Below are 54,583 nucleotides of genomic sequence, written 5' to 3'. Positions count from 1 at the left end.
ATGTGTAAGTGGCGGTGCCTGACCGAGGGCTGCCGCCGAGGTCTTCGCTGGGGGCGCGAGTCGAGGGCGAGAGGTGGGCGCAGGGTTGCGCCTTATCTCTTGCCCTTCGACCGCCACGGGCTCGTGGCCATGAATATCCCTGGCGTTCCGATCTCCTCATGAAGGCCGGCTCGGGCGGAGCCAGCCGTCATCGTCGCCGGGCGCCGGCCGTGGCCGCGCGACATAGGCCGATGATCCGTTTGCCTCGTGATAGACGCGGGCCAGCATTTCCGCCAGCACGCCCGACGTCACCATCTGCACTCCGGCGATCAGCAGAAAGAAGCCAGTGAACAGCATCGGCCGTGTTCCGATGTCTTGCGCGAAAAACAGCTTCAGGCAAAGCAGATAGGCAAGTATCAGCGAACCCAGCGCGCCAAGCGCGATGCCGATGCCACCGAAGAAATGTCCGGGCCGTGTGCGATAGCGCATGAAGAAATACATGAACACCAGATCGAGCACGACCCTGAAGGTGCGCGAAATGCCGTATTTGGACTGGCCGTGGATGCGGGCATGATGCGTCACAACCTCCTGCGCGATGCGTCTGGGGGTCGTCACGGTAGCCAGCCATGCCGGGATGAAGCGGTGCATCTCACCATAGAGCTTGACGCTGCGGATGACGCTGCCCCGATAGACCTTGAGGCTGCAGCCATAGTCCTTGAGGCGCACGCCGGTGACGCGTGCAATCAGCGCATTGGCGATACGCGAAGGGAGCCTGCGCATCAAAAGCCCCTCCTGACGGTCCTTGCGCCAGCCGACCACCAAGTCGAGATCCTCGCTCAGCAGGCGGTAGACCATGCGCGGGATGTCGAAGGGATCATTTTGCAGGTCGCCGTCGATCGTGGCGATGACATCGCCGCGCGCCGCGTCGATGCCGGCCTGCATCGCGGCGGTCTGCTTGTAATTGCGCACGAGTTCGACCGCATGCACATGCGGGCCATAATGCGCAGCCAGGCGCCTGATCTCGCTCACCGTCGCGTCGGTGCTGCCGTCATCGACCAGCACGACCTCCCACGGCTGCTCGTAGCGCTCCATCGCCTGGTGAATCCGCGTCAGCAGCGGCTCGACGTTTTCGGCCTCGTTGTACATGGGCACGACGATGGACAGCGTGTGGTCCGGCATCATCGCGCCATCAGGCAGCCCCGAAGCGGGGATGGGCAATATGTTCATTGGGATGGCTTCCTTGCAGGTCCGACGGCCGGAGTCCCTGGCAGCGTCGATTTCGAGGGAAACAGCCAGGCTATCGCGCCGGTGCCGATAGCCGAGCAGAAGATGAACAGGTGCAGCGCCAGGGCCGCCTGCAGACCGCTCTTCATCGCAATTCCGGATGTGAGCAGTGCCGCCGCCGCTCCCGCTTCATAAGTGCCGAAGCCGGCGACGCCTTGCACCGGCAATATTGCGGCGCCTTCGGCCCCGACGACGCCTGGAAAGGCCGTCGTGAAGGATGTTCCCAGTATCAGGGCCAGCAGCCATCCCTGCACGGCGAGCTTCAGCGACCAGTTGGCGATCGTCCACCACCAGCCGTAACGCGAGCGCCCGGTCGCCTCGGTGAAGGTGTCGCGCAGCAGGCCGAGCTTCGCCACGATCCTGCCGCGCCCGGCCCAGTCATGCGGCGCGCGCGCCCAGCGCGGCAGGTACCAGGCGGCAGCGATCAAGGCGGCGATCCCAGCGATCCTTATCGCCGCATGCAGGCCCGGCCACACCGCCAGCGCCAGCACGCCGACGACGAAAGCGTCCTGCAGCCTGAACCACAGCAGCGAGGCGCTGGCGCGCATGATCGGCACGCCGAAGACCTGGCGCAGGAGCAAGGGAAAGGCCGTCTCGCCGCCCCGGAAGGGTACGACGTTGATCATCGCATTGTGGATCAGAATGACGCGCAGGCAGGCTCCGAAACGGCCATTCACCTCGTCGCGGAACTCGTCGCAGACGCGTAGCGCACGCAAGACATAGGTGACGAAAAAGGCGATCGTCGCCACCGCGAACGTAGCTGGCGTGATGCGGTCGAAGGCATCGCCGACCATCCGCCAGCGCGAGTCGCTTGCCAGCCAAGCCAGCAGGGCCAGCGTCACCATTATCGAGATTGCTCTTTTCAACCAATTCTCCGCCGGTTTTCACCGCCGAGTTCCAGCGGCGGCATCGTGGCGACTGAACGTCCAAGGCGTCATCCTGGGGCGGTTCGCCTGGCCCACCGCCTTGCCGGCCTTCCGCGGGGCGGATGCGTGGCCGCTGAGCCGTCGGGCCATATCCTGTCAAGGCCCACAGCTGTCGCAGCTCTCATGGACGGGTGATCCTATAGACCAGCAAAGCATCCGAATCCACAAGCTTGGTTGCGGTCTTGTCCAGATAGTCGACGACCCCCCCATGATGCTCGATGAACAACTGGTCCTGATTGTCGGCAGCGTTCTTGGCCGTGCCGAACAGATCCGCGCCTTGACCGCGCAACTCCTCGAGCTGAGCGATCGCGGTGGCGTCGTCCGCGACGAATTTCGACCATTCGACATCGCCTCCGCCAGGCGGGAACACCCAGCCGCGTGCCCTGCTGTAGTAGACGGCGACGGGATCGCCGACCTCCGGCGCGATGGCCACGACGAGGTCGCCCGGTTGCGCCAACCGCGCCAACTCCTCGCCGAGCAGCTTGCCGTTCATCGCGACCGGCGCCTTCATTGTCCTCACGAGAGGAAAGGTCGACCACACGAGGGTCACGACAACGATACAGATCGAACGCAGCACGACCGGCGACAGAACGGTTCCCGATGCAAACGTTGCCAGAAGAAGCGCGCCGCGGCCGCAGAACATCGCGAACGGCACATGGAAAATGTGGTAATTCCAGGGGTTGCTGGTGATTTCGCGCGCCGCCGCCAGGTAGACGATCATGGCCGCACCCAGCCAAATATAGGGAATGGCCGAAAGGGTGCGCTTCGTCGGGTCTTCGGCGGGTCCGGGCGGTATCCAGAAACCGACCGCGATCAGCGCCATGAACGGATAGCCGTAGAACCACCAGACAGAGGTGTTCCACACGGATTTGAAGTAGAAGCCATCATTGACGAACGTCCACAATCCGGAGTTCCAGATGTAGCCGCTGCCCGCGACGTGATAGGGTGGATAGCTGCGGCCGAGATAGATGGCCCAGCTGAAATAGGCGCCGATGATGGCCAGGCTCAAAAATCCCCACAGGAAGACCTCAGTCGCCTGCCGTCGTTTCTTCTGCAGAATCCAGCGCACCATCAGGTAGAAGATGACGGCGCCCGCCGCCACGCCCGGCGGCTTTGCCAGCGCACCGAGCGTGAAGCTGACGGCGGCGAGCGGCAAAAGCCATCGGCTGCCGCCAGCCCAGTATTTGGCGAACAGCCAAACGCCTGTTGTTACCAGTGCCAGCATCGACGGATCGGGCAGGAACGAGCTGTCGATCATGATCGCCGCCGGCATCAGCGCGTAGGCGAGCGCCGCCGCATGGGCATGCGTTTGGCCCCAGCATAGCGCCGTCAACCTGTGCAGCGAAAACACCGTCACCAGACCGAAGAAGGCCGCAACCACGCGGCCAAACCAGTCGTGCCAGCCGAAGAGTTGGTAGAGCAGGGCGGTCAGATAGCTGACGATCTGGAACTCGCGGCCCTGATAACTCGGGCCGGGTCCGGTCCAACTCACCTCCGGGAAGAAGATGTTCCAGCTGTGCTGTTGAAAATTGTCGGCCATCATTGCCGTGCTTGTCTCGCGCCAGCTGAAAGCGTCGACCAGCGGCAAGGTTATGTTGTGGAACCTGAACACGACCGCGATGAACAGGATCCCCAGCAAGATCGCCGTGTCGAGGTTCAGGTAATTGCGAGCAGCCGGGTCCCGAGCGATCGGCTGCTGCAGGTATTGCTGAACCTCGGCCTGATTCAATTCCGGATCGTCGCCCATTTGGAACCGCGTCCTCTCTGACGTCTGCGGATGTTGCTTTTGCGCGCGATTGTCAAAGGCGAGGGAGTATACGACGCAATCCTTAATTTTGGCGACAGCGGGCGCCGCGAAAGTTGACATCGCAGCTCCCGCGGCTGTTAAATAATTCGCAAAGGCTGTCGCGCCGATAGCGCTGCCCTGGGCCGCACAGACATGCCAACGCTGATTGTACCGATAGCTCCGACCAGGTCGCCGCCGCATGGCGTAGATCGTCTGCGGCGCAGGGAACGTCGTCGGTCCGCACGTTTCACGCTGCTCCTGTTTGTCCTGGCCCTCTGCGGCCAGGTGGCCCTCCCGGGAACGTCCCACGCGGCTGCCGCCAAGGACAGCGCACCTGCAAAAGCGGATAGCGCTATTGCTCCAATTGCCGCCACTGTTCCAACTGCCTATGAGCTGCAGCTTCTGTATGCCGATCGCACATGGATATGGGAAAATGGAGCGGCCTATTTCGCGAAGGGCAATCGGCGCCTTGAGGCCTGGACGTCGGGGCAGGATTCAGCGTCTGTCGCAGAGGGCAGGTGGCTGGTGACCAAAGACGGCAAGATGTGCATGGATGTCGCTTGGCGGTCCAACAGCTACAAGGGCAAACAGCGCCGCACCTGCTACAGCCACCGAATCAAGGATGGAACGATCGAGCAACGCAAGGATCCGGACGGAGAATGGTACAGTTTCAAACGAACTCCCGAAGGTCCTTCCGACGAATACCGAAAATTCGAATCTGGTGATACCAAGGCCGCGCGGTTCGAAGAGGCCCGCAAGTTGATCGACTCCAAGAACTGATGCATATCGCTCGGAAGTGTCCTCGGTTCCGGGACAACGACATGCACGAAATCAGAAGCTTACAGCAGGTCGGGCGAATCCTATTCGCCGCGGCAGGCGCCGTTCCTGGCTCCGTTGGCCCCTCCCGATACCACATCGGTGACGGCGTGTCCGGAGGGGCGGATTCAGGCAGGCCGCTTTTGCCAGGCCTGTGAAGAAGCTTGCGAATCGCTTATAAAACGCTGAGCAGTCCGGCTGGAATTGTCGGCGCACCGACCGCCGATTGGTGCAATCACTTGTCTCTGACAGAACGACGAGACGATGGATCCAACACCATATGGTTTTCATGAAATTTAATAATTAGTGATATCTAATATTTATGTGTGATGTGCGAGTGGTCACTGAAACGGCGTGAAGCGGCGCAGGTGTCGCAACGCGCCCCAGCTTATACTCAAAGGCAAGGGACACATGGGGAACAATTCCGCAATGGGCGCTTCTCGCCTAAGCAAGAAAGCTCTCTCTATTGTTGTGGTGGCGATGACCTCTCTGGTTGCAGGATGTCAGGGGATGGATACGACCAGAACCGGTTCCGTCCTCATTGCACCGGTCGCGCATCCGCTCCGGAGCAAGCCTTCAGTCCGACCGGTCCAGGCTGGATACATCGTGCGTTCGCTCAGGATCGAGCCTGAGGTGCTGATGACAAGGACTATCCGCACCACTGAAAGAACTTACGCTTTTGCTCCGCCACCGCCGATCGCGATCCGCACAACGGGACCCGTGAAGGTCGCTTTCAGTCCTGTCGATGAAGGTGCGTTGTTAGGAGGCTCGCCTTACATCTGCAGCCCCAGCGGATTTGGCCAACGCGCAAGCTGCCACCCGCGCTATCTCTGATCTATCGAGCAGCGACCGCTACCGCGCCGTCGCTTGGTGGCAGTATCACCGGTTTCGTCCGCAGCCCGAAGAATGGGGCGGCGGTCCTGACGATCGTGTCGATGTCGGAAAGCTGCGGCACAAAGCCAAGATGCGCGCGCGCCTTGCTCGGGTCGGCATAGAGTTCGGCCGGATCTCCCGGGCGCCGGGCCCTGAAGACGGCCGGAACAGGTCTTGACGTCATCCGGCTGACCGCCTGGACAATCTCCTTGATGGACACGCCTCGCCCGGTGCCGAGGTTGACCGCCAGGCTTTGTCCACCGCCCTCCAAATGTTGGAGAGCTTTCAAATGGGCGCGGGCCAGATCGCTGACGTGGATGTAGTCGCGCACGCAAGTCCCGTCCGATGTCTCATAATCCGTGCCGAAGACCTCGACCTCGTCGATGATGCCTGACGCCGCCATCAGCACCCTGGGAACCAGATGCGTTTCCGGCGAATGCCACTCGCCGAGCTCCCCGTCGGGATCGGCCCCGCAGGCATTGAAGTAGCGCAGGATGGCGAACTTCATTCCGTATGCGTTGGCATAGTCGCTGATGATCTGTTCGCCTATCAGCTTGGTGCGCCCGTACGGGCTGATCGGATTTTGCGAAGAGGTCTCACGAATAGGCAGTGCTTCCGGAACGCCGTAGGTTGCGCAACTGCTGGAAAAGATGATGTTCTCGATCGAATGCGCGCGTGCGGTGTCGAGTACGGCGATGGTGCCCGTGACATTGGTGGAATAGTATTCGGCCGGCTGACCGACGGACTCTCCAACATAAGCAAGCGCCGCGAAGTGTATGATGGATGCGGGCCGATAGGCTTCGATCGCCGCCTGCAATGCATCCCGGTCGCGGATGTCGCCGACGACAAGCGGACCCCAGGCGACGGATTTCCGATTGCCGCGGGACATGTTGTCGAATGCCACCGGCAGATAACCGGCCGCGGCAAGCAGCTTGCACGTATGGCTGCCGATAAAGCCGGCTCCCCCTGTCACCAGGACTGGCGGCTGGCTCATGAAGCCGCGGCCCCTTTGGTAATCCGGCTCCCGTAGAGCAGGGCGTCGAAATAGTCGACGGTATGCGCGAGCCCTTGGGCCAGACTGATCTTCGGCTCCCAGCCAAGATTGCTCCTGGCGAAGGAAATATCCGGCTTGCGTTGTCTGGGATCGTCGATCGGCAATGGCCGATGCACGATTTTCGATCTGGAGTTGGTATAGCTGACAACCAGTGTCGCGAGTTCCATGATGGTGAATTCGCCGGGATTGCCGAGGTTGACCGGATGGGCAGGCGCACTCGGCGCATTCATCAGCCGCATGAAACCCTCGATCAGGTCGTCGGCGTAGCAGAAGGAGCGGGTCTGCAGGCCGCTGCCATAGACGGTCAGGTCTTCGCCACGCAACGCCTGGACGATGAAGTTCGAGACGACGCGCCCGTCATCGGGTTGCATGCGACGACCGTAGGTGTTGAAGATACGGGCTACGCGAATATCGAGGCCATACGTCCTCGAATAGTCGAAAAAAAGGGTTTCGGCTGAACGCTTGCCTTCATCATAGCAGGAGCGCGGTCCGTGCGTGTTCACATTGCCGAAATAGCTTTCGGGCTGCGGGTGCACGAACGGATCGCCGTAGACCTCGGAAGTCGAGGCCTGGAATATCTTGGCATTGTTCCGACGCGCGAGTTCCAACAGGTTCAGCGCGCCAAGCACACTGGTCTTGAAGGTATGGATCGGATCTGCCTGATAATGTGGCGGAGAAGCAGGGCAGGCTAGATTGTAGATCTCGTCGAACCGAAGGTCCAAAGGCAATGCATCGACGATGTCGTGCTCCATGCAGCTGAATCTCGGATCGCGCAGCAGCGTATTGAGATTGTATCTTTTGCCGGTATGGAAATTGTCCAGTGCGACGACGTCGTATCCGTCCTGCAAAAGTCGTTCGCACAAATGCGATCCCAGGAAGCCCGCGCCTCCAGCGACCAGCGCACGGCCTCGGTTATGGCCGTTGCCGTTGCCCCTTTGATCGTTTCTGGAACCAAGTTTCAGAACCTTGATGACCTTACTCATGCTTTCCTCCACGCACCGCACACGCTACCGCCGGGCAGGGCAAAGCACTGCCCGGCCACGTCCTTAAACGCGGCAATCTCCGCATCCGCGGATCGCCATCACTGATGTGCGCTTGTCACTAGCTGAGTTACGAGGCCGCTGCCGCCCGGCTTGTATCTGCCGTTCAGCAGTCCATGCGCCCCAAGATCGCGATCACGCGCCCCATGCCATCATCGCCGATTGCTCGCCCAAATTGCACATCCCAACGCCCTGAAAATATACCTGTGAAAATTCAAGTCAACTAAATTAGAGATTCCTTAACCAATTGTGTTTGCCATTGGTTAATCATGGCCGACGCGTTCCCGGCGCGGGCGCGGATGGCCACGGCCGGGGTTCTTCATTTTGAATCAGCATATTGGCTCGATCCAAGCAAATTTCACAGGCTGCCGCGATCTCTTCTCGGGTGCCATCAAAAGCCTGATGTCGAGGAATAGGGCGGAGTGTCCTTGTGAGATCATTGGGGTGGGTCGCCCCTGGGCACTGTCTGAAATGAAGAGCGATTCAGAAGGCGTCAAATCTTCAGGTTGCAATGAGATTGCTGCCCAAATCCGCTGGGACTGCAGACATAAACGCCTGGCCGTGAATACTTTGCCAGTATCTCTCTGCGGACGGAATCCACGTCGCAACTGGCAGCGGCGCAGAGCAGACCAAGAGTCAAAGTTAGAAGGCAGAATCGGCCGCAGGAATGACTTTTAACGCCGATTTCTCTCTGTCGGGCCGCCCGTGTCCTCTGTGCATCGAGGTTCCTCATCCGCCAAGGTATGAGTCGACATCCCCTTCTCGCCTGCAGGCGCATCGAAGTCATAGTGGAATGCCGGCCATCTCGGCAATGGCATTTGAGGGCATAGGCTAGCTGCTGTCCATGGCGCGACCACGCATCCAGGTTGACCGCCGCACTGGCGCGCGGGCCGCAAAAATGGTCGAGATGGTCCGTTTCTCAGCGGGCCATCTCGTTCAGGCAACCACAAAACAGGGACGCCTGTTGTCGTGTGGCAGACCGCTCCTGACGCGGCGCGGTGCTCCAGCTTGGCTATGTTACTCCCGGCGGGACTGCCCGCCCGGCGGGCTTACTGCCCGCCCATTTCCTTCTTGCCGGCGGGCTTACTGCCCGCCCATTTCCTTCTTGCCGGCGGGCTTACTGCCCGCCCATTTCCTTCTTGAATGTGTCGAAATCGACCTGCATGCCGTTGAATATAGTGCTCCAGTGGCGCGTCAGCGCCGCCATCGCCACGGCTTCCTCGATCTCCTCGTTCGTGGCGCCGGCGCGCTTGGCGTCCTGCGTGTCCGACCAGATGCAGTAGGTGCAAGGAATCTGCGCCGCCACGGCCAAGGAGATCAACGACTTGACCTTGGGCGGCAGCGCCGTCTTGTCGCTGAGATCGATGGCCTTGACCTCGGCCCAGGCACCGGGCAGACCGGTTTTGGGAAACTGTTTTACAAAGCTTGGTACGCCGCCCATGGTCGACTGTATGTCCTTGAGGGTTGCATCATAGTCGTCGGCATGGGCAGGCGCGGAGCCAAGCGACAGGATACAGGCCGCGGCGGCGGACAAGAACACATGCTGAGACGAAGACTGCACGGATTTGACGATGCGATGGTACGACATGGTTTTCTCCTCTGGTCTTTGTTAGCCTTACGATGTAAGGTGACGGCGAAAATGAACCTTACACTGTAAGTTGTCAAGCGGCGCCATGGATCAATCAATCACGAAACAGAGAGCGCGCGGGCGTCTGTCGCGCGAAATGATCGAGGACGCGGCTTTCGAGGTGATCGAGAGGGAGGGCCTTTCCGGCTTTTCGATGCGCAAGCTCGCCGCCGCGCTCGGCTGCGAGGCCATGAGCATCTATCATCACTTCCCCTCGGTGGCGCATCTGCACGAGGCGCTGATCGACCGGCTGATCGGCGCCCTTGAAGTGCCTGACACCAGCCTTCCCTGGCGGCAAAGAATGCGTGTTGCCGTCGACGATTTCCGCCGCATCGGCCGCGAGCATCCCGCCTATTCCACTTTCATTGTTACCTACCGGATGAATTCGCCGACTTGCCTTGCCTGGTTGAACGGCATTATCGGCTTGTTCAAGGATGGCGGCTTCGACGCGGAACTCAGTGCGCGGCTCTTCCGCGCCGTGGGCTATTATCTGATGGGCGCGGTGCTGGACGAGAACGCGGGCTATTCCAGAGGCCCGTCCGCGGTGAACACCGTCAGCGACGAGCAACTGACCAGGGACTATCCAAACGTCGTGGAGGCCGGGCGCTTTTTTGGCGCCGCCGAATTCGACAAGACCTTCGAACTCGGCCTCGACATGCTGCTGGACGAAATGGAACGCCTGCGCGACGGCGCCGATATAAGCCGACCGTCCGGCAAGGTTTGATTGCAAGGTGACCGCCTGAATGCGCTTTCTCTTCGTCCTGATCCTGTTGGCCGGCACCGGCATCGGTCTCATCTACCCCTGGGCGACGGCCAATTTTTCCGGCCGCGAAATCGGCACCTGGCGGGTCTACGAGCAGGGCCGATTCAAGCCGTTGACCGTATCGCTCAGGGATCGCGATGCGCCGGTGCGGGTGCTGGTGGACCTGACCGCGAGGGCCGAACGCATCGTTTCGAAGCAGCGCACTGTGTTGACGCTGACCGCGGCCACCAATGGCCACACGGTGCTTGCCTCGACGCTGCAGTTCAACCATGTGGACAATCCGCGCCAGGCCAGCCCACAGCTGCCCGACAAGATCTTTCGCGACGAGGCTGGCCTGATCGCCACCGTCAGCCCTGGCGCTTACGTCTTCACGGTCGGCCCGGGCGATGCCGAGGACATACCGATGCGAGCGGTCGACCTTGTCTTGCGCTCCGGTGTCGGGGAAATCGACGGCCGCGCGCGGCCGATAGGCTTCTCGCTGATGGCGGTCGGCCTGATCGGTTTCTTGCTGTCCTTGCGTTCTGCTGGCGGGCGACCGGAAAATCCGAATTCGCAGCCGCCGCCGCCACGTTGGGGCAGGGGTCCCACATGAACTATCGCCACGCCTACCACGCCGGCAATTTTGCCGATGTCGTCAAGCATGTCGTGCTGACGCGCCTGCTCGACTACCTGAAGCAGAAGGACAAGGCGTTTCGCGTCATCGACACCCATGCCGGCATTGGCCGCTACGATCTGTCGTCACTCGAAGCGCACAAGACAGGCGAGTGGCAGGGCGGCATCGGCAGGCTGATAGATGCCGCGTTCGATGCGAAGGCGGCGGCGCTGCTGGCGCCTTATCTGGCGGCGGTGCGCTCGCTCAATCCGGAGGGCGGCGTAAAGAAATATCCGGGCTCGCCGCTGCTCGCGCGCAATCTCCTGCGCAAGCAGGACCGGTTGTCGGCGATCGAGCTGCACCCGAAAGACGCCGCCAGGCTGAAGATCGAGTTCGCCGGCGATTTTCAGACAAAGGTGATGGAACTGGACGGCTGGCTTGCGCTCGGAGCGCACCTGCCGCCGAAGGAAAAGCGCGGCCTGGTGCTCATCGATCCGCCCTTCGAGGAAGAGGGTGAGTTCGGCCGCCTCGTCGACGGGCTGGTGAAGGCGCACAGGCGCTGGCCCAGTGGCATCTACGCGCTGTGGTATCCGATCAAGGACCGCAAGGCGGTGATCGCCTTCAGGAAAGCGCTGAAGCAATCCGGCATCTCGAAAATCCTCGACATAGAATTCGAGATCAGGCCAGCCTCTTCCGATCCCAGCCTCGATGGCACCGGCATGGTGGTGGTCAATCCGCCCTTCACGCTGGAAGGGGAACTGCGAACCATGCTGCCGGCACTGCACAAATTGCTCGCCGTGGGCAAGCCGGCCCACTGGTCGCTGGAATGGCTGGCCGGCGAGCAGGTCCCGCCGCCGGGATAGCCTTTTTCGATCGCCGCGTTCCTTACGACCGCACGATCAGTCCTTGGGGAATAGCCGTTACCCGCGGCGCCGGTTTCTGGAAACCATTGTTTCGGCAACCGCTTGACCGCCGCCGAGCGAATCCGCACAGTGCGCGCAATCGACCTTGAGAGGCTGCCATGACTCGCTTCGCCAAATCCGCACTTGCTGCCCTGATTTCGCTCTGCACGCCCCTTGCCGCGCCTCTCGGTGTCACCCGGGCGGTCCAGGCGGCCGACCTCGGCGTCTATACTGAGGACGATGGCAGCATCTGTGGCGAGACATGGGTGCTGAGCAAGATCACGCATCGGTTCTCCTACCAGGTGCATCACGTGCCTCATCTGCCCGACGTCGCCATCACCGATTTTCGCGACATTCGCCAGCACCGTTATCAGCAGGCGAGCGAGGAATGGCCGATCGGTCGTCACTATTGCCGGGCAACCGTCAGCCTGTCGGATGGCCGGGACCGGTCGATCTTCTATCTGATCGAGGAAGGCCAGGGCTTTGCCTCCATCGGCGACAATGTCGAGTTCTGCGTCTCGGGCTTCGATCGCTGGATGGTCTATAACGGCCGTTGCCGCGTCCTGCGCTGAACGCACCTCGTTCTCCTTCCGATCTTTTTCGCGCCTGCGGCCTGAAGGGGGCGCAGGCGAGACGCTGACGCCCCGGCGGGTCGGCGCCTGCGCCGTCGTCGCGCTCGGCGCCATCTGTCTCGGCTATCAGCCGTGATGACAACGCGCTCCTTGTCGAAACACGCGGCAATTCCGCCGCCGTCGAACTGTCGACGGGCGGCTCGCCGTATCGTGAGGCGGTGAACCAAGGCTCGTCGCTTTGCTATTTTCTGCGACGCGTTGCCTCTGCCTGATCGATGATCTTGCGAAGAAAGGCAATGTGACCGCGAAACGCCCGCCGCCCGGCCGTCGTGACCCTGATCCGTGTCTGCGGCCGGCGTCCGACGAAAAGCTTTTCAATATCGACATAGCCAGCTCTGGCCAGCGTATCGAGATGTGCTCCGAGATTGCCGTCGGTGACTTCGATCATGGCTTTCAACTGGACGAACTCCAGGGTCTCGCGCCTTTCCAGCGTGTTCAGGACGGCCATGATCCTGAGCCGTGTACTCTGGTGGATGATGTCATCGGCGCTCATCAACAGGCTCCAATGCGGCAAAGCCTTGGGTTGTCGCCATATGGCTTGGCGATTTTGCGGTGCCATTTGCTTCTGTATGGCCGAAACCGACGGCGCAATCGCATCTCATGCAGAATACTCTGTTCTACAGAGTATTCTGTCAATCGGGAAGCCGGTGCTCAAGCCATGCTTGACAAGGTGATCTTCAGATCGACCGTCGCATCGCGCTCGTGATCCGCGCGAACCGCGCGCCTGCAAAAGATGATCGCTTCGATGACGCGGCGGGTTATGATGTTCACGGCCAAGGATCACGCGTGAAGCCGCTCGCTAATCTTCGGATCTTGATGGCGAGATCGCATCGGGAACGCCGGTATCGATTTGCTGGCGACGTCAGAAGATCAGCAGCGGATTTTTGCGATGATGAGTGTGATTGTGTGTGGATCGCAACTAAAATTTAAGTTGAGAAAATCATACCATTGCTTCGCTGGCTAGCGAGACGCGAGTCAGATATGCATTGCGCGCCGGGGTCATTCACGGCCATCGGCATAACGTGAAGGGGCATGACATGGCTAAGCAGTCATCTAAAGCGCCGGCATCCAAGGCACCGGCAAAGAAAGCACCCGCAAAAGCAGTCGCGGCGAAGGCCGCAACAGCAGTGAAGAAAGCAGCGCCTGCCAAGGCGGCGGCAAAGCCGGCAGCGAAGGCGCCGGCCAAGAAACCGGCGGCGGCCAAGGCTGTCGCGAAGCCGGCAGTGAAGAAGGCGGCGCCCGCGAAAGCGGCGGCGAAGCCGGCGGCGAAAGCGGCGCCGGCCAAGAAGCCTGCTGCCAAGGCGACGGCCAAACCCACAGCCAAACCCGCTGCCAAGAAGGCGGCTCCCGCGAAAGCCGCGGCGAGGCCGGCAGCAAAAGCGGCACCGGCCAAGAAGCCGGCGGCCAAGCCAGCTGCCAAAGCAGCCGCCGCCGCGACCAAGCCGGCGGTGAAGAAAGCCCCAGCGCCGAAGGCAAAGGCAGCGCCTGCGAAGGCGAAGACTCCGGTCAAGAAGTAGACGGATCGTTGGGGCGTCGCGTGTCCTTCGGGATCCGGCAAGGACGCTCTGACGCTCTGGATCGGAGCATGTTCGGCAACGGGTTCAGCCCTCTGGGCTGAGCGTCGGGAAGGGGCCGAGGGGCAAGCAAAGCGAGGCGCCGGTTGGCTGCCTCGCTCGCCCAACTTTTTTGCTCCTCGCGGTGGTTGGCGAATGTATCGGCGTGACGCTTAGCGCCTGCGAAGCATGGGTGCCGGAAAAGTGTGGGCGCACGTTCGAATCGGGCGGCTTTTTGTGGTGGCCTGCTGATACTTTCCAGAGTACCGGTATCAGGCTTGTCGTGATGCCAGGGCGGAAACCGCAGCCGGTTTCTGGCCGCTGTTTTTTTGCACTCTGGCAATTGATCGCGACAGTCCTGCGGTCAACACTGGATGTTTGCAAACAGGAAACCGATCATGCCGAAGCTGCTCTACGCGTCCGCCTCTCCCTACAGCTCCAAGGTAAGGATGGCAGCGGCCTATGCCGGGATCGCCCTTGATGAGGTGCCGGTCAAGACCGAGGACAGGCCGGCCGAACTGATCGGCGCCAATCCGCTCGGCAAGATCCCGGTGCTGGTGCTCGACGATGGCCGTTCGGTTCACGACAGCCGCGCCATTACCCAGCACCTCAACCGGATTTCGAAGAACGCCTTGTTTCCACGCAATCCCGACAAGCGTCTGGAAGCGGAAGTGCTGGAGGCGCTGGCGGACGGTATCTGCGATTGCGCGCTGTCGATGGTCTACGAACGCCGCACCCGGCCTGAAGAGATGGTCTATCAGCCCTGGCTCGACCGGCAGTGGGCGAAGATCATGGCGGCACTCGATCTGCTCAACGCCAATCCGCCAAAGCTGCCGAAGAAGATCACGGCCGGTCAGTTGGCATTGCGTGCCTGCCTCGGCTATCTCTCGCTCCGCTTTGGCGGTCGGTGGGAGAAGGGGCGCGGCCGGTTGACCCGCTGGGCGGCGCGTTTCGACGAAAAATTCCCAGAGCTGAAGTCCGCGGTTCCGGCCTGAGCGACCGGCACAAAAAAAGCCGGGCGCGAGGCCCGGCTTTTCGTGTCGTGGCTTGAACGACTTAGAACTTCATACCGAGGCCGAAGGTGACGCGGTTGTCCGTCGCCTTGACCTTTCCGATACCGTCGAAGCTCTTGCTGCCGAAGTCGGTGTAGCGATACTCGACGCGGCCGAAGACATTGTCGGTCAGCTTGATGTCGGTGCCGACGCCAGCGGTCCAGCCGAGCATGGTTGCGGTGTCGCTGGCAGGAATGACCGAGTCTTCCACCTTCAGGCTTCTGCCGGCGAGACCGCCGGTGCCATAGAGCAGGATTTCCGGGGTCACGGCGTAGCCGAGACGGGCACGCAGCGAGCCTTCGATGCCGCCCTTGGAGTGGATGCCGTTGTCGTCACCCTTGACGCCGTTGTAGCCGAGTTCGGCTTCACCGCCGTACACGAAGTTCTCCTGCTGCCACTGATAGCCGCCGAAGACACTGCCGACAAAACCCTTGGTATCGGTCGAAACGCCGAAATCCTTTTCCTTGGTCTTGCCGCCGAAGCCGTAGCCAAGGTTGATACCGGCATAGGGACCGGCCCACGAGGCGACCGGAAGTTCGGCAACCGGAGCGGGTGCCGGCGGCTCTTCCGAAACGACGTCCGCGGCATAAGCGGTACCACCGAGGGCGAAGAGCCCGAGCGCAACAGCCAGCGGCCGTGCGAATTTGAGATTGGCTTGCATTGTTCTTTACTCCTTAAGCCACAGGACACAGGCTTGTTTCTCACGATCGCCATCGACCCGTCCGGGGGGTGAAACGGATCTGGCGTTCGTCGGTTCCAAATGTCGTGTCAAAATGCGGCTGAACCGAACCTGAACTTGGGTCATTCCCCGGCGCGAATGAGGCAGAACCTTGACGTTGCATCTTCGCAACAGCGAAATGTCAGCAGCAAGTTCGTGCTGCGCTGCACGCGGCTTGGTGCAAGGACTCCAGCGACCTATATTGCGGTCCGGCGGTTGCGAGTCCAAGAGGGCCCGGCACGTCGAACTGGGCACTTCGCCACAATGTTGCCCCAGGTGCGAACGCCGTTTAACGCATGCCGGGCCATATTTCGTCGGCGTCGCGTTTTCGGGCCGAAATTGAGGATTGACACATATGAGCAAAGCCACTGCCGTGGCGCTGGTGACCGGTGGGGCGAAACGGATCGGCAAGGCGATTGTCGAGGACCTTGCCAGCCATGGCTTTGCGGTCGCCATCCATTCCAATCGCTCGCACGATGCGGCGGATGCGCTGGCCGCGGGGATCAACCGGTCGGGCGGGCGTGCCGCCGTGGTTGCGGCCGACCTGACCGACATGGATGCCGTCGGCGACCTTGTCGGCCAGGCGGAGGCCGCGCTGGGCCCAATCTCGCTGCTGGTCAACAATGCTTCGCTCTTCGTCGATGATTCCGTTGAGGATTTCGACTGGCGCGCCTGGGACCGCCATTTTGCCATTCACCTGAAAACCCCGGCGCTGTTGGCGCAGAACTTCGCCCGTTCCTTGCCGGAAGGGCAGGACGGGCTGATCGTCAACATCATCGACCAGCGCGTCTGGCGGCCGACGCCGCGCTATTTTTCCTACGCGCTATCGAAATCGGCATTGTGGACGCAGACGCAGATGTTGGCCCAGGCGCTCGGGCCGCGCATCCGCGTCAATGCGATCGGGCCAGGCCCGACGCTGAAGAACGTGCGCCAGGACGATTCGGATTTTGACGCGCAGGTCGCTGGCCTTATTCTGAGGCGCGGCCCGGAATTGCCGGAATTCGGCGCCACCATCCGCTATCTCTGGCAGGCGCGCTCGGTCACCGGTCAGATGATCGCGCTCGACGGCGGCCAGCATCTTGCATGGCAGACGCCCGATGTGACAGGCATGGCGGAATGAGTCCTTTGGATCACAAGAACAAGGCGCGCGGCGGCGCTGATGATCTTCCTCCCGAAATCGACCTCGAGGACGAGGCGCTGGAGGAGATCGTCGAACCGGTTGGCCCGGATGTCGCCTTCACGGCCATCGACTGGACGCCGCATGCGGGCGACGCCGAAGGCATGGTCGGCGCCGAGGTGATCCAGACGCTGGTCAAGCGGCTGCCCAATGCGCCCGGCGTCTACCGGATGATGAACGCCGCCGGCGACGTGCTCTACGTCGGCAAGGCGCGCAGCCTGAAGAAGCGTGTCACCAACTACGCGCAAGGCAGATTCCACACCAGCCGCATCGGCCGCATGGTGCGCGAGACGTCGACGATGGAATTCGTCGTCACCCGCACCGAGATCGAGGCGCTGCTGCTCGAAGCCAATCTCATCAAGCGTTTGCGGCCGCGATTCAATGTGCTGATGCGGGACGACAAGTCGTTCCCGTATATCCTTTTGACCGGCGACCATGTCTCGCCCGGCATTTACAAGCATCGCGGCGCGCGGTCGCGCAAGGGCGACTATTTCGGCCCCTTTGCCTCGGCCGGTGCCGTCGGCCGCACCATCAATTCCCTGCAGCGCGCCTTCCTGCTCAGAAGCTGCACCAATTCTTTCTACGAGAACCGCACGCGGCCATGCCTGCTCTACCAGATCAAGCGCTGCGCGGGTCCGTGCACCGGCGAAATTTCGCATGAGGGTTATGCCGAGTTGGTCGCCGAAGCGAAGGACTTTTTGTCCGGCCGCAGCCAGAAGGTGAAGACCGAGATTTCGGCCGCCATGCAGCAGGCTTCGCAAGACCTCGATTTCGAGCGCGCCGCCATCTATCGCGACCGACTGGCGGCCCTGTCGCACGTGCAAAGCCATCAGGGCATCAACCCGGCGACCGTCGACGAGGCCGATGTGTTCGCCATCCACCAGGAAGGCGGCCAGGTCTGCATCCAGGTGTTTTTCTTCCGCACCGGCCAGAACTGGGGCAACCGTGCCTATTTCCCGAAGGCCGATCCGGCGCTGGAGGGATCGGAAGTGCTGGGCTCGTTCCTGGCGCAGTTCTATGACGACAAGCCGACACCGCGTGCCATTCTCTTGTCGCAGACCGTCGAGGACCAGGAACTGCTGGCCGAGGCGCTCTCGACCCGCGCCGGCCGCAAGGTGGCGATTTCCGTGCCGCAGCGCGGCGAGAAGAAGGACCTGACCGACAACGCCCTGCAGAATGCGCGTGAGGCACTCGGCCGTCGGCTGGCCGAAACCTCGACGCAAGCGCGGTTGCTTGCCGGTTTCGCCGAGACCTTCGGCCTCGCCAAGCCGCCGGTGCGCATCGAGGTTTACGACAATTCGCACATCATGGGCACCAACGCGGTCGGCGCCATGGTCGTCGCCGGCCCGGAAGGCTTTGTGAAAAACCAGTACAGAAAATTCAACATCCGCTCGACCGAGATCACGCCGGGCGACGATTTCGGCATGATGCGCGAAGTGATGGAGCGGCGTTTTTCGCGGCTGCTCAAGGAGCATGGCGATGTCGCCGCGGCTGAGGATGCGGCAGCGGGCGAGGCGATGGCGGCCGAGGCGGGCGATGATATCGAGGACGACATTTCCGGCAGCTTCCCGGCATGGCCGGACGTCATCCTGATCGATGGCGGCCAGGGCCAGATGACGGCGGTGCGCAAGATCCTGTCGGATCTCGGCATCGAGGACCGGGTCGTCGCCATCGGCATCGCCAAGGGGCAGGACCGCGATGCCGGCCGCGAGCGTTTTTTCGTCAGGGGCAGGGACTCGTTTTCATTGCCGGTTCGCGACCCCGTGCTCTATTTCGTCCAGCGGCTGCGCGACGAGGTCCACCGCTTCGCCATCGGCTCGCACCGGGCCCGCCGCAAGAAGGAGATGGTCAAGAGCCCGCTCGATGAAATCGCCGGCATCGGCCCCGGCCGCAAGCGCGCCCTGCTGCTGGCATTCGGAACCGCCAAGGCGGTCAGCCGCGCCGCGATCGAGGATCTGAGAAAAGTCGACGGCATTTCCGAGCAGGTCGCCAAATTGGTCTACAATCATTTCCACGAAAGTTGAAAAAATCCGCCACTTTCAGCTGGCCAGTCGAATCTGGCCTGTTGACCCCCTACAACAGCTTCTGATTTGAGTACGCAGGCAGAAAGAGTCCACCAGACATGGCCCAGCGCGCGTTCAACCTGCCTAATATACTGACCTACGCCCGTATCGTCGCGGTGCCGCTGGTCGTGTTGTGTTTTTTTCTCGAAGGCCATCTGAAATCGAGCGACTTCGCTCGCTGGTCGGCGCTGGTCATTTTCCTGCTGGCGTCCGTTACCGATTATTTCGATGGCTATTTTGCGCGTGCCTGGCAGCAGACCTCCAACATCGGTAAGATGCTCGATCCGATCGCCGACAAGCTGCTGGTCGCCACGTGCCTCTTGCTGCTTGCTGCCGACACCGACCGCCATGCCGGCATCGCCGGCTGGTCGCTGTGGGCGGCCATCATCATCCTGTGCCGCGAAATCCTGGTTTCTGGCCTGCGCGAATATCTGGCGGCACTCAAGGTCTCGGTGCCGGTGACGCAGCTCGCCAAGTGGAAGACCACCATCCAGATGGTCGCCATCGCTTTCCTGCTGGCGGGGCCGGCCGGCGACAAGGTCTTCCCGCTGACAACGCAGACCGGTCTCGTGCTGCTGTGGATCGCGGCCCTCGTGACGCTCTACACCGGCTACGACTATTTCCGCGCCGGCCTCAAGCACATCATGGACGAGTGAGATGACGACCCGTCTCATCTACTTTGCCTGGGTTCGCGAACGGATCGGCACGCCGGAAGAAGATGTCGAACTGCCGGCCGTCATAGAGACGGTCGCCGACCTCTTGCGCTGGCTGCGGTCGCGCGGCGAAGGGTACGAACGCGCGTTGCAGTATCCCGACGTGATCCGCGTTGCCATCGACCAGGAACATGTCGACCACCGCGAGAAGATATCGGGCGCGCGCGAAATCGCGCTGTTCCCGCCGATGACCGGGGGCTGACAGTCATGTCGGCCGTCCTGGCAGCGACGGTGCGCATTCAGCGCCAGGATTTCGACGTCGCCGCCGAGATCGCCGCACTGACGCAAGGCCGCGTCGACATTGGCGCGGTGGTCACCTTCTCAGGCCTGTGCCGCGACGAGCAGGGCGCGCTCTCGGCACTCGAACTCGAGCACTATCCGGGCATGGCTGAAGCCGAGATCGGCCGCATCGCAACCGAAGCCAGCGAGCGCTGGCCGCTGCAAGGCCTCACCGTCATCCATCGCCATGGCAAGATCGCGCCGGGAGAGAACATCGTGCTGGTGGTAGCCGCTTCCGCGCACCGCCAGGCGGCGTTCGAGGCGGCGGACTTCCTCATGGACTATCTCAAGTCGCGTGCACCCTTCTGGAAGAAGGAACATCGCACCGACGGCTCCGAGGGCGGCTGGGTCGAGGCCAAGGGAACCGATGCCCAGGCAGCCCAGCGCTGGAAGCGGCCGCCATCCGAATAATACCGTGCCGACCTTGCTCGTCCATGGCAACCGCGACCGCTCGGCGCCCATCGAGCTGACGGGCATTCCGTCCGCCAGGCTCATTCCGGACTGCCGTTTCCTCGTTTACGAGGGCGCGCCGCATGGCCTCATGTACACCCATATGGATCGGCTGCATGCCGATGTGCTGCGATTCGTGCGCGAGAGTTGAGCGCCAGCAAAGAAAAAGGCCGGCGAAACACCGGCCTTCTCGCATGGACGTGCAGTGTCGGCTCAGCCGACGATTTCGGTATCCGAGAACCAGTACTTGATCTCCTGCGCGGCCGTTTCCGGCGCATCCGAGCCGTGCACCGAATTCTCACCGATCGAGAGCGCATGCACCTTGCGGATGGTGTCTTCGGCGGCGTTGGCCGGATTGGTGGCGCCCATCACTTCGCGGTTCCTGGCGATGGCGTTCTCACCTTCCAGCACCTGCACGACGGTCGGGCCCGAGGACATGGAGTCCACCAGCTCGCCGAAGAACGGGCGGTCCTTGTGGACGGCGTAGAAGCCCTCCGCCTCGCGGCGGCTCATCCACACCCGGCGCGAGGCGATAACGCGCAGGCCGGCCTCTTCCAGCATCCTGGTGATGGCGCCGGTGAGATTGCGCCGCGTTGCGTCCGGCTTGATCATGGAAAAAGTGCGTTCGAGCGCCATGGGTCGTCCTTGTCTGAATTCGAATTGAGAGTGGCGGGCTCTATACAAGCCGCCCGGCTGATTGCCAAGAGGGCTGAGGAGAGGGGTGAGGCGTGGTCCGCCAAGCGAACGCCCGGAGCGACAGCGCAGGGCCGGAATGGTCGGTGCTTCCGTAGCTGATCCTGTCGGCCGGCGGCATCAGACGGCTGCACAGCAACGGTTTGCTTGCTATAGTCGCCCTGTCGGCGCCGCGCTGAAGTCGGCCCGAATGGAGACAACATGACCATGACAGACGATCGTCAGGAGCGCATTCGCAACCGTGCACATCAGATCTGGCAGGAAGAAGGGCACCCGGCCGGTCAGCACGAACGCCATTGGCATCAGGCGGCGGCCGACGTCGACCGGGAGGATGCGGGGAAGCCGACGGTGGGCAAGAAGCCGGCCAAGAAGGCACCTGACGCCAGCAAGGCAAAAGCCGCGCCCAAGCAAGAAAAGCTCGTCGCCAAAGCCGGCAAGCCGAAAGCCAGCAAGCCAAAGAAGGCGGCAAAGTAAAGAAGTAAAGTCAGCTGTTCGGCCCCTGATTTCGCAACAGGCTGACGGGCTCGAGCTGCCCTGCGGATAGAAGGCCTTTGCGGCGTCACGCCGCCGCCGCAACCTTTCGTCCAAGCCCGCCATGCAGGTCGAGGCAGCGGGTGAACCACTGCGCCACCACGTCGCTGTCTTCGAGCAACTTGTACGGCGATGCGATGCGCGCCCATTGCAATGCGCCGAAGACGATATAGTCGGCAAATAGCGGCGAGGCGCCGCCGATGAATGGCTGGTAGCTCAACATGGAGCGCAGCGGCTCCAGTGCCGCCCGGAAGGTTGCCAGGCCGGCGTCGCGTGCGGCGACGACGTCCTCCAGGCGCTTGCCGAAGCGCTGCTCCCGGCTCTGGCGGAAATACGAGCCATTCAGTTCGTCTTGCATGGCATGAAGGTCGACGAGCGCCGCCGTGGTGACGTAAGGGTGGATCGTCGATTGCGACCAGCGCTCGATGAAGCGCGCCATCGCCTTGCCGCCTTCGCCGCCAAACAGGCTAGGCCGATCCGGATAGGCCTCCTCGAGATAGAGCGCGATGGCAAAGGAATCGGTGACGACCTTGTCGCCGTCGCGGATCACCGGAACGGTTTTCGAAACGCCGCCCTCAACGGCGGGCACTTCGAGAAAACGCGTCGGCGCGGTCGACATTTCGAGCCCCTTGTGGGCCAGCGCCATTGTTGCCTTCCAGCAATGTGGACTGAACGGGCGGCCCTCGTCACGCCCGACGAGTTCGTAAAGCAGAATGGTCATTGGCGCGGGTTCCTTTGCGGTCTAGGTATCGCTCCCGACACCCGAAACGGACCGGCGGGAAAAAATGAAACAGCACTTCATGATGTTTGCGGCATACAATCAATGGGCCAATGGCCGCATCTACGATGCCGCCGACGATCTCAACGACGAGGAATTCAATCGCGACGTCGGCGCCTTCTTCGGCTCGCTGATGGGCACGCTCAACCACCTGCTCGCCGCCGATCGCATCTGGATGAAGCGCTTCACCGGCGAAGGCGCCGCGCCGACGACATTGGACGCTATATTGTACCGGGCCTTGCCTGTCCTGAGGACAGCGCGCGAGGCCGAGGACCGGCGGATTATCGACTGGCTCGGCGGCTTGAGCGACAAGGCGCTGTCGGGTCGTTTCACCTATATGACCGTATCGGACATGCGCACCGTCTCGCAACGCCTGGCGCCCGCGCTGGCTCATGTCTTCAACCACCAGACCCACCACCGCGGCCAGGCGCATATGATCCTGACGGTCCTGGGTCGCCCGTCGGTGCCGCTGGATCTGGCGCATTTCCAGCGCACCGAGGAAGGCAGGGCTTTCGCCTGATCCAGATGGTTTCGTTCTAAATTCGATGGCGAACGGTTGGCGCGGACTATCGCCGCATTTTCACACAGCCGCCGAAGCCAGGCCGGTGACTTCGCCATCCAATTGGCTCTGTGTCAGAGCCGCTTCCGCCATCACCCATTGCTTGAACCGCAGCACCTTGCGCGCGGCAAGGCTCTTGTGGGGCGAGACGAAATACCAGCCGGCCGTGTTCGGATGGTGGACGGCAAAGGGAGCGACCAACCTCTCGGCGCGGATGTCGCTGGCCATATAGGCACGATTGGCGACGGCAAAACCCATTCCGGCATTGGCCGCCTCGTAGGACATCATGCAAGAGTCGAAATAGATGCTTTTGGTCTCGCTGAGCACAAAACTGGCCCCGGCGAAACCAAGCCAGGATTGCCAGTTCTGGGTGCAGGTGTCGGAATGCAGCAGCGTGAAGTGCTTGAGGTCGTCCGGCGTCACCTTTGATACCGGCTTGTCGCCGAGAACCTCATGGAACAATTTGCGGTTGCACACCGGGGTCAGGTCTTCCCGAAACAGCAGGTCGGACGGCAGTCCGTTGAAATGGCCGTCGCCATAGCGGATTTCCAGATCGAATTCGGAAGTCGTGAACTCATGCGTCGCGTACGAGGTCGAAACCCGCATCACGATATCGGGATGTTGCTGCTGGAACAGCGGCAGGCGCGGAAACAGCCAGCGCGCGGCAAATGTCGGCAGCACGGATATTTTCAGCACATGTTCCTGTGATTGCCCGGTCGCTTCCATGCTGGCGGCGACGATACGCTCCAGCGCCTCGCGAACGCGCGAGACATAGGTCTCGCCCTCCGGTGTCAGCGATACCGCATTGCCGCCGCGTTGGAAAATCTTGAAACGCAGCTGGTCCTCCAGGCTCTTGACGCGCTGGCTGACCGCCGATGCGGTGATGAACTGTTCTTCTCCGGCACGCGTGAAATTGCCGTGCCTCGCAGCACTCTCCACGATTTTCAGCGAATTGAGGTTGACCTGACTGAGCAGACGCACGGTTTCGACCTTAAGCTTGGCTTACGGTAGCACTAGCATTCCTAATTTTACAGGGGGAGCTAATTTAATCGACTGTTAGCCAAGTGTTTGCCCCCACTTGGAGAAGTACAATGAACGCACATACGATACCCGAATTGCGCTATGCGATGAGCCGCGAGGCCATTATCGGCCACGAAACCGCCTGGAAGGTGTCGAGCTTCGGCGTTGCGCAGTATCTGCATGGCTATGATCCGGAACTGCTTGCCGCGATCGAGGAGGCCGCCCTGAAGCTCAAGGCCAGCCATGCCGTGCACAAGCATCTCGATCTGACCTTCATCACCGGCGCCGACCGTTTCATACCTGAAATCAAGGAGTTGCTGAACGACAAGTTGCGCCTGGAGCGCCTGTCCGACATGATGGGCACGAAGCTGGAACCCTATCCGCTGTCGATCGTCGGTTCGACCGTTACCTTCATGAATCCCAGGGATGGCGCCGTCGAATGGCATTGCGACGGCGTTCCGGTCACCGAACTCATTCCGCTGTCGATCAGCGATCCGCTGGTCGGCGGCCATCTCGAAATCTATTGCGATGATTCCGAGACCGGCCGCGCCATTCTCGAATCCGGCCGCGAGATTCCGCGCAACCGTATCATGCGCATCGATCACAAGATGAGATATGCGACGCTCGGGCAGTTCCTCGGCGTCCTGCACCGCACGGCGCCGATCCAGTTCGGCGAACGCGTCACCCTGGTGCTCAACCAGCGCTCCGTGGCCAAGCCCTATGTCGACGACAACAGGATGTTTTACCTTGCCGCCGACAACGATCACGACCGCGAATGGGTCAATGAACTGGCCGAGGACGTGTGGACCAATCAGCTGCCGGCCTATCGCCGGTTCGAGGCGGAACATCCGACGCCGGCCCCGGCCGAAGCACCGGTTCCGGGTGGGGCCAGGGAATCATGGTAACGATCCATGATCCGGAAAAAAGGGAGCCGGTTTTCGGACAGGATCATGGTCGAACGCAGAGATAGAGCCCCATGGCGCTTCTTTCGGCATGGATCAGGCTCGATGTCCGCGCTGGTCTTCGCCACCGGCGCGGTGGCGTTGTGGTCGACAAATGCGCTGGTCGGCAAATCCCTGCTGGCCAGTCACCCGGTGTCGCAGGTGCAGTTCCTGCAATTTGTAGGGGCCACGCTGGTCTTCGCGGCCATCCGGTTGATGAGCCGGGAGAAAGCCACGGCAATCACGGCGAGCACCGCGCTGGTGCCGCTCGCGGTCGGCTTCATCGGTCTGGTCGGCACCATGGTGCTGCAATATATCGCCTTCGCCTCGATGCCGGTGATCGAAGCCAATCTCGTGGCCTACACCTGGCCCTTGATGGTTGCCGCGGCCGTGATCGCCTTCGAAAATCCCCGGCGTCCGGCTTTGCTGGGTCTTGCAGCGGCCCTTGGGTTCGTGGGCGTCGCGCTGGTGATTTCGGGAGGCCGCGACCGCACCTGGTTTCAGGGTGATCTCGCCGGCTATCTGTGCGCATTCGGGTCCGCGCTGTGCATGGCTTTCTATTCGGTGATGGTGGGACGGCTCGCCCCTTCGCCGGACCGCCTGTTGCTGCCATCGTCGCTGGTTGGCGTCGCCTTGACGCTTATATGGTCCGTTCGCGAAGGCGTAGCCTGGCCCACCGGCGTGGATCTGGCCCTCGGGCTCTATCTCGGTGCCGGCCCCATGGGGCTTGGTTATTACTTCTGGTCGCGGGCCCTGAAACTGGGAGGCAGCGGGAAGGTGGCTGTCATTGCCTATCTCACGCCGATCGCTTCGACATTGCTGCTGACCTTGTCCGGCGAACGGTTGACGACGACAGCCATTGCCGGAGCCGTCCTTGTCATAGGCAGTTGCATCGCGGTCGGACTGGAACGTTCGGAGGCGGAAAATTATGTTTGACGACAATGAACGTCTCGCCAGGCAGGAAGCGCATTGGCTGATCAAGGAATTTGGCGCCGAGGCACCACTTTACGCCGCGATGAAGGCCGAAAAGGCGATCGAGCAGAAGGATTTCGGGCGTTGTGCCCGCTGGAAGCGTATTCTTGAGATATTGGCTGACAGCCGTTCAACCAAGTCTGCCGTATCCAAGTATTAGATTTTCTAATTTGCACGAGGTCGATTTCCCATAAAAGTAGTTGGCGCCAAGTCTTGATTCGTTTTGGGACTTGGCGGGTCCGTTGGGGGCACGGTTAAAGAGATACATCGACAAAAGTCTTCACTGGGGTAGACGACTTTGTCGCAAATAGGGTGAAAGAATTGTCAAATATCGAGGATAAGATCGTTATCGAGCTAACCGCCGATATTGTCTCGGCTTATGTAGGCAACAATCCGCTCCCGGCTTCGGGCCTGCCTGACTTGATTGCCAGCGTCAGCGCCTCGGTCCGAAAGCTGGCTGGTGCGGCTGTCGTGGAAAGCCCGAGCCTTGTTCCGGCCGTAAATCCGAAAAGGTCGGTGTTTCCCGACTACATCATCTGCCTGGAGGACGGAAAGAAGTTCAAGTCGCTCAAGCGACATCTCAGGACGGACTACGGCTTGAGCCCTGACGACTATCGCGCCAAATGGGGCTTGCCGCCGGACTACCCGATGGTCGCGCCGAATTACTCCGCGACCCGGTCGGCGTTGGCGAAGTCGACGGGACTTGGCCGCAAGCCGGCCGCTGCGCCGGCAGTCGTGGCCAAGACGACAAAGCGCGGCAGGGCGGCTGCCTGAGGCCTTGCCGACTGCACGGCGGGCGCTGTCGCGGCTCTGACGGCGCGGTTGTGGGCGCCGTTTCCAGGCCTTGTGCGGCCAACTGGCCCGCAAGGTCTTGCGAAGCGTTGATGTCCGGTGCAAAAGCGCGGCCATGCTTATCATCAACGACCTCTCGCTCCGCATGGCGGGGCGCCTGCTTCTCGACCACGCCTCGCTCACCCTGCCGGCCGGCACCAAGGCCGGCCTTGTCGGCCGCAACGGGACCGGCAAGACGACGCTGTTCAAGGCCATAACAGGCGATTTCCCCTCCGAGACGGGTTCGATCAGCCTGCCGAAGAATACGCGGATCGGTCAGGTGGCGCAGGAAGCGCCCGGCACCGAGGACCCGCTGATCGAGATCGTGCTCAAGGCCGACCTCGAACGTTCCGCGCTCCTCGAAGAGGAAAAGACCGCCACCGATCCGCACCGCATCGCCGACATCCACATGCGGCTGGCCGATATCGACGCCCATTCGGCCGAGTCTCGCGCGGCCACCATCCTGGCCGGCCTAGGCTTCGACGACGCCGCGCAGCGCCGTCCGGCCTCGTCCTTCTCCGGCGGCTGGCGCATGCGCGTTGCGTTGGCCGCCGTGCTGTTTTCAGAGCCCGACCTTCTGCTGCTCGACGAGCCGACCAACTATCTCGACCTTGAAGGGACGTTGTGGCTTGAGAACTATGTTTCAAAGTATCCGCACACGGTGCTTCTGATTTCGCACGACCGAGATCTGCTCAACCGTGCCGTCAATTCGATCGTTCATCTCGACCAGAAGAAGCTGACGTTCTGGCGCGGCGGCTACGACCAGTTCGAGCGCCAGTATACCGAGCAGAAGGAATTGCAGGAAAAGGGCAGGGTCAAGCAGGAAGCCGCCCGCAAGCATATGGAATCCTTCGTCGAGCGTTTTCGCGCAAAGGCCTCCAAGGCAAGGCAGGCACAGTCGCGCATCAAGGCGCTGGAAAAGATGAAGCCGATCTCGGCCATCGTCAACGACACGGTACGGCCGTTCTCTTTCCCCGAGCCTGTGAAGACCGTGGCTTCGCCGATCGTGGCGCTGAACAACGTCAATGTCGGCTACACCGAGGGTCAGCCGATCCTGAAGAAGATGACGCTGCGCATCGATGCCGACGACCGCATCGCGCTGCTCGGTGCCAATGGCAACGGCAAGTCGACCTTCGCCAAACTTCTGTCGGGTCGTCTGAAGCAGGAAACCGGCACCATGACGGTGGCGCCGGGTTTGAAGGTGGCGATCTTCGCCCAGCACCAGCTCGACGATCTGCGTCCTGAGGAAAATGCCTATGAGCACGTCCGCCGGCTGATGCCGGAGGCGCCGGAATCGAAAGTGCGCGGCCGGGTCGCCCAGTTCGGCCTCACGACGGAGAAAATGAATACGCCCGCCAAGGACCTGTCCGGTGGCGAGAAGGCGCGCCTTCTGATGGGCCTGTCTGCCTTCGAGGGCCCGAACCTGTTCATCCTCGACGAACCGACCAACCATCTCGACATCGACAGCCGCGAATCGCTGATCCATGCGCTGAACGAATTTCCCGGCGCCGTTATCCTGATCTCGCACGACCGCCATCTTCTGGAAGCGACCGCCGACCGGCTGTGGCTGGTCAAGGACGGTGCGGTCAATCCCTATGACGGCGACCTGGAGGACTACAAGACGCTGGTCACCGGCGTCTCCGGCGACCGCCGTGGCAAGCGCGAAGCGGACAAGGCGTCAAAAGCCGACCGTCGCCGCGACGCGGCCGCTCGCCGTGCCGCTTTCGAACCGCTGGCCAAGGAAATCCGCGCCACCGAGGCGCTGATGGATCGCATCCGCAAACGCATCGACGGCATCGAGGACGAGCTGTCCAATCCGGCGGTCTATGAAAAGGATCCCTCGACCGCGACGCGGCTCGCCAAGGAGCGCTCGCAGCTTGCGCAGACGCTGGCAGGCCACGAGGAAAAATGGCTGACCATGTCGGCCGAATATGAGGAAGGCACGGCGGAGTAGGATGCGTAATCTCCCGACGAGGGGGAGATTGGCTGATTATCTGGCCCTACACGCCACTCCCGAAACCCGCTAAACAGGGGCCATGAACCAGCACCCCAACCTCCGCATCGGCCATTCGGCCTGTCCGCATGATTGCCCGTCGACCTGTGCTCTCGAGGTCGAATTGCTCGACGGCAACCGCATCGGCCGGGTCCATGGCGCCAAGGCCAACAGCTACACATCGGGCGTCGTCTGCGCCAAGGTCGCCCGCTATGCCGACCGCGTCCATCACCCCGATCGTCTGCTGAAGCCGTTGGTGCGCAAGGGCGCCAAGGGCGAGGGCGTCTGGCAGGAATCTAGCTGGGAGGCCGCTCTCGATCTCGTCGCCGAGAAATTCGACGCGGCCGAAGCGAAGTACGGCTCGGAGACGGTCTGGCCCTATTACTATGCCGGCACGATGGGGCTGGTGCAGCGCGACGGCATCGAGAGGTTGCGCCACGCGAAAAAATACTCGGGCTTCTTCGGCTCGATCTGCACCAATCTCGCCTGGACCGGCTGGATGATGGGGGCAGGCGCGCTGCGCGGACCGGACCCGCGGGAGATGGCGAAATCCGACTGCGTGGTGATCTGGGGCACCAACGCCGTGGTCACGCAGGTCAATGTGATGACCCACGCCATCAAGGCGCGCAAGGAACGCGGCGCGAAGATCGTGGTCATCGACGTCTATGAGAATGCGACGATGAAGCAGGCCGACATCGGTCTGGTCCTGAAGCCCGGCACCGACGGCGCACTCGCTTGTGCCGTCATGCACGTCCTGTTTCGCGAGGGCCTGGCCGACCGCGCCTATCTGCGGAAATATACGGACGATCCGACGGGCCTGGAGGCGCATCTCGTTACCCGCACGCCGGAATGGGCGGCTGATATCACTGGTTTGACGGTCGCCGAGATCGAGACCTTCGCGCGCCTCGTCGGCGCGACGAAAAAGACCTATTTTCGCCTAGGCTACGGCTTTGCCCGCCAGCGCAACGGCGCCGTCAACATGCATGCCGCGGCATGCATCGCCGCCGTCACCGGCGCCTGGCAGTATGAGGGCGGCGGCGCCTTCCATTCCAATTCCGGCATCTTCAAGCTCAACCAGGAGGTGCTTGAGGGCACGCGCATGCGCGATCCCTCGATCCGCTATCTCGACCATTCGCGCATCGGCCCGGTGCTGACCGGCGCCAGTGACGCGCTTTATGGCGGGCCCTCGGTGACGGCGATGCTGATCCAGAACACCAATCCGGTGAATGTCGCGCCCGAGCAGCGGCTGGTGAAGCAGGGCTTCCTGCGAGATGATTTGTTCACCTGCGTGCACGAGCAGTTCATGACCGACACGGCCAAGCTGGCCGACGTCGTGCTGCCGGCGACGATGTTCGTCGAGCATGACGACATCTACAAGGGCGGCGGCAACCAGCACATCACGCTCGGCCCCAAGCTGATCGAACCGCCGGAAGGGCCGCGCACCAACCATTTCGTCATCGAGCAGCTGGCCGGGCGCCTTGGTGTCGCCGACAGGCCGGGCTTCGGGCTGACCGAGCAGCAGCATATCGACATCATCCTTGGCAAGCGCGGGTTGGGCAGCTTCGCCAGCTTGGAAGAGCAGAAGTGGATTGATCTGCAGCCGGATTTCGACACGGCGCATTTCATCCGGGGCTTTGGCCATGCGGATGGGAAATTCCGTTTTCGCGCCGACTGGACCGGGCAGGCGGCTCCGAACCGGCCGCCGAAGAGCATGGGCCTGTTCGGTCCGGTGGCGCGATTGCCCGAATTTCCCGACCATGTCGACCTGATCGAGGTGGCTGACGAAGCCCATCCGTTCCGGCTGACGACCTCGCCGGCGCGCAACTTCCTCAACTCGACCTTTTCCGAAACACCGGTGTCGAAGGCCAAGGAGGGCCGCCCGGAACTCCTGCTGCATCCCGATGACGCGGCGGCTCTAGGGCTGGCCGAGGGCGACCGTGTCGAGATCGGCAACATGCGCGGCGAGGTGGTGCTGCACGCCAGATTGTTCGGCGGCATCAAGCGCGGCGTCGTGATCGCCGAAGGTATCTGGCCGAACAGCGCGCATGAGCGCGGCGAGGGCATCAATGTGCTGACCGGCGCCGATGCCCCCGCACCCTATGGCGGCGCTGCCTTTCACGACAACAAGGTCTGGCTGCGCAAGGCAGATTGAGCCGAGCGGAGCCAAGTCGTCCGCGAGCCCATCACACCGGCAGGGTTTCGGCCACTTTTTTCCTGTTTTGCCGCTGGCGGATGTCATCGGCGACCGCCTGGGCTTCGATGCCGATTTCGCGCAACAGCCCGGTGACCGCGTTGTGAAAGCCGACCAGATAGAGGCCGAGATCCGAAGCTCGGGCATTGACGCCGCTGGGGCCGGGCTCCACGCCGGGTTCGAGGAACCTGGCATAGCCCGGCCGATAGCCGGTGGCGAAGAGGATGGCGTCGAATTCGCCGTGCTTGCCGTCCGCAAAACGGGCACCGCGTTCCGAGATTTCGGCGATGTCGGGCGCCACCTTGATAGCACCTTCCCGGATCTTGCCGATGGTGCCGACATCGATCACCGGAATGCGCGACGCAAGGGCGATCTGCTGCAGCAATCCCTGCTTCGGCCGTCTGAGCCCAAACTTCTCCAGCCTCCCCAGCACCAGATCGAGGATGACGGGGAACAGCGCGTCGTTGATGCGCTGCGGCCCGAGCCGCGTCGCCATGCCGACCATCTGGATCGGCACGCCGAACAGTTCGCGCGGGACGATGTGAACGCCCCCGCGCACCGAGATCATCGGTCGGGCGCCGCCTTCCACCAGGTCGAGCGCAATCTCCGCGCCGGTATTGCCCATGCCGACGACCAGCACCGATTGGCCGGCAAAAGGCGCGGCGTTGCGATAGTCGGCGCTGTGCAGCGTCTTGCCCTTGAAGGCCTCGATGCCGGCAAATCTGGGCAGCAAGGGTTCGGCATTGTAGCCGGACGCGATCACCACATGCGAAGCGCGTAAGGCGCCGGAGGTCGATTCCACCCGCCAACCGCGGCCCTCCCGGGTGATCGCCCGCACCGTTTCGCCGAAGCGGGGCTCCAGGGCGAAGCGTTTTGCATAGGCGTCGAGATACTCGACCACGAGGTGGCGCGGCACATAGCGCGGATAATCCCTTGGGAAGGGAACGAAGGGCAGCGAGGAGTAACGCTTGGTCGTATGCAGATGCACACGGTCATAGTGACGCCGCCAGGCTGGCGCGGCCTGCTGCTCCTTCTCAAGCATGACGAAATCCTGCCCGGCCTGGCGAAGACATGCGGCAACCGCCAGGCCCGCCGGCCCGGCACCGATGATCGCGACTTTCGTGGTTTCGTCCATGCGCGCCTCCCCCTCCAATTGGCGATCCAGAATGTCAGAAACGTGGCAAGGGTGCACCGGCTCATCCAGGCAGGGGCACCGTCAACCCGACCTTGACGCGGTCCATGGCGACGAAGGTGCGGAACTTCCGCACATTGTTGCTGCCGAAGAACAGTTTTCGCGTCAGCGCCTCGTAGGCGCCCATGTCGGCCACGGTGATGACGAGGATGAAGTCGGCCTCGCCCGTGACATAATAGCATTGCTGTACTTGCGGCTCCGCCGAGAATTGCCGCTTGGCCTCGTCGATCAGTTCGGTGCGTTCGCTCTCGAGCTCCACCTCGACGAAGATAGTGATCGGCTGGCCGACGGCCGCCGGCTCGACAATGGCGACATTGCCGGTAATGACGCCGGTCTGCTCCATGCGCTTGATGCGGCGCTGCACGGCTGGCGCCGACAGGTTCACCGCCTCGCCGATCAGCCGTTGCGGCGTCGTGTTGTCCCGCTGCAGGATGGCAAGGATGGCGAGATCGAAGCTGTCGAGTGAGGCTGGCGACTGAGACATTGCTATCCTGACGAAACAAACTTGCATTTCAAGAGCTAAATTGCGGCGCTTTTTGCGCAGGGTTTGCAATATATCTTCTCTTGGACGCCAAGGAGAGACCGCCAATGTTCCTGCCCAATCGCCATGCCTTGCACCGCCAGCCGCTGGACGAGGCCGATGCCGAAACCCTCGGCATCGCCGGGGCGGACACTGTCGAGCGTTTCCTTGCCCGCCGTGACAATCACTTGGCGACGCCGCTGCACGCCCTGCCGGCGTTGGCTGGCGAACTCGGTCTCGGCACCTTGCATGTCAAGGATGAGGGCTTTCGCCTCGGTCTAGGCAGCTTCAAGGCTCTGGGCGGCGCCTATGCGGTCTTCCGTCTGGTCCTGGAGGAGGCAAGCAACCGGCTCGGCCGCTCCGTCGGTGTCGCGGATCTCGATCGGCCCGAAGTCCGGTCGGTCGCGGCGACCATGACGGTTGCTTGCGCTACCGACGGCAACCATGGCCGCTCCGTCGCGCAAGGCGCCGAGCTTGTTGGCGCAAAGGCGGCGATCTTTGTCCATGCCGGCGTCAGCGACGGGCGCGTCGCGGCCATCGCCCGCTATGGGGCGGAGATGATCCATGTCGACGGCAATTACGACGATTCGGTCAGGCAGGCGGCGCGCGTCGCCGCGGAGAAAGGCTGGACGGTGGTTTCCGATACCTCATGGCCGGGCTACGAACGCATTCCGGGCCTCGTCATGCAGGGCTACACGGCGATCGTGCGCGAGGCGCTGGGCCAGGTCTCCGAACCGCCGACCCATGTCTTCGTGCAGGCCGGCGTTGGCGGCATCGCGGCGGCGGTAGCCGGCCATCTTGCCATCGTGCTTGGCGAAACAAGGCCGGTTTTCACGGTGGTGGAACCCGCCCGTGCCGCCTGCGTCTTCGGCGCCGCCAAGGCCGGGCATCCGGTCAAGATCGCGCATGGCGAGGCGACAGTCATGGCGATGCTCGAATGCTACGAGGCCTCGCCGGTCGCCTGGCGCGTGCTGGCACGCGTCGCCGATGCCTTCATGACCGTCGACGAGGACGAAGCCATCGCCGTGATGCGGCGGCTGGCACGCCCGGCCGGCAACGATCCGGCCATCGTCGCCGGTGAAAGCGGCGGGGTCGGCCTTGCCGGGCTGATCCGGGCGATGGCCGATCATAAGGCCGAGCTTGGCCTCGACGCCAGTTCGCGCGTCCTGGTCGTCAACACCGAAGGCGCGACAGATCCCCGCTGCTATGCCGAACTCGTCGGCATGAATCCGGCGGATGTGCTTGCCGGCAAGGTGCTTTCTGGAGCGACGCCATGACCTTGATCGATGCCATGACCTCGATCGACGCACAAAGGCTGCTTGGCCGCATCCGCGAGCTCGGCGGCATCGGTCGTGATGGCGAGGGCAGATTGGTGCGGCTGGCCGCCTCCGACGCCGACAGGCTGGGTCGCGACCGCTTCGTCGGCTGGCTACGCGAGGCCGGTCTCGAAATCGCCATCGATCGCATGGGAAATATCTTCGGCGTCTGGCAGGCGCCGGCGAATGCCGGCCATGCGCCGATCCTCGTCGGCTCGCATATCGACACCGTCATCGATGCCGGCATTTATGACGGCTGCTACGGCGTGCTCGCCGGGCTGGAGGTAATCGAGACGCTGAAGGCGTCGGCTCTTGTCCCGTCGCGCCCGCTCGCGGTCGCCGCCTTCACCAACGAGGAAGGGGTTCGCTATTCCCCCGACATGATGGGTTCACTGGTCCATGCCGGCGGTGTCGGGATCGACGAGGCGCTGGCGGCCGTCGGCACCGACGGCAGCGTGCTGGGAAAGGAACTGGCCCGCATCGGCTATGCCGGCGACGAGGAGCCGGGCTTCCTCAAGCCGCACGTCTATCTCGAATTGCATATCGAGCAGGGCCCGGTTCTGGAACGCGAAGGCGTGCCGATCGGTGCTGTGGAAAACCTGCAAGGCATCTCCTGGCAGCGCATCACCATAGACGGCGTCGCCAACCACGCCGGCACCACGCCGATGTCGATGCGCAATGACGCCGGGCATGCGGCCGCGCGTGTCGTCACGTTCCTGCACGACCGCGCCAAAGCCTCGAACACGCCGACCGTTGCAACGGTCGGAACGATGCGTTTCGAGCCAAACGCCATCAATGTCATTCCCTCGCGCGCCGTCTTCACCGTCGACCTGCGCGACCCTTTCGAGCATCGCCTGCAAGCCGAGGAAGCCGCACTCGCCGCGTTTCTTGAGAACCTGGCCGCCGATGGTGGCGTCGCGATCTCGGTCGAGCGGCTGGCCCGCTTCGAGCCGGTGATCTTCGATATAAGCATTGTCGAATTGATCGAAGCTGCCGCGAAGAAGCGCGGGTACGCGTCCAAGCGCATGACCTCGGGCGCCGGCCACGATGCGCAGATGATGGCGCGCCTCGCGCCCGCGGCGATGATTTTCGTGCCGAGCGCCGGTGGCATCAGCCACAATCCGCGCGAACATACCGCCGATGCCGAGCTTGTCGCCGGCGCCAACATCCTGCTTGATATCGTTGCCCAGCTTGCGGATCAGGAGGTATCAGGCGATGGCTGAAATCGATCGTGATGTGCTGAAGCTGGAGATGACCGAATGGCGGCATGATCTGCACGCGCACCCTGAATTCGGCTTCGAGGAGGAGCGCACCGCGGCCTTCGTCGCCGCCAAGCTGCGCGAATTCGGACTGGACGATGTCGCCGAGGGTGTCGGCGGCACCGGCGTCGTCGGGACTTTGAAGCGCGGCAGCGGCAACCGCGCGATCGCGCTGCGGGCCGACATGGATGCTCTGCGCATATCAGAGCAATCAACCGCGCCATACCGCTCCGGCAATCCCGGAATCATGCATGCCTGCGGCCATGACGGCCACACGGCGATGCTGCTCGGTGCGGCCAAGCTCATGGCCGGGGAGGGCGGTTTCGACGGCACCGTGCGCTTCATCTTCCAGCCGGCGGAGGAATGGGGAAAAGGCGCGTTGGCGATGCTCGACGATGGCCTGATGCAGCGCTTTCCCTTCGACGAGATCTTTGGCCTGCACAACATGCCGGGCTTGCCGGTCGGACATTTCGAGACCCGTGCCGGCCCGGTCATGTCGGCCGAAGACGTCTTCGAGATCGTGCTCAGGGGATTGGGCGGTCACGCTGCGCGGCCGCATTCGGTCAGGAAACGCTGGTCGCCGCCTGTGCGCTGGTTACCAACCTGCAGACCATCGTCTCGCGCCGGCTGAGCCCGGCCGACATCTCCGTGGTTTCGGTGACCGAACTGATCACCGATGGCACCCGCAACGCACTGCCGGGCATCGCCCGCATCCTTGGCGACGCGCGCAGCTTCCGCCCCGAGGTGAGCGCCAAGATCGAATGCCAGATGCGCATCATCGCCGAAGGCATCGCTACCGCTTACAACGTTGCCGCCGAGGTCAACTACACCAGGGAATTCGTGCCTTTGCGCAACGATGCCGAACTGGTCGACGCGGCCTTTGCCGCCGCCGGGACTGTTTTCGAACGCGGCAATATCGCGGTCGCCCGCGAGCCGATGACGGCGTCGGAGGATTTCGCCCGCTTCCTCGACCACGTGCCGGGCTGCTTCGTCTTCCTCGGCAACGGCGAGGCCTCGGCACCGCTTCACAATTCCAGTTACGACTTCAACGACGACGGGCTGTTGTTCGGCGCCAGTTTCCATGCCGCCATCGCCAGGCAGCGGCTTGGGACTTGAACCCCCGGGGGGATTTTCGCGGCATTTAGCGGGGGAAAACGCCGGGGAAAGGCCGAAATCCTTGATCTGGCATGACGCTACGGCAAGACTCAGCTAGCCTCGCTCACGCGGCGGACCTGATATCCGCCTGGCCGGCGCTATCAGATTACCTCCCAAGCGGCGCCGGCCTTCTCTCCCGCATGCTAAATTAGATTTCGTTAAAGTTAGAACGCTCGCGCTCGGCGGAAGTTAGGGTTTTACTGTCATGGCTGTGGCACGCTTTTGGATGCTGCGGTTCATAGATGCGCGGGCGGAGCTGGATAAAGGCGGTGCGTCAGGACGAAGCGCGGCGGGTGCGCGCCCGCATCGCTCAACTCGAACGAGACTTGACCGCCGCCTCGGCGCAGACACGACAGCTGCGCCAGGACGCAGGCCACGAGCTGCGCAATGCCAAGTTCCGCCTCGAGCGTCTCGAGGAATGCATCGCGGCAATGCGGTGAAGATCCCGCAATCGTTTTTGCGCAATGCTCCATTCACTGGCTGGCAATGCCATTGTTCACGACAGGAATGGCGAGATCTTGATCGGCCCCAGTCGCCTTTGTCGGCGGCAATTTGTTGTCGCAGGCCGAGAAAGCCAAAGTCACCAGCGCGAGGATCAGTCCCAGCTTTTTCATGGCTACTTCCTCCACCCGCAGAACGAGGCGGTGTCGGTTTGGTTGCACGATTGCGCCGAGGGAACAAAATCCCCTGCCTCAGGTTGACCCAGCGAAGGAGGACCGCCGCATGATCCGTTTGCTTCTGGTTGGCACGCTGGCCTTTGTCACTTACCGTCTCGCCCGCAAGATGATCGACGAGGTTCCCGACAGTGTCGATCCGCTCTTGCTGCCAGCGCCCGCAAACGACCGCGAGGCGCTACGCCGGCAGTCGGCGTCGATGGGCGTTGACCCGAAACGCTGATTGCTCCCGCTGTATTGGCGGAGCTGCTTCTCTGTTGCGAACAAAGCGGAAACGATGCTTGATGGGCGATGAACCTCGCCGCCCATGATTCGACGTTTTTGGAACAGACCGGCCAGCCGGCTTATCTCGCCCGGCTGAACGACGCCCAACGCCAGGCCGTCGAACATGGCGACGGCAAGATTGCAGGCCCGCTGCTGGTTATCGCCGGCGCCGGCTCCGGCAAGACCAACACGCTGGCGCACCGCGTCGCCCACTTGATCGTCAAGGGAGCCGACCCGCGCCGCATCCTGCTGATGACGTTTTCGCGGCGCGCCGCATCCGAAATGGCGAGACGTGTCGAGCGCATCGCCGGCGAAGTGCTCGGCCGCGACGCCGCAGTGATCACGGACGCACTGACCTGGGCCGGCACTTTTCATGGTATCGGCGCGCGGCTGCTGCGGGACTATGCGCTGGAGATCGGCCTCGATCCGGCCTTCACCATCCATGATCGCGAGGATTCCGCCGATCTGATGAATCTCGTGCGCCACGAACTCGGTTTCTCCAGGACGGAAGCGCGCTTTCCGACCAAAGGCACCTGCCTTGCCATCTATTCGCGCGCCGTCAACGCGCAGGCGCCGCTGGGTGAGGTCCTGGGGTCCGCCTTCCCCTGGTGCGCCGGCTGGGCCGAGCAGCTCAAGCAATTGTTTGCCGGTTACGTGGAGGCCAAGCAGGCGCAGAATGTGCTCGATTACGACGATTTGCTGCTCTACTGGGCGCAGATGACCGCCGAGCCTGAAATCGCCACGCATCTGGGCGGACGGTTCGACCATGTGCTGGTCGACGAATACCAGGACACCAACCGGCTGCAGGCCTCGATCCTGATGGCACTCAAGCCCGACGGCGCCGGGCTGACGGTCGTCGGTGACGACGCGCAGTCGATCTATTCGTTCCGGGCCGCCGAAGTGCGCAACATCCTCGACTTCCCTAGACAGTTCGCGCGGACCGCCGATGTGGTGATGCTGGAGCGCAATTATCGCTCGACCGAGACCATTCTGGCGGCCGCCAACGCGGTTATCGGCGAAGCCTCGGAGCGCTTCACCAAGAACCTGTGGTCGGAACGCAAATCCGCCGACAAACCGAGACTTGTGACCGTGCGCGACGAGGTCGAGCAAGCGAACTTCGTCTGCGACACCATCCTTGCCGAGCGCGAGGCCGGTACCGCGCTGAAGTCGCAGGCGGTGCTGTTTCGCGCCTCGCACCACAGCGGGCCGCTGGAGATCGAGCTGACGCGGCGCAACATCCCTTTCGTCAAGTTCGGTGGCCTGAAATTCCTCGATGCCGCGCATGTCAAGGACGTGCTGGCGGTACTGCGCTTTGCCGAAAATCCGCGCGATCGTGTCGCCGGCTTTCGCGTGCTGCAGCTTCTTCCCGGCATTGGCCCTTCCGCGGCCGCGCAGGTCGTCGAGGCCATGACGTCGGCGCTGGACGAGGCGATGGGACTGGCCGGCTGGCGTCCGCCGCAGCGCGCCGCCGACGACTGGCCCGGCTTCGTCTCGCTCTATTCCGGCTTGCGCGCCGGCGCCAAATGGCCGGCCGATCTCGAACAGGTCAGGCTGTGGTACGAACCGCATCTGGAGCGCATCCACGAGGATGCGATCACGCGCCGCGCCGACCTGCTGCAACTCGAGCAAATCGGCTTGGGCTATGCTTCGCGCGAACGCTTCCTGACCGAGCTGACGCTCGATCCGCCGGACGCAACCAGCGACCAGGCCGGCCCTCCGCACCGCGACGAGGACTATTTGATCTTGTCGACCATCCACTCGGCCAAGGGCCAGGAGTGGAAGAACGTCTTCGTGCTGAACACGGTCGATGGCTGCATTCCGGCCGATCTCGGTGTCGGCACCAAGGAAGATATCGAGGAGGAGCGACGGCTGCTCTACGTGGCGATGACACGGGCCAAGGACAATCTCAACCTCGTCATGCCCCAGCGCTTCTTTCCGCATGGCCAGGCGGCACGCGGCGACCGCCATGTCTACGCCTCGCGCACCCGTTTCATTCCGGCCTCCATCCTCGCCGCGTTCCAGCAGCTTTCGTGGCCGGCCGCGCAAGCGGCGCAGGGCAGGGCGCCTCGGCCGGAGGTGCGCGTCGATATTGGCGCGCGCATGCGCGGCATGTGGAAATAGCAGGAGCCGATGCCGCAGCCGCCGATCAGGATCGCCATATCAGGCGCTCTCGGCCGCATGGGTCGCCAGATGGCGGATGCGGTGCGGGCCGATGTGCGTCTGGCGCTCACCGGCTGCTTTCACCGTCCGGGCAGTGTCGGCGACGGGCTGGTGAGCCGCGACGAGGCAATTGCCATGGCTGACGTGGTGGTCGACTTCACCACGCCGGCGGCCTCCGTGGAACTGGCCAGATTGTGTGCCGGGAGGGGCGGGCCAGCCCTGGTGATTGGCTCGACGGGCTTCGAGGCCGCCGAGATGGCCACCATCGCCCATGCCGCGAAAACCATTGCCATCGTGCGCTCCGGCAGCTTCTCGCTCGGGCTCAACATGCTGGTCGGATTGGTCGAACAGGCAGCGCGGGCGCTCGACCCCGATGACTGGGATGCGGAGATTTTCGAGGCGCATCATCGCCACAAGATCGACGCGCCTTCGGGCACGGCGCTGATGCTGGGGCAGGCTGTTGCCGGCGGACGCGAAATCGGGCTGGAGACGGTTGCGAGGCGCGTCCGCGATGGCGTCACCGGCGCGCGGCCGGCGGGCGAGATAGGCTTCGCGGTGGCGCGGGGCGGCGCCATCATTGGTGAGCACAGCGTCAGCTTCTGCACGGAAGGCGAGACCGTCACCTTGGCGCATTCGGCTGGTGACCGCATCATGTTTGCACGCGGCGCCATCGCCGCGGCATTGTGGGTGGCGGGCCGCGCTCCCGGCGAATACGACATGCGCGACGTATTGGGTTTTGGCGCATCGTAACCAGCAAATCCTGGCTGTTTTCATTCCCCGGTTGCTAAAGTGGCTGAAAGCCAGCTGAAAGCTTGGGCATGCAATTGATTCATTGCGGCGTTCGCCGCGTGACCGGTGCGGGAGTGGCCGGCAGGAGGAATGCGGCGCAGCCTGGATGGCGCGCCGCCCAGGTGGAGGAAGTTACATGACCGGTTTGATCTCGAAGTGCATCTTGCGTTCGGCGGCGCTGACGCTCGCCATTGTCGGCACGGGCGCGACCGCGGCGTGCGCCGCGGACAAGATCACCATCATTGTCGGCGGCATGGAAAAGCAGATTTACCTGCCGGCCGTGCTCACCCAGCAGCTCGGCTACTTCAAGGATGAGGGGCTCGACGTCGAACTGATCAACTCGCGAGCCGGCGTCGAGGCCGAGAATGAATTGCTGGCCGGCGCCGTGCAGGGCGTTGTCGGCTTTTATGACCACACTGTCGACCTACAGTCAAAGGGCAAATACATCGAGTCGATCGTCCAGTTCAGCCAGGCCCCTGGCGAGGTCGAACTGGTCTCCGCCAAGCACCCGGAGATCAAGTCGCCGGCCGACTTCAAGGGCGCCACGCTGGGCGTCACCGGGCTTGGGTCGTCGACCGATTTCCTGACGCAATATCTTGCCGTCCGCAGCGGCCTGAAGCCGGGTGATTACACGCTGCTGCCGGTAGGCGCCGGCAACACCTTCATCGCCGCCGTCAAGCAGGACCAAATTCAGGCCGGCATGACCACGGAGCCGACCATCGCGAAATTGCTCAAGACCGGCGAGGCCAGTGTCCTGGTCGACATGCGCACGCCCGAAAAGACCAAGGAAGCGCTGGGCGGCGACTATCCTGCGGCATCCTTCTACGTCCAGTCTTCCTGGGTCGAAGGCCACAAGGACGAAGCACAGAAGCTCGCCAATGCCTTCGTCAAGACGATGAAGTTCATCGCCGGCCATTCGGCCGAGGAGATCGCCGACAAGATGCCGAAGGACTATTACGCCGGCAACAAGGATCTCTATATCCAGGGGCTCGCCGGCGGCAAGGCGATGTTCACGCCCGACGGACGCATGCCGGCCGATGGCCCCGAGACGGTGCTGAAAGTTCTGTCGACCTTCTCCAAGAGCCTGCAGGGCAAGCAGATCGACCTGTCGAAAACCTTCACGACGGAATTCGTCGACGCCGCCAAGTAGGCAGGCAGGCGAGGCGGGTTACCCGGTTCGCTCTTGAGGAACAACAAGTTGCGCCGCTGGCCTGAATCGATTTGGCAGCGGCGCGCGCTTACCGATCTCGAGAGATGGCGACCACAAGTTTTGGCCGCAGGCATTCTCGCATCATCGCCACAGGAGTATGCCATGCAAGTGCAAACGATGGCGGCTGAGAAGTTGTCTCAGGCCGCGCCGCCGGCCGATGCCGCGATCGCCATCGATGATGTGACGCTACGCTTCGTCACGCCCGACGGCCATATGATGACGGCGATCCGCGACTTCACCATGACGGTGGCGCGTGGCGAATTCGCCTGCGTCGTCGGGCCGACCGGCTGCGGCAAGTCGACGACGCTCAACCTCGTCACCGGCCTGCTGCGGCCGACCACAGGTCATGTCCGCGTCATGGGCAAACCGGTCACCGATATCAGCCGCGACATCGGTTTCGTCTTCCAGGCCGATGCGCTTTTTCCCTGGCGAAGCGTCATCGACAATGTCGCCGCCGGTCCGCTTTATCGCGGGATCCCCAAGGCGCAGGCCTATGATCGGGCCCGCGACTGGATCGCCCGCGTCGGCCTCGGCCGCTTCGAAAAACATTATCCGCACCAGCTTTCGGGCGGCATGCGCAAGCGCGTCGCCCTTGCCCAGACCTTCATCAACCAGCCGAAGATTCTGCTTATGGACGAGCCGTTCAGTGCGCTCGACATGCAGACGCGCACGGCCATGCAGGACGAATTGCTCGGCCTGTGGTCGGAACAGAAATCCTCCGTCGTCTTCGTCACCCACGATCTGGAGGAGGCGGTGGCGCTGGCCGACAAGGTCTATGTGCTCACCGCCGGGCCGGGAACGGTCAAGAGCGTCTACCGCATCGACCTGCCGCGTCCGCGTGTCATGGCCGACATCCGTTACGACCCGAAATTCGTCGAGATCGCCAAGGTGATCTGGAACGACCTGCGCGAAGAAGTGCAGCTCGGCCAGAGCCGCACCTTGCAGAGCGGGCATTGAGAGGAGACACCAACATGACCGCTATCTCTCCCACCGCTTCCCATGCCGCCGTCCGCGATGCCTCCATTGCCGTTGCCGAGGCCCGGGCGAGGGCCCGGCTGCGCCGCCGCCATGCTTTGGTCATCGGCCTGCGCCTTGCTATCCTCGTTGCGTTCCTTGGCCTGTGGGAACTCGGCGCCGACTATAACATCATCGACCCGTTCTTCTTCGCCAGCCCCTCGGGCATCTGGGAACAGATCTGGTCCTGGATCACCGAGGGCACCTCGCAGGGACCGCTCTGGCTGCAGATCTATGTGACGCTGGAGGAAACCTTCCTCGGCTTCGCCATCGGCGCACTGGGCGGCATCGCCGCCGGCATCATTCTCGGCCGCAACCGGCTGCTGGCCGATGTCTTTTCGATCTACATCAAGATCGCCAATTCCGTGCCGCGCGTCGTGCTCGGCTCTGTCTTCATCATCGCGCTCGGCCTCGGCATGGCCTCGAAAGTGGCGCTCGCCGTGGTGATGGTGTTCTTCGTCGTTTTCGCCAACGCCTTCCAGGGGGTTCGCGAGGCCGACAGGGCGATGATCGCCAACGCCCAGATCCTCGGTGCCTCGCCGTTCCAGATCACCCGCACCGTCATTATCCCGTCGGCGATGAGCTGGATCTTGGCCAGCCTGCATGTCAGCTTCGGCTTTGCCTTGGTCGGCGCCGTGGTCGGCGAATTCCTCGGCGCCAAGCAAGGCATGGGCCTGCTGATCTCGACCGCGCAGGGCGCCTTCAACGCCAATGGCGTCTTCGCCGCCATGATCATCCTGGCGGTTATGGCGCTGGTGGTGGAATTCATCATCACCCGCTTCGAGAACTATGTCGTCAAGTGGCGGCCGGCGCCGTTCAACGAGCAGGGCACCTGATTTTGTTCCGAGGACAGTACGAGCCCGCGCTTGGTGCGGGTCGGTTCAGGCCAGGGGCAACCTGACCTCGACCACCAGACCGCCGGCCGCGCCATCCCCGAGGGTGACGCGGCCGCCGGCATTCTCGACAACCTCGCGCACGATGGCGAGGCCCAGGCCGCTGCCTTCCTCGGTCGAACCGGCGATGCGATAAAAGCGCTCGAACACGTGATCCCGCTCTTCGGCCGGGATGCCGGGTCCGTCATCGGCTACCGTCAACACGGCTTCGCTATCGATGGCGGCCAGCTTCACCGTCACGCTGGCGCCTGCCGTCGAGTAACGCAGCGCGTTGTCGACAAGATTGACGATCATCTCGCGCAGCATGGTGCCGTCGCCAATGACTGCAACCGGCCCTGTTTCCTCCAGCCCGAGATCGATCTTGCGGGCGATCGCCGCGGGCGCCTGCGTTTCCAGTACATGGCGGGCGGCTTCTGTCAGGTCGATGCGATCGGCGCGTGGCCGCCGGCTGCCAGGCTCGGCACGCGACAGGGTGAGCAATTGTTCGGCCAGCCGCGCCAGCTTGCCGGAGCTGGCCTGCAGCGCCACCAGTGCTTCCTGGCGCGCATCGGTGGCGGTTTCGCGTAGCGCATAGCTTGCCTGCGTCGATAGCAGCGCCAGCGGCGTGCGCAATTGATGTGCGGCATTGGCGATGAAACGGCGCTGCGCTCCCATCTGCGCGCGCACCCGTTCCATGTAGGCGTTGAGCGCCTCTATCAGAGGCCGGATTTCGCTCTGCGCGCCCGGCGCGTCAACCGGATCGAGGTCGCTTCGGCTTGGCGAACGCACCGCGTCGCGCAGGCTCATCAATGGCGCCAGGCCGCGGCGCAGGCCAAGCAGCACGAATACGCCGGCGATCGCCACCAGCGCCAGTTGCTGGACGAAGGCGCTGAACCACAGCCGCTTCACCATCGCATCATGCCCGGAGAGCGTTATGCCCACGGTGACCGTTATGGGGGAATCGCCGCCGGCGCCGATCACCGCGTGGCTGAGCGTCAAGAGCCGCAACATATGGTCGCGATAGCTCGCCTCGGCGCTCGCATGCCGCGGCGCTTGCGGCAAATCGGGGTAACCGGTCAGCAACCGTCCTCCGGCGGTCTCGACGCGATAGTAGACGCTGTCGCGATCGCCGGTATCGAACATCTCGATCGCCGCCGGCGGGATGGTGGCATCGAGTACGCCATCGGCCATGGCGACCTGCTCGGCGATGGCACGGGCCGAGCCGACCAGCATGCGGTCGGTGACCAGATCGGCGGTCGCCAGAGCGTTGCGCTGGCTGGTCCACAGATTGATGGTCGCAAGCCCGGCCAGGGGGAGCACGACCCAGGCCAGCAATTGCAGACGCAGGCTGTTAGTCTTCATAGCGCCAAATCATCATGGCGCCAGATCCTCATGGCGCAAGAGATAGCCGAGGCCACGCAAAGTGGTGATCTGGACCCGCGACCCCTCGAGCTTCTTGCGCACACGGTGCACATAGATCTCGATGGCGCTTGGATCGGCGTCGGTCTCGAAATCGTAGATCGCCGCCGACAGGGCGGCCTTGCTTACCGTACGTCCCGCCTTGATCATCAATTGTTCAAGCACTGCATGTTCGCGCGGTGTCAGGGCCAGTGTTTCACCGCCGAGCGAAAACAGCCTGGTGTTGGTGTCGAAGATGAGGTCGCCGCAGGCAACGACCGGTGCCGTCCGGTCATTGGCGCGGCGCAGTTGCACGCGGATGCGCGCTTCGAGCTCCTCTACCTGGAAGGGCTTCGCCAGATAGTCGTCGGCGCCTTCGTTGAGGCCTTTGACCCGGCCATCGAGGCTGGCATTGGCGGTCAGTACGATCACCGGCACCCGGTTGCCGCGGGCTCGCAGCATGCGCAGCACTTCCAGTCCGCCCATGCGGGGCAACGCAAGGTCGAGAATGACAAGCGCGTGGTCGCCGGCGGCAAGCGCGTGCTCGACATCCTCGCCGTCATGGACGATGTCAACGACATAATTCGCCTGGCGCAAGGTCTTGCCTAGCCAGTCCGCCAGTTCGCGATTGTCCTCCACAAGCAGCAATCGCATGTCTATTGCCGTTCCAGCATCCACTTCGGTCTCAACGGCCACCAAGGCTCGATCGACGATCCCATTCGGCAATCGGAACCCGGATGATCGATAGTATCGATCGCAACGCAAGGCAAATGCGGCTTGGCTGCAGCCGGCGATGGGTTTTCGCGGGCTAGATGCCTCGTTTGAAACATAAATCGAACCGAACGGTTCGGTTCTGGTTGACGGATTGTATCGTAAACAGTGAACAATAGGCGTGAGTCGGTTGGTGTTTGCGTCTGCGGGAGAAACGCTAATCACCTGAAAACGTTTGAGAATTCAGGCTAAAAATGCTGCAATGCAATATGCATTGTCCATAATATGATGAAATACTGCAAAGCCGACGCGACTGGTAATTCCAAAGGGCCTTCCCCATCTGGAGGTGGTCCGAGCGACGCGAAATCCTCCCAAGGGCACGCCACTAGACGGACAGAACAAGGAAATTCTGGAGTAAATAAAATGACCAAGATCGCTCTTACCGCCGCCGCCATCCTCGTTGCCACGGGCACTGCTTTTGCCGGCAGCGACAATTATGGCTCGGCCAACGCCAACCAGCCTGCCGCCACTGTCGACCATTCGGTCACTGCTTCGACCTCGAAGTCGACGGCCGCGTCGGTCCAGGCTCCGCAGGGCGCTGACCGCAACCTCTTCGGCCGCTAATCGCGACTGCCAATCCATCCAACTTTGAATTCAGGAGTACTTGAAATGACCAAAATCGCACTCACCGCCGCTGCCATCCTCGTTGCCACTGGCACCGCTTTTGCCGGCAGCGACAACTACGGTTCCGACAACGCCAACCAGCCGGTTGCCAGCCAGTCGACCTCCAACGTCGACACCTTCCACACCGGTTCGATCCTGAAGGCGGACAAGGCGCAGGCCGATGCCAATGCCAACGTTCCGGCCCAGTCGGGCCAGGGCATCTGGGGCCGCTAATCCCTTCTTGCATCGCGTGACTACAAAGAGCGGTGGGCCTGGCCCGCCGCTCTTGTTTTTTGTGACAAATGGAATCAGGCGAGCCAGTCGGGTTCAGTCGTGCCGGATAGCCGTCGAACAAGTGCCGGCCAGCGCGCCGGTCACGGATCGAACCAATTGGTTCAATTAATGTTGACGCGCCGTGAGCGCCCGGCGAACGCCGCCTCGGCGAAACAAAGCGTAATGCTCCGTGAGTTGCGCAACAAGCGGCTGATAATGTTGATGAAAACACTTCTGCCGAAATCCGGGATCCAGCCTTGAGGTGCGAAATCGGGCCGTGAAGGAACATCTTCGTGATTGGAAGCCGACGAACGAAAAACCCACTTTCAGCTGGTCCGAGCGACGCGAAATTCCTCCCAAAGGCACGCCACTTGACGGACAGACCAGACCTATCGGAGTAAAGAAATGAACAGGATCGCACTTACCGCCGCCGCCATTCTCGTTGCCACGGGCGGCGCCTTCGCCGGCAGCGACAATTATGGCTCTGACAATGTCAATCAGCCGGCGGTCACCGCGCCCGCGGGTAAAATCGACCACAGCTATACGGCTTCGATCCGCAAACCGGTCGAACACCGCGGTTTCAAGCTGACGCCCGATTCCAATCAGCCTGATCCCGGCCAGGGCAACTGGGGCAACTGATCCACGCCGGCCTCGCCTGGCTTGACGACAAAGAGCGGTGGGTCTGGCCCGCCGCTCTTGTTTTGAATGAGGTCAGACCGAAGGCCGCCGATCTTCTCAGTAGGCAAAACATCTCACGTCCAGGAATAAAACCAGGCTGCTTGTGGTCTTCTCCTCAGCGGAACCGTCCTCCCAAGACGCCGCCCAACGGATGAACAGGAGATTGAAATGAACAGACTTGCTCTCGCTACCGCCGCTATCCTTGTCGCAGCCGGGGGTGCATTCGCCGGCAGCGACCACTATGGCTCCGACAATGCCAACCAGCCGGTCGCCCCGGTCGCCGGCGTGGATCACGCCGCCACGGGCGCCGTCAACGACACGGATATGATCAAACACAAGACCGCCGACACCAAGATGAAGCCAGCCACCGACTGGCCCGAGCCTGGCCAGGGCATCTGGGGTAACTGATGTCGCGGCTGCGGCGGGTCTGATCTGCCGCACCCGCGGACATTAGACTTCTAGCTCAGATCCTTCGGCCGCAGGCAATGTGTCAGCCTGGCGGCCGACACCCCGGACCAATCGTCTTCAAGGACGAAGCGCGCGAGGGCTGCTGTCGGAAACTTTTCCTCGAGCCTCTTGCGCGCCTTCGCCTCCGATCCCGGTCCGGCAAGCTGTTTTGCCAGCTCCTCAAGGCCCGGATTGTGGCCGAGAACCAGCAGGCAGCTGGTCGAAGGGTCCGCTTTGCGTAGCTGACCCAGAATATCCGCCGCTGCGGCATCGTAGAGCGCCTCGGCAAACGCGACCCGGGGATGCACTGGCAGTTCCGCCGCCACCAGCCGCCAGGTATCGCGGGTGCGCAGCGCCGGCGACACCAGCGCCTGATCCGGCAGCCAGTTGCGCGCTCCAAGCTCGCGGCCGATCAGCCGGGCCGCCTTCAACCCACGTTCCGCCAGCGGTCGGTCGAAATCGTCGAGGTCAGGGTCGTCCCAACTCGATTTGGCGTGACGCAGCAGGAGCAGCTGTTTCATCGCTGCGCTCTCGCTCAGGGCGTGATCCGCGCCAGGTGCTCGAGGTCGGCTTCCTCGCGCAGCGGATCGGGCGCCATCACCACCGAGGTGCCGTTGTCGGCATCGTCGGCGAAGTGGGCAAGAACCGTATGCCCGGCCTCCATGCGTGCCTTGCCTTCGGCGACCAGTCCAAGCGCCAGCGGGTAGAGCTGGTGCTCTGCCTTGAGCACGCGCGCGGCCAGCGTATCGGCATTGTCGCCGACCATCACCGGCACGGCCGCTTGCGCGATGATCGGGCCATCATCCATCTCGGACGTGACGAAATGCACCGTGCAGCCATGGATGCGGATGCCGGCGGCCAACGCGCGCGCATGGGTGTCGAGCCCCTTGAAGGCCGGCAGCAGGGCAGGGTGGATGTTGATCATGCGGCCCTGCCATTTCTGGACAAAGCCGGGGGTCAGGATGCGCATATAGCCGGCCAGCGCCACGATGTCGGCGTTGAAGGCCGCAAGTGCCGCGTCGATCGCCGCGTCATGCGCCTGCTTGCTGCCATGGTCGGCGCGGGAAATGACCTGGGTGGCGATGCCGCGTGCCCTGGCGATGCCGAGGCCGGCGGCGTCCGCCTTGTCGGAAATGACGCCGGCAATCTCGGCCGGGAAGGCCGGATCGCTGGCCGCCGCGATCAGCGCGGTCATGTTGGAGCCGCGCCCCGAAATCAGGACAACGGTGCGTTTTCTCTGCGTGCTCATAGGCCGATCGAGCCCCGATAGATGACGCCGGCGTCGCGGCGCGGCACGATGCGGCCGATCGGCGTCACCGTCTCGCCGGCTTCCTGCAGCACGGCAGCGACCTGCGCCGCCTGACCGGAAGCGACAGCCAAAATCATGCCGATGCCGCAATTGAAGGTGCGCATCATCTCCTCCGGCGCCACGCCGCCTGTCTTGGCCAGCCAGGAAAACACCGGCGGCACGTCGATGGCATTGAGGTCAAGTTCGGCGGAAAAGTCCTTGGGCAGCACGCGCGGAATGTTTTCCGGAAAACCGCCGCCGGTGATGTGCGCCAGCGCCTTGATGCCATGCGTGTTGCGGATCGCCTTGAGGATCGACTTGACGTAGATGCGGGTGGGTTCGAGCAGTGCCTCGGCAAGCGTCGCCTCGTCGTTGAACGGTGCTGGATCGTTCCACGCCAGACCGCTGGCGGCGACGATGCGGCGCACCAGCGAGAAACCATTCGAATGCAGGCCAGAAGAGGCCAGCCCGAGCAGCACGTCGCCCTCGACGATGTCGTCGGTGGGCAGGAGCTGGCCGCGTTCGGCCGCACCCACGGCAAAGCCAGCAAGGTCATAATCCTTGCCGTGATACATGCCCGGCATTTCCGCCGTCTCGCCGCCGATCAGCGCGCAGCCGGCCTGACGGCAGCCCTGTGCGATGCCGCCGACAATCGCGGCACCCTGATCGGGATCGAGTTTGCCGGTGGCGAAATAGTCGAGGAAGAACAGCGGTTCGGCGCCCTGCACGACGATGTCGTTGACGCACATGGCGACAAGGTCGATGCCGATCGTGTCGTGTTTTCCCGCCTCGATGGCGATCTTGAGCTTGGTGCCGACGCCGTCATTGGCTGCTACCAGCACCGGATCGGTGAAACCGGCCGCTTTCAGATCGAACAGGCCGCCGAAGCCGCCGATCTCGCCATCGGCGCCCGGCCTGCGCGTCGCGCGCACCAGCGGCTTGATCTTCTCGACCATGAGGTTGCCGGCATCGATATCGACGCCCGCCTGCGCATAGGTGAGCCCGTTTCCGCGCTTGGCCGTTTTGTTCTGGCCCGTTTTATGCTGGCCGGTTTCGCGCTTGCTCATCGCAATGTTCCTGCTCGTTTGCGGGCTCTTCGCATGAACGGTTTCGGTCCGCAAGGATAACGGCCGAACCGGGCTTCGTTTGGCCGACAAAAGCGTGGATAGCCGGGGGCATCGCACTCAGTGCTTGCGGCTGGCCAGCCGGCTCTCCCTTGCCTCGGCCCTCCATCTCCCTCATCTATCTCAACGCATAATACGGCGGGACAATGCGTTGACCATCCCCAACCTGATCACCATGCTGCGCGTTGTCCTGGTGCCTGCCGTGGTGTTGGCCATGCTGCAGGCGCGTTGGGACTGGGCCTTTGCCGGCTTCGTCGTTGCCGGCATTTCCGACGGCGTCGACGGCTTCATCGCCCGCCGCTTCAACCAGCAGTCCAGGTTCGGCGCCTATCTCGATCCGATCGCCGACAAGCTGCTGCTGGTTTCGGTGTTCGTCGTCATGGGCATCATCGGGCAGTTGCCGCTGTGGCTGGTCGTCACCATGGTGTCGCGTGACGCCTTGATCGTCTGCGCGGTCCTGTTGTCCACGGCGATGGCCCATCCGGTCGAGATCAAACCGTTCCTGGTCTCGAAGGCGAATACCGCCGTCCAGATCGTGCTGGCGGCGGTTGTGCTGGGCGAACTCGCCTTTGCCGTGCACCTCGACCCTCTGCGGCCAGGCCTCATATTGCTGTCCGGGGTCTTGACCGTGGCTTCGGCCGCGGCCTATCTCGTGGCTTGGCTGAGGCATATGAGCGGCTATGGCGAAGGCGGTAAATCAGGCTGACAAGCCCATCGACGGCAAGCCTGCCCGCAAGCCGGCCGCCCGCAAGGCGGCGGCGCTGGGCAAGACCGACGACGGCCAGCTGGGTGTCGTCGTGCCGGAAGGCGAGACGGCGGCAGAGGCCGAGGCGTCGGCCACGTTCCGGCGCCAGATATTCTTCTGGCTGGCGGGTGCCGCGATCCTGGCGCTCTTCCTTTATGTCTTCAGCGACATCCTGCTGCCCTTCGTCGCCGGCATGGTGCTTGCCTATTTCCTCGATCCGGTCGCCGACCGTCTGCAGCGGCTCGGCCTCAGCCGCTTCATGGCGACGGTGGTCATCCTCATCACATTCCTGATCGTGCTGGTGCTGGCCTTGGTCATCCTCATTCCGGTGCTGGCGACACAGATGGCCGATTTCGCCGGCAAGCTGCCGGAGTACCTGACCCGGCTGCAGAGCCTGATCACCTCCTTTGATCCGAAGTGGCTGGAACAGAAATTTGGCGTCAACGCCAATGGCTTGCGCGATGGGCTGAACTCGCTGCTGACCTCCGGTTTCGGCCTGCTCACGACGGTTTTCACTTCGATCTGGAGTTCGGGCGTGGCGCTGGTCTCGGTGGTCAGCCTGTTCGTGGTGACGCCGGTCGTGGCCTTCTACATGCTGCTCGACTGGGACCGCATGGTGGCGGTCATCGACAGCTGGGTGCCGCGCGACAACGTCGCCACGGTCCGCGCCATCGCGCGCGACGTCAACACCGCCACCGCTGGCTTCGTGCGCGGCCAGGGTACGCTCTGCCTGGTGCTGGGCGCCATGTACGCCACCGGCCTTACGCTGACCGGGCTGAACTTCGCCATCCTCATCGGCCTGTTCGCCGGGCTGATCTCCTTCATCCCCTATGTCGGCTCATTGACCGGGCTGGTGCTGGCCGTCGGCGTCGCCTTCGTTCAGTTCTGGCCGGACTGGACGATGATCGTCGCGGTTGCGGTGGTCTTCTTCATCGGCCAGTTCATCGAAGGCAACATCCTGCAGCCCAGGCTGGTCGGCAAAAGCGTCGGCCTGCATCCTGTATGGCTGATGTTCGCGCTGTTCGCCTTCGGCGCTCTGTTCGGCTTCGTCGGCCTTTTGATTGCCGTGCCGGCTTCGGCGGCGGTTGCGGTGCTGGTGCGATTTGCCATCGCCCGTTATCTCGAATCGCCGCTCTACAAAGGCCATGCGACAGAACCCGCGCCGGCATTGCCAGCCGATCGCGGCGGCGGCCACCGCTCGCAACCGCGTCGCTGAAGTGACCGCGCAGCGAACCGACCCGCCACGCCAGTTGCCGCTCGATCTCGGCCATGGCACCGGTTACTCGCGTGACGAGCTGGTCGTCTCCGGTACCAACAACCAGGCGGCCGCACTGGTCGACCGCTGGCCGGATTGGCCAGCACCGGTGGTCGTGCTGGCGGGCCCAGCCGGCTCCGGCAAGACGCATCTGGCCTCGATCTGGGGTGCGCGCGCCAAGGCGGTGACTGTCGACGCCAGGCGCATTGGCGACAGCATCGCAAATCTTGGTGCCCGCCCGGCCCTGATCGATGATGTCGACGCACGCGCGGTCGACGAACTGGGCCTGTTCCATCTCATCAATGCGGTGCGTGGCGCCGGCTCGACGCTGCTTTTGACCGCACGCCGCTTTCCCTCGGCCTGGGGTGTATCGCTGCCCGATCTTGCATCGCGGCTCAAGGCTGCGGCGACCGTCGAGATCCATGAGCCCGATGATCTCCTGCTCGCCGGTGTCATCACCAAGCTGTTCGCCGACCGCCAGGTCGAGGTCGAGCCGCATGTCGTGCAGTATTTGGTGCGGCGCATCGAGCGTTCTCTGGCAACCGCGATGCGTGTGGTGGAGCGCCTGGATCGTACCGCCCTGGAGCGCAAGATGCCGATCACCAGGGCATTGGCCGCCGAAACCGTCAATGCCATGGACGAAGGGCAGGGCGAGTTCGAGATTTGATGACTTCAGGGTTCCGGCGGTCCTCCGTCTCGACCTCAGTCCCATTTTGGGAAACAATGCTGGCATCCATCTTGCTGCGTGAGCTTGCCGGCTGACCCCGGTCCTGATTGCGTTCCAAATCAGGTTGTAGGCTCGCCGGGAATGAGGCGCTTGGGGTTCTCGCCCGGCGAGCTTGCGTTCAAAATGCGTCGAGCGGGTGCCGCCGCAGCGGACATCCATCCCAACGACACGGACCACCCCGCATTGTCGAAACTCTTGAAATAGACCACTCGATGGTCTATTTCTCGATTGAAAGATTTGGACCGGAGAATGGTCCATGCGGAGTATTCGATGCAGGTATCCGTTACCGACGCCAAGGGACAGCTGACCGAGCTGGTGCGCCGCGCTGAGGCGGGCGACGAGGTCATTCTGACCCGTCACGGCCATGCGGCCGTGCGGCTGGTTCCCATCAAGGCAATGCCCGGCAAGGAAGGTCGCCGGACGCTCATGGAAGCGGCGCGTGCGGCAGGGGCGGCCAAGATGAAGGCCGGACCATCCGCTGCCCGCAGCCAGGACTTCCTTTATGGCGATGACGGCATGCCAGAATGATCGCGGTCGATACGTCGGCGCTTATGGCGATCGTCCTGAATGAACTTCAGGCCGACGCCTGCATGGCCGCGCTCGCAGCCGAGAACGACCTCCTGATCTCCGCCGGCACCGTTGCCGAGGCGCTGATCGTCGCGGCCCATCGTGGCGTCGCCGCCGAGCTGTCCAGCCTGATTGACGGGCTTGGTTTCGAGGTGGTGGTGGTAACGCCGGCCTCGGCCCGGCGTATCGCCGAAGCCTATGCGCGATGGGGCAAGGGCAGCCATCCGGCCGCGCTCAATTTCGGCGATTGTTTCTCCTACGAGGTGGCGAAGGAGCACGCTTGCCGGCTGTTGTATGTCGGAGCCGATTTTTCGAAAACCGATATAGAGGGTGTGCTCTCAACGTAACACTGCCGGCCGGTGAGCTTGCGGCCAATCACAGCCACATTCTGACGAAATGCCGGACCAACAGATAGACGGCCGAGTGCGCGGCAATATAGCAGGCCGCGACCAGCACAAAAATCCCGATGCTGGCTGCCCACGAACGGGAGGCGACGATGCCAGGTGCGAGCCTGCCGTGCCTGCGGCTCTCGCGATTGTTCCACGTCGCCAAGGCGGCACAGGCGATCGCCCATGCCACCATGAACGGAACCGTCACGCCCGCATAGGCGAAATAGGCCGGCCCGAACAGCGACACCCAAGCATCTATCCCAAGCACCGCCACCCCCCGTTTGCCGCAGCTTAAGCCAGCAATGGCGATGGAAGCGAGCCTGAAATAATGACACGCGGATAAGGGCCAAAACCCCTTCGGTGCCATCGGTGTCGCATTTTAAATGAGAAATGGTCGGAGTGGAGAGATTCGAACTCCCGACCCTCTGGTCCCAAACCAGATGCGCTACCAGCCTGCGCTACACTCCGAACGGTCTGTTGCCTATTCATTTCGGTGGTACATGGCAAGTGCAAAAACCTTGCCGGCGCTGCCAATGCGCAGTAATGACGGGCGAAGAGGCGGCGATGCCGCCTTGCCAACAAAGAGGTGGCCATGTCCGCGCGCATTTTCAGCCCAGCCAAAACCGCGATGCAGTCCGGCAAGGCCAAGACCGGCCATTGGGTGCTGGAATTCGACCCCGAGATGCGCAAGAAGATCGATCCCTTGATGGGCTACACCACGTCGGGTGACATGAGAAGCCAGATCCGGCTCACCTTCGACACGCGCGAAGAAGCGGTGGCCTACGCGGAAAAGGAAGGGCTTGCCTTCCGTGTCGAGGAACCGAAAGAGACCAAGCGCCGCCAGATTTCCTATGCGGAGAATTTCCGCTATGACCGCAGGACGCCCTGGACGCACTGAAAGGCGGCAGGCCCAAGCATCCAGCCGGCCGTTGGCCGGCCGACGGTCCCGTAGCTCAGCTGGATAGAGCACCGGCCTTCTAAGCCGATGGTCACAGGTTCGAATCCTGTCGGGATCGCCAATAATTTCAGGTCCGTTCCGGACACATAGGTTACGGTTTATACCGGAGACATGGGTAACACTTTTGGCCCGAAGGGGTTTTGGAGT

General features: G+C 62.8%; 60 protein-coding genes, 2 tRNA genes and 1 pseudogene. 42 read left to right on the top strand and 21 right to left on the bottom strand.

All coding sequences use genetic code 11. The features are described 5' to 3' along the window. Positions 1-156: 156 nt before the first annotated feature. The 3 genes from FJ543_RS28940 to FJ543_RS28930 all read right to left on the bottom strand — a co-directional run bounded on the left by FJ543_RS28940 (position 157) and on the right by FJ543_RS28930 (position 3,936). Positions 157-1,161: a glycosyltransferase family 2 protein gene (locus FJ543_RS28940; protein ID WP_210241254.1), complete on the bottom strand. Its 1,005-nt coding sequence runs from the start codon at positions 1,159-1,161 to the stop codon at positions 157-159. A gap of 41 nt (positions 1,162-1,202) precedes the next feature. Next, a complete protein-coding gene (locus tag FJ543_RS28935) occupies positions 1,203-2,129 on the bottom strand; it encodes a lysylphosphatidylglycerol synthase domain-containing protein (protein WP_140878607.1) in 927 nt (308 codons plus the stop codon). Between the two features lie 181 nt (positions 2,130-2,310). Further along, entirely contained in the window at positions 2,311-3,936 is a 1,626-nt protein-coding gene (locus FJ543_RS28930) for a glycosyltransferase family 39 protein (protein WP_140878605.1), read from the bottom strand. A 192-nt stretch (positions 3,937-4,128) separates the two neighbouring features. On the opposite strand from FJ543_RS28930, the gene FJ543_RS28925 reads away from it, so the two are divergent. Continuing rightward, complete coding sequence (locus FJ543_RS28925) at positions 4,129-4,755, top strand: DUF995 domain-containing protein (protein ID WP_167331129.1); 627 nt, start codon at positions 4,129-4,131, stop codon at positions 4,753-4,755. Between the two features lie 871 nt (positions 4,756-5,626). Here the strand turns inward: FJ543_RS28925 and galE are convergent. The 3 genes from galE to FJ543_RS28905 form a co-directional block, all read right to left on the bottom strand. Next, positions 5,627-6,658 carry a UDP-glucose 4-epimerase GalE gene (galE, locus tag FJ543_RS28915; RefSeq protein WP_140878601.1) on the bottom strand — a complete coding sequence of 344 codons (1,032 nt, stop codon included), beginning with the start codon at positions 6,656-6,658 and terminating at the stop codon, positions 5,627-5,629. Then, the gene (locus tag FJ543_RS28910; protein ID WP_015318482.1) at positions 6,655-7,701 is read right to left on the bottom strand and encodes a UDP-glucuronic acid decarboxylase family protein; all 1,047 of its coding nucleotides are present in this window, start codon (positions 7,699-7,701) and stop codon (positions 6,655-6,657) included. The genes galE and FJ543_RS28910 overlap by 4 nt, the downstream gene beginning before the upstream one ends. Positions 7,702-8,875: 1,174 nt before the next feature. Further along, positions 8,876-9,346 (bottom strand): carboxymuconolactone decarboxylase family protein, encoded by a 471-nt coding sequence (locus tag FJ543_RS28905; RefSeq protein WP_140878599.1) that lies wholly within the window; start codon positions 9,344-9,346, stop codon positions 8,876-8,878. An 85-nt stretch (positions 9,347-9,431) separates the two neighbouring features. Here FJ543_RS28905 and FJ543_RS28900 point away from each other — a divergent pair, with 85 nt between their 5' ends. The 4 genes from FJ543_RS28900 (at position 9,432) to FJ543_RS28885 (ending at position 12,214) form a co-directional block, all read left to right on the top strand. Then, positions 9,432-10,109: a TetR/AcrR family transcriptional regulator C-terminal domain-containing protein gene (locus FJ543_RS28900; RefSeq protein ID WP_140878597.1), complete on the top strand. Its 678-nt coding sequence runs from the start codon at positions 9,432-9,434 to the stop codon at positions 10,107-10,109. A gap of 19 nt (positions 10,110-10,128) precedes the next feature. Further along, positions 10,129-10,740, top strand: a complete 612-nt coding sequence (locus FJ543_RS28895) for a hypothetical protein (RefSeq protein ID WP_140878595.1) — start codon at positions 10,129-10,131, stop codon at positions 10,738-10,740. Continuing rightward, positions 10,737-11,603: a 23S rRNA (adenine(2030)-N(6))-methyltransferase RlmJ gene (locus FJ543_RS28890; RefSeq protein WP_140790600.1), complete on the top strand. Its 867-nt coding sequence runs from the start codon at positions 10,737-10,739 to the stop codon at positions 11,601-11,603. The genes FJ543_RS28895 and FJ543_RS28890 overlap by 4 nt, the downstream gene beginning before the upstream one ends. A gap of 158 nt (positions 11,604-11,761) precedes the next feature. After that, entirely contained in the window at positions 11,762-12,214 is a 453-nt protein-coding gene (locus FJ543_RS28885; RefSeq protein ID WP_015318477.1) for a hypothetical protein, read from the top strand. Positions 12,215-12,455: 241 nt separating this feature from the next. Here FJ543_RS28885 and FJ543_RS28875 read toward each other — a convergent pair whose 3' ends face one another. Further along, entirely contained in the window at positions 12,456-12,767 is a 312-nt protein-coding gene (locus FJ543_RS28875; protein ID WP_140726323.1) for a transcriptional regulator, read from the bottom strand. A gap of 634 nt (positions 12,768-13,401) precedes the next feature. Between FJ543_RS28875 and FJ543_RS28870 the strand changes: the two genes are divergently transcribed. Then, positions 13,402-13,791 carry a hypothetical protein gene (locus FJ543_RS28870; RefSeq protein WP_181166385.1) on the top strand — a complete coding sequence of 130 codons (390 nt, stop codon included), beginning with the start codon at positions 13,402-13,404 and terminating at the stop codon, positions 13,789-13,791. Between the two features lie 434 nt (positions 13,792-14,225). Further along, positions 14,226-14,822: a glutathione S-transferase family protein gene (locus FJ543_RS28865; RefSeq protein WP_140823718.1), complete on the top strand. Its 597-nt coding sequence runs from the start codon at positions 14,226-14,228 to the stop codon at positions 14,820-14,822. Between the two features lie 61 nt (positions 14,823-14,883). Here FJ543_RS28865 and FJ543_RS28860 read toward each other — a convergent pair whose 3' ends face one another. Further along, positions 14,884-15,540 carry an outer membrane protein gene (locus FJ543_RS28860; RefSeq protein ID WP_140717897.1) on the bottom strand — a complete coding sequence of 219 codons (657 nt, stop codon included), beginning with the start codon at positions 15,538-15,540 and terminating at the stop codon, positions 14,884-14,886. 412 nt (positions 15,541-15,952) lie between these two features. Here FJ543_RS28860 and FJ543_RS28855 point away from each other — a divergent pair, with 412 nt between their 5' ends. From FJ543_RS28855 to FJ543_RS28830, 6 genes are all read left to right on the top strand, one after another. Continuing rightward, positions 15,953-16,717 (top strand): SDR family oxidoreductase, encoded by a 765-nt coding sequence (locus FJ543_RS28855; protein WP_140878591.1) that lies wholly within the window; start codon positions 15,953-15,955, stop codon positions 16,715-16,717. Beyond that, the gene (gene uvrC, locus FJ543_RS28850) at positions 16,714-18,798 is read left to right on the top strand and encodes an excinuclease ABC subunit UvrC (RefSeq protein WP_140878589.1); all 2,085 of its coding nucleotides are present in this window, start codon (positions 16,714-16,716) and stop codon (positions 18,796-18,798) included. Before FJ543_RS28855 ends, uvrC begins: the two co-directional genes overlap by 4 nt. 98 nt (positions 18,799-18,896) lie before the next feature. Beyond that, positions 18,897-19,493 carry a CDP-diacylglycerol--glycerol-3-phosphate 3-phosphatidyltransferase gene (gene pgsA / locus FJ543_RS28845; RefSeq protein ID WP_023773423.1) on the top strand — a complete coding sequence of 199 codons (597 nt, stop codon included), beginning with the start codon at positions 18,897-18,899 and terminating at the stop codon, positions 19,491-19,493. A gap of 1 nt (position 19,494) precedes the next feature. Next, positions 19,495-19,752 (top strand): molybdopterin converting factor subunit 1, encoded by a 258-nt coding sequence (moaD, locus tag FJ543_RS28840; protein WP_140878587.1) that lies wholly within the window; start codon positions 19,495-19,497, stop codon positions 19,750-19,752. A gap of 5 nt (positions 19,753-19,757) precedes the next feature. Beyond that, positions 19,758-20,240 carry a molybdenum cofactor biosynthesis protein MoaE gene (locus FJ543_RS28835; RefSeq protein ID WP_140878585.1) on the top strand — a complete coding sequence of 161 codons (483 nt, stop codon included), beginning with the start codon at positions 19,758-19,760 and terminating at the stop codon, positions 20,238-20,240. A 4-nt stretch (positions 20,241-20,244) separates the two neighbouring features. Continuing rightward, positions 20,245-20,430, top strand: coding sequence for an alpha/beta hydrolase (locus tag FJ543_RS28830; RefSeq protein WP_140790588.1), 186 nt, complete (start codon positions 20,245-20,247; stop codon positions 20,428-20,430). Between the two features lie 62 nt (positions 20,431-20,492). On the opposite strand, the gene ndk is transcribed toward FJ543_RS28830, so the two are convergent. After that, the gene (gene ndk / locus FJ543_RS28825; protein ID WP_140878583.1) at positions 20,493-20,915 is read right to left on the bottom strand and encodes a nucleoside-diphosphate kinase; all 423 of its coding nucleotides are present in this window, start codon (positions 20,913-20,915) and stop codon (positions 20,493-20,495) included. Between the two features lie 258 nt (positions 20,916-21,173). On the opposite strand from ndk, the gene FJ543_RS28820 reads away from it, so the two are divergent. Next, on the top strand, positions 21,174-21,446 hold the full coding sequence (locus FJ543_RS28820; RefSeq protein ID WP_140878581.1) for a DUF2934 domain-containing protein: 273 nt from the start codon (positions 21,174-21,176) through the stop codon (positions 21,444-21,446). Between the two features lie 85 nt (positions 21,447-21,531). Here FJ543_RS28820 and FJ543_RS28815 read toward each other — a convergent pair whose 3' ends face one another. After that, on the bottom strand, positions 21,532-22,224 hold the full coding sequence (locus tag FJ543_RS28815; protein WP_140878579.1) for a glutathione S-transferase family protein: 693 nt from the start codon (positions 22,222-22,224) through the stop codon (positions 21,532-21,534). Between the two features lie 64 nt (positions 22,225-22,288). On the opposite strand from FJ543_RS28815, the gene FJ543_RS28810 reads away from it, so the two are divergent. Next, positions 22,289-22,801 carry a DinB family protein gene (locus FJ543_RS28810; protein ID WP_015318464.1) on the top strand — a complete coding sequence of 171 codons (513 nt, stop codon included), beginning with the start codon at positions 22,289-22,291 and terminating at the stop codon, positions 22,799-22,801. Between the two features lie 60 nt (positions 22,802-22,861). Here FJ543_RS28810 and FJ543_RS28805 read toward each other — a convergent pair whose 3' ends face one another. After that, positions 22,862-23,821: a LysR substrate-binding domain-containing protein gene (locus tag FJ543_RS28805; RefSeq protein ID WP_015318463.1), complete on the bottom strand. Its 960-nt coding sequence runs from the start codon at positions 23,819-23,821 to the stop codon at positions 22,862-22,864. Between the two features lie 110 nt (positions 23,822-23,931). Here FJ543_RS28805 and FJ543_RS31635 point away from each other — a divergent pair, with 110 nt between their 5' ends. From FJ543_RS31635 to FJ543_RS28770, 6 genes are all read left to right on the top strand, one after another. Beyond that, on the top strand, positions 23,932-24,765 hold the full coding sequence (locus tag FJ543_RS31635; protein ID WP_181174108.1) for a hypothetical protein: 834 nt from the start codon (positions 23,932-23,934) through the stop codon (positions 24,763-24,765). 45 nt (positions 24,766-24,810) lie between these two features. After that, entirely contained in the window at positions 24,811-25,737 is a 927-nt protein-coding gene (locus FJ543_RS28790) for a DMT family transporter (protein ID WP_140878577.1), read from the top strand. After that, positions 25,730-25,933, top strand: a complete 204-nt coding sequence (locus tag FJ543_RS28785; RefSeq protein ID WP_015318460.1) for a hypothetical protein — start codon at positions 25,730-25,732, stop codon at positions 25,931-25,933. The genes FJ543_RS28790 and FJ543_RS28785 overlap by 8 nt, the downstream gene beginning before the upstream one ends. A 161-nt stretch (positions 25,934-26,094) precedes the next feature. Continuing rightward, positions 26,095-26,547, top strand: a complete 453-nt coding sequence (locus FJ543_RS28780) for a MucR family transcriptional regulator (RefSeq protein WP_140664810.1) — start codon at positions 26,095-26,097, stop codon at positions 26,545-26,547. A 133-nt stretch (positions 26,548-26,680) separates the two neighbouring features. Then, a complete protein-coding gene (locus FJ543_RS28775; RefSeq protein WP_140878575.1) occupies positions 26,681-28,558 on the top strand; it encodes an ABC-F family ATP-binding cassette domain-containing protein in 1,878 nt (625 codons plus the stop codon). Between the two features lie 82 nt (positions 28,559-28,640). Next, positions 28,641-30,749 (top strand): molybdopterin oxidoreductase family protein, encoded by a 2,109-nt coding sequence (locus FJ543_RS28770; RefSeq protein WP_140878573.1) that lies wholly within the window; start codon positions 28,641-28,643, stop codon positions 30,747-30,749. A 31-nt stretch (positions 30,750-30,780) separates the two neighbouring features. On the opposite strand, the gene FJ543_RS28765 is transcribed toward FJ543_RS28770, so the two are convergent. After that, on the bottom strand, positions 30,781-31,923 hold the full coding sequence (locus FJ543_RS28765; protein WP_140878572.1) for an NAD(P)/FAD-dependent oxidoreductase: 1,143 nt from the start codon (positions 31,921-31,923) through the stop codon (positions 30,781-30,783). A 61-nt stretch (positions 31,924-31,984) separates the two neighbouring features. Next, positions 31,985-32,464, bottom strand: coding sequence for an Lrp/AsnC family transcriptional regulator (locus FJ543_RS28760; RefSeq protein WP_140617189.1), 480 nt, complete (start codon positions 32,462-32,464; stop codon positions 31,985-31,987). A 104-nt stretch (positions 32,465-32,568) separates the two neighbouring features. Here FJ543_RS28760 and FJ543_RS28755 point away from each other — a divergent pair, with 104 nt between their 5' ends. From FJ543_RS28755 to FJ543_RS28740, 4 genes and pseudogenes are all read left to right on the top strand, one after another. Further along, a complete protein-coding gene (locus FJ543_RS28755) occupies positions 32,569-33,777 on the top strand; it encodes a diaminopropionate ammonia-lyase (protein WP_140878570.1) in 1,209 nt (402 codons plus the stop codon). A gap of 14 nt (positions 33,778-33,791) precedes the next feature. Next, positions 33,792-35,039 carry a Zn-dependent hydrolase gene (locus tag FJ543_RS28750; protein WP_140878639.1) on the top strand — a complete coding sequence of 416 codons (1,248 nt, stop codon included), beginning with the start codon at positions 33,792-33,794 and terminating at the stop codon, positions 35,037-35,039. Continuing rightward, positions 35,032-36,191 (top strand): annotated as a pseudogene (locus tag FJ543_RS28745) (M20 aminoacylase family protein). Before FJ543_RS28750 ends, FJ543_RS28745 begins: the two are co-directional and overlap by 8 nt. Positions 36,192-36,499: 308 nt before the next feature. Next, positions 36,500-36,670, top strand: coding sequence for a hypothetical protein (locus FJ543_RS28740; protein WP_224525574.1), 171 nt, complete (start codon positions 36,500-36,502; stop codon positions 36,668-36,670). A 33-nt stretch (positions 36,671-36,703) separates the two neighbouring features. Here FJ543_RS28740 and FJ543_RS31630 read toward each other — a convergent pair whose 3' ends face one another. After that, a complete protein-coding gene (locus FJ543_RS31630) occupies positions 36,704-36,844 on the bottom strand; it encodes a hypothetical protein (protein ID WP_015318450.1) in 141 nt (46 codons plus the stop codon). Between the two features lie 109 nt (positions 36,845-36,953). On the opposite strand from FJ543_RS31630, the gene FJ543_RS31625 reads away from it, so the two are divergent. The 6 genes from FJ543_RS31625 (at position 36,954) to FJ543_RS28715 (ending at position 43,177) form a co-directional block, all read left to right on the top strand. After that, positions 36,954-37,127: a hypothetical protein gene (locus FJ543_RS31625; RefSeq protein ID WP_015318449.1), complete on the top strand. Its 174-nt coding sequence runs from the start codon at positions 36,954-36,956 to the stop codon at positions 37,125-37,127. Between the two features lie 68 nt (positions 37,128-37,195). Further along, complete coding sequence (locus FJ543_RS28735) at positions 37,196-39,289, top strand: ATP-dependent helicase (protein WP_140878568.1); 2,094 nt, start codon at positions 37,196-37,198, stop codon at positions 39,287-39,289. Between the two features lie 9 nt (positions 39,290-39,298). Next, on the top strand, positions 39,299-40,078 hold the full coding sequence (gene dapB / locus FJ543_RS28730; protein ID WP_140878566.1) for a 4-hydroxy-tetrahydrodipicolinate reductase: 780 nt from the start codon (positions 39,299-39,301) through the stop codon (positions 40,076-40,078). A 175-nt stretch (positions 40,079-40,253) separates the two neighbouring features. Continuing rightward, positions 40,254-41,267, top strand: a complete 1,014-nt coding sequence (locus tag FJ543_RS28725; protein WP_015318446.1) for an ABC transporter substrate-binding protein — start codon at positions 40,254-40,256, stop codon at positions 41,265-41,267. A gap of 162 nt (positions 41,268-41,429) precedes the next feature. After that, entirely contained in the window at positions 41,430-42,284 is an 855-nt protein-coding gene (locus FJ543_RS28720) for an ABC transporter ATP-binding protein (RefSeq protein ID WP_015318445.1), read from the top strand. A gap of 14 nt (positions 42,285-42,298) precedes the next feature. Further along, positions 42,299-43,177 carry an ABC transporter permease gene (locus FJ543_RS28715; protein WP_015318444.1) on the top strand — a complete coding sequence of 293 codons (879 nt, stop codon included), beginning with the start codon at positions 42,299-42,301 and terminating at the stop codon, positions 43,175-43,177. 45 nt (positions 43,178-43,222) lie between these two features. Here FJ543_RS28715 and FJ543_RS28710 read toward each other — a convergent pair whose 3' ends face one another. Together FJ543_RS28710 and FJ543_RS28705 are read right to left on the bottom strand one after the other, a co-directional pair. Continuing rightward, a complete protein-coding gene (locus FJ543_RS28710) occupies positions 43,223-44,575 on the bottom strand; it encodes a sensor histidine kinase (protein ID WP_140878564.1) in 1,353 nt (450 codons plus the stop codon). Positions 44,576-44,587: 12 nt separating this feature from the next. Next, positions 44,588-45,265, bottom strand: a complete 678-nt coding sequence (locus tag FJ543_RS28705) for a response regulator (protein ID WP_140617181.1) — start codon at positions 45,263-45,265, stop codon at positions 44,588-44,590. A gap of 480 nt (positions 45,266-45,745) precedes the next feature. Here FJ543_RS28705 and FJ543_RS28700 point away from each other — a divergent pair, with 480 nt between their 5' ends. The 4 genes from FJ543_RS28700 (at position 45,746) to FJ543_RS28685 (ending at position 47,344) form a co-directional block, all read left to right on the top strand. After that, positions 45,746-45,946 (top strand): DUF680 domain-containing protein, encoded by a 201-nt coding sequence (locus FJ543_RS28700; RefSeq protein WP_015318441.1) that lies wholly within the window; start codon positions 45,746-45,748, stop codon positions 45,944-45,946. Positions 45,947-45,991: 45 nt separating this feature from the next. After that, a complete protein-coding gene (locus FJ543_RS28695) occupies positions 45,992-46,219 on the top strand; it encodes a DUF680 domain-containing protein (RefSeq protein ID WP_015318440.1) in 228 nt (75 codons plus the stop codon). 444 nt (positions 46,220-46,663) lie between these two features. Then, the gene (locus FJ543_RS28690) at positions 46,664-46,897 is read left to right on the top strand and encodes a DUF680 domain-containing protein (protein WP_015318439.1); all 234 of its coding nucleotides are present in this window, start codon (positions 46,664-46,666) and stop codon (positions 46,895-46,897) included. A 207-nt stretch (positions 46,898-47,104) separates the two neighbouring features. Then, positions 47,105-47,344 carry a DUF680 domain-containing protein gene (locus FJ543_RS28685; protein WP_015318438.1) on the top strand — a complete coding sequence of 80 codons (240 nt, stop codon included), beginning with the start codon at positions 47,105-47,107 and terminating at the stop codon, positions 47,342-47,344. A gap of 50 nt (positions 47,345-47,394) precedes the next feature. Here the strand turns inward: FJ543_RS28685 and FJ543_RS28680 are convergent, their stop codons facing one another. From FJ543_RS28680 to purM, 3 genes are read right to left on the bottom strand one after another with little or no spacing between them, the layout of a single operon-like run. Further along, a complete protein-coding gene (locus tag FJ543_RS28680; protein WP_015318437.1) occupies positions 47,395-47,904 on the bottom strand; it encodes a histidine phosphatase family protein in 510 nt (169 codons plus the stop codon). Positions 47,905-47,918: 14 nt separating this feature from the next. Then, positions 47,919-48,632, bottom strand: coding sequence for a phosphoribosylglycinamide formyltransferase (purN, locus tag FJ543_RS28675; RefSeq protein ID WP_140878562.1), 714 nt, complete (start codon positions 48,630-48,632; stop codon positions 47,919-47,921). Further along, positions 48,629-49,738, bottom strand: coding sequence for a phosphoribosylformylglycinamidine cyclo-ligase (purM, locus tag FJ543_RS28670; protein WP_140617178.1), 1,110 nt, complete (start codon positions 49,736-49,738; stop codon positions 48,629-48,631). The genes purN and purM overlap by 4 nt, the downstream gene beginning before the upstream one ends. A gap of 208 nt (positions 49,739-49,946) precedes the next feature. On the opposite strand from purM, the gene FJ543_RS28665 reads away from it, so the two are divergent. The 5 genes from FJ543_RS28665 (at position 49,947) to FJ543_RS28645 (ending at position 53,436) form a co-directional block, all read left to right on the top strand. After that, positions 49,947-50,501, top strand: coding sequence for a CDP-alcohol phosphatidyltransferase family protein (locus FJ543_RS28665; RefSeq protein ID WP_015318434.1), 555 nt, complete (start codon positions 49,947-49,949; stop codon positions 50,499-50,501). Continuing rightward, positions 50,476-51,756 (top strand): AI-2E family transporter, encoded by a 1,281-nt coding sequence (locus tag FJ543_RS28660; RefSeq protein WP_224622124.1) that lies wholly within the window; start codon positions 50,476-50,478, stop codon positions 51,754-51,756. Before FJ543_RS28665 ends, FJ543_RS28660 begins: the two co-directional genes overlap by 26 nt. Position 51,757: 1 nt before the next feature. Then, positions 51,758-52,462, top strand: coding sequence for a DnaA regulatory inactivator HdaA (hdaA, locus tag FJ543_RS28655; RefSeq protein WP_140617264.1), 705 nt, complete (start codon positions 51,758-51,760; stop codon positions 52,460-52,462). A gap of 330 nt (positions 52,463-52,792) precedes the next feature. Beyond that, positions 52,793-53,050, top strand: a complete 258-nt coding sequence (locus FJ543_RS28650; protein ID WP_015318431.1) for a type II toxin-antitoxin system prevent-host-death family antitoxin — start codon at positions 52,793-52,795, stop codon at positions 53,048-53,050. Further along, the gene (locus tag FJ543_RS28645) at positions 53,047-53,436 is read left to right on the top strand and encodes a type II toxin-antitoxin system VapC family toxin (protein WP_015318430.1); all 390 of its coding nucleotides are present in this window, start codon (positions 53,047-53,049) and stop codon (positions 53,434-53,436) included. Before FJ543_RS28650 ends, FJ543_RS28645 begins: the two co-directional genes overlap by 4 nt. A gap of 28 nt (positions 53,437-53,464) precedes the next feature. On the opposite strand, the gene FJ543_RS28640 is transcribed toward FJ543_RS28645, so the two are convergent. Continuing rightward, positions 53,465-53,845, bottom strand: a complete 381-nt coding sequence (locus FJ543_RS28640; protein ID WP_224622123.1) for a hypothetical protein — start codon at positions 53,843-53,845, stop codon at positions 53,465-53,467. A 24-nt stretch (positions 53,846-53,869) separates the two neighbouring features. Beyond that, a tRNA-Pro gene (locus tag FJ543_RS28635) sits at positions 53,870-53,946 on the bottom strand. A 124-nt stretch (positions 53,947-54,070) separates the two neighbouring features. Between FJ543_RS28635 and FJ543_RS28630 the strand changes: the two genes are divergently transcribed. Further along, positions 54,071-54,376 (top strand): ETC complex I subunit, encoded by a 306-nt coding sequence (locus FJ543_RS28630; protein ID WP_015318428.1) that lies wholly within the window; start codon positions 54,071-54,073, stop codon positions 54,374-54,376. A gap of 44 nt (positions 54,377-54,420) precedes the next feature. Further along, positions 54,421-54,497: transfer RNA gene (locus FJ543_RS28625), tRNA-Arg, on the top strand. The last annotated feature ends 86 nt before the right edge of the window (positions 54,498-54,583 follow it).

Source organism: Mesorhizobium sp. B2-5-7 (genome assembly GCF_006440875.1).
GTDB classification, from domain to species: Bacteria; Pseudomonadota; Alphaproteobacteria; order Rhizobiales; family Rhizobiaceae; genus Mesorhizobium; species Mesorhizobium australicum.
This window is presented reverse-complemented; position numbering and strand designations above follow the sequence as displayed.

Bases quoted from the DNA above. Each gene is read 5' to 3' on its own strand.
- FJ543_RS28685 (WP_015318438.1), top strand. From the start codon at position 47,105: ATGAACAGACTTGCTCTCGCTACCGCCGCTATCCTTGTCGCAGCCGGG.
- FJ543_RS28755 (WP_140878570.1), top strand. From the start codon at position 32,569: ATGTTCCTGCCCAATCGCCATGCCTTGCACCGCCAGCCGCTGGACGAG.
- FJ543_RS28660 (WP_224622124.1), top strand. From the start codon at position 50,476: ATGGCGAAGGCGGTAAATCAGGCTGACAAGCCCATCGACGGCAAGCCT.
- FJ543_RS28770 (WP_140878573.1), top strand. From the start codon at position 28,641: ATGAACCAGCACCCCAACCTCCGCATCGGCCATTCGGCCTGTCCGCAT.
- FJ543_RS28885 (WP_015318477.1), top strand. From the start codon at position 11,762: ATGACTCGCTTCGCCAAATCCGCACTTGCTGCCCTGATTTCGCTCTGC.
- FJ543_RS28695 (WP_015318440.1), top strand. From the start codon at position 45,992: ATGACCAAAATCGCACTCACCGCCGCTGCCATCCTCGTTGCCACTGGC.
- FJ543_RS28720 (WP_015318445.1), top strand. From the start codon at position 41,430: ATGCAAGTGCAAACGATGGCGGCTGAGAAGTTGTCTCAGGCCGCGCCG.
- FJ543_RS28690 (WP_015318439.1), top strand. From the start codon at position 46,664: ATGAACAGGATCGCACTTACCGCCGCCGCCATTCTCGTTGCCACGGGC.
- FJ543_RS28930 (WP_140878605.1), bottom strand. From the start codon at position 3,936: ATGGGCGACGATCCGGAATTGAATCAGGCCGAGGTTCAGCAATACCTG.
- purN (WP_140878562.1), bottom strand. From the start codon at position 48,632: ATGAGCACGCAGAGAAAACGCACCGTTGTCCTGATTTCGGGGCGCGGC.
- FJ543_RS28765 (WP_140878572.1), bottom strand. From the start codon at position 31,923: ATGGACGAAACCACGAAAGTCGCGATCATCGGTGCCGGGCCGGCGGGC.
- FJ543_RS28820 (WP_140878581.1), top strand. From the start codon at position 21,174: ATGACCATGACAGACGATCGTCAGGAGCGCATTCGCAACCGTGCACAT.
- FJ543_RS28760 (WP_140617189.1), bottom strand. From the start codon at position 32,464: ATGTCTCAGTCGCCAGCCTCACTCGACAGCTTCGATCTCGCCATCCTT.
- FJ543_RS28860 (WP_140717897.1), bottom strand. From the start codon at position 15,540: ATGCAAGCCAATCTCAAATTCGCACGGCCGCTGGCTGTTGCGCTCGGG.
- purM (WP_140617178.1), bottom strand. From the start codon at position 49,738: ATGAGCAAGCGCGAAACCGGCCAGCATAAAACGGGCCAGAACAAAACG.
- FJ543_RS28925 (WP_167331129.1), top strand. From the start codon at position 4,129: ATGCCAACGCTGATTGTACCGATAGCTCCGACCAGGTCGCCGCCGCAT.
- FJ543_RS28875 (WP_140726323.1), bottom strand. From the start codon at position 12,767: ATGAGCGCCGATGACATCATCCACCAGAGTACACGGCTCAGGATCATG.
- FJ543_RS28905 (WP_140878599.1), bottom strand. From the start codon at position 9,346: ATGTCGTACCATCGCATCGTCAAATCCGTGCAGTCTTCGTCTCAGCAT.
- FJ543_RS28890 (WP_140790600.1), top strand. From the start codon at position 10,737: ATGAACTATCGCCACGCCTACCACGCCGGCAATTTTGCCGATGTCGTC.
- FJ543_RS28705 (WP_140617181.1), bottom strand. From the start codon at position 45,265: ATGCGATTGCTGCTTGTGGAGGACAATCGCGAACTGGCGGACTGGCTA.
- FJ543_RS28750 (WP_140878639.1), top strand. From the start codon at position 33,792: ATGACCTCGATCGACGCACAAAGGCTGCTTGGCCGCATCCGCGAGCTC.
- FJ543_RS31625 (WP_015318449.1), top strand. From the start codon at position 36,954: ATGATCCGTTTGCTTCTGGTTGGCACGCTGGCCTTTGTCACTTACCGT.
- FJ543_RS28835 (WP_140878585.1), top strand. From the start codon at position 19,758: ATGTCGGCCGTCCTGGCAGCGACGGTGCGCATTCAGCGCCAGGATTTC.
- FJ543_RS28815 (WP_140878579.1), bottom strand. From the start codon at position 22,224: ATGACCATTCTGCTTTACGAACTCGTCGGGCGTGACGAGGGCCGCCCG.
- FJ543_RS28810 (WP_015318464.1), top strand. From the start codon at position 22,289: ATGAAACAGCACTTCATGATGTTTGCGGCATACAATCAATGGGCCAAT.
- FJ543_RS28650 (WP_015318431.1), top strand. From the start codon at position 52,793: ATGCAGGTATCCGTTACCGACGCCAAGGGACAGCTGACCGAGCTGGTG.
- galE (WP_140878601.1), bottom strand. From the start codon at position 6,658: ATGAGCCAGCCGCCAGTCCTGGTGACAGGGGGAGCCGGCTTTATCGGC.
- ndk (WP_140878583.1), bottom strand. From the start codon at position 20,915: ATGGCGCTCGAACGCACTTTTTCCATGATCAAGCCGGACGCAACGCGG.
- FJ543_RS28790 (WP_140878577.1), top strand. From the start codon at position 24,811: ATGGTCGAACGCAGAGATAGAGCCCCATGGCGCTTCTTTCGGCATGGA.
- FJ543_RS28895 (WP_140878595.1), top strand. From the start codon at position 10,129: ATGCGCTTTCTCTTCGTCCTGATCCTGTTGGCCGGCACCGGCATCGGT.
- FJ543_RS28725 (WP_015318446.1), top strand. From the start codon at position 40,254: ATGACCGGTTTGATCTCGAAGTGCATCTTGCGTTCGGCGGCGCTGACG.
- FJ543_RS28785 (WP_015318460.1), top strand. From the start codon at position 25,730: ATGTTTGACGACAATGAACGTCTCGCCAGGCAGGAAGCGCATTGGCTG.
- FJ543_RS28855 (WP_140878591.1), top strand. From the start codon at position 15,953: ATGAGCAAAGCCACTGCCGTGGCGCTGGTGACCGGTGGGGCGAAACGG.
- FJ543_RS28735 (WP_140878568.1), top strand. From the start codon at position 37,196: ATGAACCTCGCCGCCCATGATTCGACGTTTTTGGAACAGACCGGCCAG.
- FJ543_RS28715 (WP_015318444.1), top strand. From the start codon at position 42,299: ATGACCGCTATCTCTCCCACCGCTTCCCATGCCGCCGTCCGCGATGCC.
- pgsA (WP_023773423.1), top strand. From the start codon at position 18,897: ATGGCCCAGCGCGCGTTCAACCTGCCTAATATACTGACCTACGCCCGT.
- dapB (WP_140878566.1), top strand. From the start codon at position 39,299: ATGCCGCAGCCGCCGATCAGGATCGCCATATCAGGCGCTCTCGGCCGC.
- FJ543_RS28910 (WP_015318482.1), bottom strand. From the start codon at position 7,701: ATGAGTAAGGTCATCAAGGTTCTGAAACTTGGTTCCAGAAACGATCAA.
- FJ543_RS28710 (WP_140878564.1), bottom strand. From the start codon at position 44,575: ATGAAGACTAACAGCCTGCGTCTGCAATTGCTGGCCTGGGTCGTGCTC.
- FJ543_RS28700 (WP_015318441.1), top strand. From the start codon at position 45,746: ATGACCAAGATCGCTCTTACCGCCGCCGCCATCCTCGTTGCCACGGGC.
- uvrC (WP_140878589.1), top strand. From the start codon at position 16,714: ATGAGTCCTTTGGATCACAAGAACAAGGCGCGCGGCGGCGCTGATGAT.
- FJ543_RS31635 (WP_181174108.1), top strand. From the start codon at position 23,932: ATGAACGCACATACGATACCCGAATTGCGCTATGCGATGAGCCGCGAG.
- FJ543_RS28645 (WP_015318430.1), top strand. From the start codon at position 53,047: ATGATCGCGGTCGATACGTCGGCGCTTATGGCGATCGTCCTGAATGAA.
- FJ543_RS28940 (WP_210241254.1), bottom strand. From the start codon at position 1,161: ATGATGCCGGACCACACGCTGTCCATCGTCGTGCCCATGTACAACGAG.
- FJ543_RS28775 (WP_140878575.1), top strand. From the start codon at position 26,681: ATGCTTATCATCAACGACCTCTCGCTCCGCATGGCGGGGCGCCTGCTT.
- FJ543_RS28630 (WP_015318428.1), top strand. From the start codon at position 54,071: ATGTCCGCGCGCATTTTCAGCCCAGCCAAAACCGCGATGCAGTCCGGC.
- FJ543_RS28680 (WP_015318437.1), bottom strand. From the start codon at position 47,904: ATGAAACAGCTGCTCCTGCTGCGTCACGCCAAATCGAGTTGGGACGAC.
- FJ543_RS28865 (WP_140823718.1), top strand. From the start codon at position 14,226: ATGCCGAAGCTGCTCTACGCGTCCGCCTCTCCCTACAGCTCCAAGGTA.
- FJ543_RS31630 (WP_015318450.1), bottom strand. From the start codon at position 36,844: ATGAAAAAGCTGGGACTGATCCTCGCGCTGGTGACTTTGGCTTTCTCG.
- FJ543_RS28640 (WP_224622123.1), bottom strand. From the start codon at position 53,845: ATGGCACCGAAGGGGTTTTGGCCCTTATCCGCGTGTCATTATTTCAGG.
- FJ543_RS28900 (WP_140878597.1), top strand. From the start codon at position 9,432: ATGGATCAATCAATCACGAAACAGAGAGCGCGCGGGCGTCTGTCGCGC.
- moaD (WP_140878587.1), top strand. From the start codon at position 19,495: ATGACGACCCGTCTCATCTACTTTGCCTGGGTTCGCGAACGGATCGGC.